We start from the raw sequence: 57,671 nt of genomic DNA, 5'->3' as shown, positions 1-57,671 counted from the left end.
CGTATCGCGTTCCGTGTATCGGCCATGATGGATTCGCGTACGATCCTTGACCGTCCGGGAGCCAACCAGTTAATAGGTCGTGGAGACATGCTCTTCCTTCAGGGTGCAGATCCGGTACGTGTGCAGTGCGCCTTTATCGATACCCCGGAGGTGGAAGAGATCACCAAGTTTATCTCCAAACAACAAGGATATCCGACTGCTTTCTTCTTGCCCGAATATGTGAGTGAAGACGGAGGCAGTGACCTGGGAGATGTGGACATGGGAAGGCTTGATCCTTTGTTTGAAGATGCCGCGCGGCTGATTGTCATTCACCAGCAAGGATCTACTTCTTTGATACAACGCAAGTTCTCGATCGGTTATAATCGTGCGGGGCGTATTATGGATCAGTTGGAGAAAGCCGGAATTGTCGGCCCCACACAGGGTAGCAAGGCGCGGGATGTCCTTTGCGTCGATGAAAATGACCTTGAGATGAGATTGAACAATTTGCAATAAACGAGCGTTAATATAACAAATGAATAAGTACATTTTTAGCATTTTGTTAGCTTTACTAAGTTTGCCTGTGTTTGCCCAAAAACAGACGCAGGCAAAACTTGTGCTTGATAAAACTGCTGCTGCTTTTGAAAAGGCCGGAGGTGTAAAAGCGGAGTTTACCGTACAAGCTTTTAATAAAGGCCGTTCGGTAGGAGTGACCAACGGGACTATCGAATTGAAAGGAGAAAAGTTTTTCCTGAAAACGAGCGAGACTATTTCGTGGTTTGATGGCAAAACGCAATGGAGTTATCTTACCGGCAGTGATGAGGTGAACATCAGTACCCCTACAGAGGCGGAATTGCAGGGCTTGAATCCGTATGCATTTCTCTACCTTTATAAGAAGGGGTTCGATTATGAACTAGGTAAAGTAGATCGTTTCCGAGATAATGGGGTATATGAGGTTATATTGAGATCGGCAAATAAGAAACAGGAATTATCGCATATTGTGCTTTATGTGATGAAAGATACTTATGAACCTGTCTATATCAAGCTCGATCTGCGCGACGGGAGCCGGAATGAGATAACGATCAATTCTTATCACACGGGACTTAAATTGCCCGATTCTGTTTTTGTATTCGATAAAAAAGAGTATCCGACTGCCGAGGTCATCGATCTGAGATAATTATGTTAAGCGTACAGGATTAAAATGCAAATAATAAATCGCAAATAGTGAATCATTAAATAGTAAATATTATGATGGAAACAGAAAAAGTAAAATGCCTGATCATTGGTTCGGGACCTGCCGGTTATACGGCAGCAATATACGCAGGACGTGCAAACTTGTCGCCCGTGCTTTATGAAGGAATTCAACCGGGTGGCCAGTTGACGACTACCACGGATGTAGAAAATTTCCCCGGATATCCCGAGGGGATCAGCGGTACTCAACTCATGGAAGATTTGCGTACACAGGCTACACGTTTCGGAGCAGACATCCGTTTCGGTATTGCAACAGCATCAGATTTAAAAGAAGCTCCCTATAAAGTGACGATTGATGGTGAAAAGGTGATTGAAACCGAATCCCTGATCATCGCAACCGGAGCAACTGCTAAATATCTCGGATTGCCGGATGAAAAGAAATATGCCGGTATGGGAGTAAGCGCTTGTGCTACTTGTGACGGATTTTTCTATCGTAAGAAAGTGGTGGCTGTTGTCGGTGGCGGTGATACGGCTTGTGAAGAAGCTATCTATCTGGCCGGCTTGGCTTCCAAAGTTTACTTGGTTGTTCGTAAGTCTTATCTTCGTGCCTCTAAAATCATGCAGGAACGTGTGATGAAGCATGATAAGATTGAAGTTTTGTTTGAACACAATGCAGTAGGACTTTTTGGAGAGAATGGCGTAGAAGGCGTAAATCTTGTAAAACGTTGGGGAGAACCGGATGAAGAACGTTATTCGCTTCCGATTGACGGATTTTTCCTGGCTATCGGACATAAACCGAACTCTGAAGTTTTCAAACCTTATATTGCTACGGACGAAGTAGGATATATCATTACTGAAGGGGATAGTCCCCGTACTCAAGTTCCCGGAGTTTTTGCAGCCGGTGATGTGGCCGATCCTCATTACCGTCAGGCTATTACGGCAGCCGGTAGTGGTTGTAAGGCTGCTATCGAAGCGGAACGCTATTTATCGGAAAAGGGCCTGATATAAGGGAAGGAAGTATTAAGAAGAAAGAACTAAGAAGGGATGCAGGATGGAAAGTTGTGCAGCCGCTTCTTGGTTTATGAACTTATTAATTGATTGATATAATATAAGGCAGCTGATTTGCAATGAATCGGCTGCCTTTTGTTGTTCTTTGGATAAGAATGTTTTTTGGATATCACCCGAGGGCGAGATTTATCAATAGACTTCTATTTCATCGATATAAAGGTCTGCTTGTATGATTTCTTCCGGAGTATCTCTACGGCAATCGATTCCGTTACGTATGACTCCTCCGTTGCGAAGAGTAAGTCTTACATAGGTGGCTTGGATAGGGGAGAACGTGATTGAATCAGTAAAAGCTTTCCGTCCGGTTTCCGGTAATTGGCGGGAAAATGGAGTTGTTGCTACTTCATTGAATTGCTTTCCATCGTCCGAAACTTCTACTGTAGCACTGCTTACTGGTAAAACTCGATATGCCGGATTGAAAAGGGAGCCGAAGACCACTTTGCTGATCTCTGTCGGCTTGTCGAGTTGCACGCTGAATATGACTTCTTTGCATTGATCGTTCATGCTAAAGCTGCACCACGGAGCATATGAAGCATTGTTTCCCCGTTTTCCATTTGTAAGGCCGAATGTTGTCTTATCCGCTCCTAATTTATCGTTCTCTCCGAAGGTATCTCCTTTCGCCCAGCCCATCTCGGGTATTACGGAGTAGGTTTTACCGCTGATTAAATTTCCATAAAGTGGTTTATGGCGGACTTTTCCCAACATCTTTCCATCTTTAAAGGCTGCTGTTTTCAGATCGATATTGTTTTGCAACGGGAAAGGTTGCGTATAAAGTGTCGATTTCTCTGTCGGTTCGCTGCCGTCCGTTGTATAGTAAATCTGAGCGTCCGGATAATATGTTTCTAAAATGACGTTGAGAATGTTGTCTTCTACATGTGTGTTAATGTTCACATCAAAGAAATTACGGCACGCTTTCACGTCCAATATCTCCAGACGGTCGAATTCACCGGTCATGCGTTGGCAGAAATTTTTCCAATCTTTGTTTTTGTTCAGTGTCCAGCCCGACTCGGCGATGGCAACCGCTTTAGGGAAAATCTGATAGTCACGTCGGTCGTTGCTCTGCATGTATTCCGTCCATGAATTGCCTTGTATACCGATGATATGCTCTTTTACCAGTTCGTCCGCATCATCTTCTACCGGATTGTAATTGTAGGTCATTTTTAATGTGACATATCCTCCGATGGTAATCGGTGCAATTTCCGGATCTTCCTGGTAATAATCTACGTACATATACGGGCTTGGTGTCATGATGGCATTGTGTCCCAATTTGGCAGCGTTCATTCCGCCTTCCACACCTCTCCATGACATGACGGTTGCGTTGGGAGCTAAGCCACCTTCCAGTATTTCATCCCAGCCGATGATATTGCGTCCTTTACTATTCAGATATTTCTCCATCCGGGTCACGAAATAGCTTTGCAGCTTTTCTTCTTTCGTATGTAATTTACCGTCAGCAGGATTTGGAGATGTGTCATCCTTCAATCCCAATTCTTTAATGAGCTTCTGGCAATGTCCACATGCTTTCCATGCATCTTTCGGACATTCGTCACCTCCTATATGAATATAGCTGCTCGGGAATAACTCAACAACTTCATCCAGTACCCCTTCGAGGAATTTGAAAGTTTCTTCTTTGGGGCAATACACCTGCTCGAATATCCCCCACGTACCGGATACATCGTAGGTCGTATCGGGCGTACATGAAAGTTCCGGGTAGGAGGCAATCGCGGCCAAAGCATGTCCCGGCATCTCTATTTCAGGAATGACAGTGATGTATTTGCTTGCAGCATAGGCTACGACATCTTTGATTTGTTCCTGTGTATAGTAGCCTCCGACTTCCTTCCCATCGAAAACTTGTGGATAATTAGTATAATAATAATCTATTAAAGTCTCTTTTCTTTTAGAACCGATTTCCATTAGCTTAGGGAACTTCTTGATTTCGATTCTCCATCCTTGATCATCGCTCAAATGCCAATGAAATGTGTTCATCTTGTGCATGGCGAGCATATCGATGAATTTGTAGACATATTCTATCGGAGAGAAGTTGCGGCACACGTCCAACATCATCCCCCGGTAAGCAAAGCGGGGGGAATCTTCTATTTCTACTGCGGGAACCGACCAGTTAACTTGCTTGTCACGCGTGTTTCCATAAATCGCTGCCGGCAAGAGTTGATAAAGGGTTTGGACACCGTAGAAAAATCCGTTAGGTTCTGAAGCCGTAACCGTGATAGAGACAGGGGTTACGGAGAGTTTGTACCCTTCTTGGGACATCCCTTCTTGGGTGATAAACGTGATTGAAGGGCCGGTTTGCTCCTTATCCGTACGTTCCAACGCAAGTCCGGATGTTGCGGACAGGCGGTTGATGAGGCTATCAGCAATCGATTGTACTTCCGGAGTACAGCCTGCGGTGATGACCTTTACCTTTTTGTTCAGTTCAAAACGTCCTTGTTGAGGGATCATTTGGTTGGGTAGCGGAACGATGTTGTACTCGTTCACGGTTTCTTTTGACTCTTTACATCCGGGGGTGATGAACAACAGGGACAAAAGAAGGAATGAAATTCCTTTTCTCATGGTAGAAAATGTGTGTTAAGTTATTGAATTGAGATGATATAATTATCCGATTTTGCTGATTTTCTTCAGCTTTTCTTCATCAATGATTTTGATCTTTCTTCCGTCTATGGTGATAAGGCGTTCGGTCGCAAAATTTGATAGTGTACGGATCGCATTCGAAGTGGTCATGTTTGATAAATTTGCCAGATCTTCACGAGAGAGATAAATACTCAATGTAGAGCCGTCTTCTTCAAGTCCGTAACTTTCTCTGAGGAATAAGAGTGATTCGGCCAGTCGGCCCCGGATGTGTTTTTGGGTTAGATTGACAGTCCGTTCATCGGCAACTCCGAGATCGATCGATAATTGACGAATGAAGAACATCGCTAAATCGTTGTTCTGGGTGACTAGCTTCATGATAGCGCTCATTGGTATTAAGCCGACGAGTGAGGGCTCGAAGGCAGCAGCGGCAGTTACAAAATCTTCTTTAGCGAAGAATGCCCGGTATGCGAAATATTCCGTCGGTTTCATCATCCGGATGATTTGACTGCGGCCTCCGACTCCTTCTTTATATATCTTTACCTTTCCACTGAGAAGACACATCAAGTGTGTTGGGGCTTCTCCTTCACAGTAGATTACTTCATTTTTTTTATAATTCTGTAGAGTAAAATTATTCGCCAAAAACTCTCTTTGCTCGTTGTTCAAGGGAGCCCATATATCGGGAAGTTTTTCCGCAATATCTATGTCTGACAAGCTTATCTTTACCATAAGTGCTGCAAAACTGTGTTATAAAGCACAAATGTAGAAAGAATAATTGAGAAAATAAACAAAATGGAAAAAAGAATCATTTTGTAAACAGTAATTCTCTATATTTAGGCAATGGCCAGATTTCATCATCAATTTCCATTTCCAGATGGTCGATATGGTCACGAATTGTTTCCAGGTAAGGCCGTACGGTCTCTTCATAAGCAAAGGCTTTCTCCTGGTAATTTTCTTTGTGATTAGCAATTTTACGGGCTTCCGTCATATCTTTTACCAATACTTTAATGGCTGTAACTCTGTGTGAAATCTCTTTGATAAGTTCTTTACGGTCAGCGCTCATTATTTCATATTCTTCGGGCGTGAATATTTCTTTTATCCCCCTCAGGTTTTCGAGCAGGCGGTTTTGATAACTTACAGCGATGGGTACAATATGATTGATCGCCAGATCTCCCAATACACGGCTTTCAATTTGTACTTTCATCGTGTATTTCTCCAGCTCCACTTCCAAGCGGCAAGCCAGTTCTGTTTCATTAAAAATATGTTCGCCAATCAACACTGCCTTTGATTGCTTGTCTCTGTAGTGCATCAAAGCCTCGGGTACATGGCAGATATTGGTTAGTCCGCGCCGTGCAGCTTCCTGTTTCCATTCTTCGGAATAGCCGTCTCCTTCGAAACGGATCGGTTCGGAGGCAATAATGGTCTCTTTTAGTAGACGGAAGATGGCTTCGTCTTTGCCTATCCCTTCTTCCATCAGTTTTTCGACAGAAGCACGGAATTCATTGAGCTGATTGGCCATGGCGGCATTGATGGCGATCATTGCTGCGGCACAGTTGGAAGATGATCCGGCTGCACGGAATTCGAAACGGTTACCTGTGAAAGCAAAGGGGGACGTACGGTTTCTATCTGTCGTATCGAGCAATATTTCAGGGATGCGTCCGATGCCGAGTTTTAAGGTCGTTTTTTCTTCCGGTGTCATTTTATTGCTTCCTACCTGGCGTACGATTTCGTCCAATGTTGCGGAAAGTTGCGTACCGAGGAAAATGGATAGAATGGCAGGTGGGGCTTCATTGGCTCCCAGGCGGTGGCTGTTTCCTGCACTCATAATGGAAGCACGCAACAGATCTTGATTCTTATAAACCATCATTAAAACGTTGACCAGGAATGTTAGGAAAAGCATATTGCCCTTTGGATTTTTCCCCGGTGCAAAAAGGTTTATGCCTGTATCGGTACAGAGTGACCAGTTGTTGTGTTTTCCCGAACCGTTCACTCCGTTATAAGGCTTCTCATGCAGTAGCACGGCAAAATGATGTTTGCGTGCAATGCGTTTCATTAGGTCCATTACCAATTGATTGTGATCGTTGGCAAGGTTTGCATTTTCGAAAATGGGTGCTAGCTCAAATTGATTGGGCGCAACCTCATTATGGCGAGTCTTAACCGGAATACCCAGTTTATGGCACTCTATTTCGAGTTCTTTCATAAAGGCCGTAACACGTGGTGGAATGGAACCGAAATAATGGTCTTCCAACTGTTGGTCTTTGGCAGAAGAGTGCCCCATCAACGTGCGTCCTGTCAAGCATAAGTCCGGACGTGCATTATATAAAGAAGAGTCAACTAGAAAATATTCTTGTTCCCAGCCCAAATTAGTATAGACACGGGTAATGTTCTTGTCGAATAACTGGCACACTTCCGTTGCTGCCTTGTCAACGGCTGCAAGTGCTTTCAACAATGGAGTCTTATAATCCAAAGCTTCACCGGTGTATGAGATAAAGATTGTCGGAATACAGAGTGTGGTGTCTACAACAAAAGCAGGGGAGGATACATCCCATGCCGTGTATCCGCGAGCTTCGAATGTGTTGCGTATCCCACCGTTAGGAAATGAAGAGGCATCCGGTTCTTGCTGGATCAGTAATTTTCCGGAAAAACGTTCGATCACACCACCGTCTTCACCGAATTCTATAAAGCCGTCGTGCTTTTCGGCCGTACCGTCCGTTAACGGTTGGAACCAATGGGTGTAATGAGTCACATTGAGTGATTTAGCCCAGCTTTTCATGCCGTTGGCAATCAAATCTGCCATTTCCCGATTGATGGGTGTACCTTTTTCAATGGCATCTGTTACAGCTTTATAAGCTTCTTTGGGAAGATATTCCTGCATCTTTTTGCGGTCGAATACATGACTGCCGTAATAGTCGGATAACTTGTTGGAAGGAGGAATGACTTCTAAAGGACGTCTGTTTGAAAGTTCTTGTAAAGCTAAAAATCTCATTTTTGACATAATCGTGCCTTTTTTAATGGTTGATGGCGCAAAATTATATGTTTTTTCTGAAAGTACCCCTATATTTTATGGGGTAATTTGAATTAAATATGCATTTTTGTTGTGGTGTACCCCTCTTTGACGTGGGGTGATGCTATGATAAGCTTTTTGTGGGTATGGATGACGGGAATAAATTAGTTCGGTATTGATTGTTTATCATATATTTATTTCTATATTTGTTCCATCAACAAAAAGGATTCTGTTTGAAACGATATAGATTTATAGGAGTATTGGTCTTGTTTATGTTCCTTTTAATTCCAAAAGGAAAGGCCGAGTCTGTTCTGAATCCATATACGAATGAAGCGATCAAGGTAGATTCTATTCTTTACAATGTGATAGCTTTTGCGCCTTTTTATGAAAAGATCGTCAATGATTACAGGGCAGATCTTTATATAAAGGGGAAATTGAATATCCGAAAGAAAAACTTCATGTTTCGCTATCTTCCCAAAATGTTCCGGATGCAGAAAGGTGTACGTGAATATTTAATGGAGTCATTCAGTGACCTTCATTTTACGGCTCCGAATATTTATGATCAGAAAGTGAAGGCTGGTTACGGAACGGTGTATAGTGGAGGGTTTCAGGCAACGATGCTTGAATACTTTAATGTTAATATTTATTCGTCTACTTTGCTTGACGATCGCTTGCTATCTCCATTGGCCAAGAATGGGAAGAAGTATTACCGCTACCGGATAGATACTATTACAGGCGACCAGGATAATCTGCATTATAAAATACGTTTTATACCCAAGACAAAAAGTGATCAGTTGGTTGGGGGATATATGATTGTCAGTTCGGATGTATGGAGTGTGCGTGAGATTCGTTTTTCCGGGCGTTCCGAGTTGCTTACTTTCGAGAACCTTATAAAGATGGGGGAGGTGGGAGATGAAAATGAATTTCTCCCCATACGTTATGAGTTTAATGTTCGATTTAATTTTATGGGAAATGTAGTGGATGGCAGTTATCTCGCATCTCTCAATTACACCTCTATCGAATTGAAAGAGCGGAATAAGTTTCATAAGGAAAAGAAGAAACTCGATCTGACCGAATCATTTACGCTGAAATGTGATACAAATTCTTTGCATCGCGACAGTGCTTACTTTGCTTCGTTACGACCGATAGAGTTAAGTGAAAGTGAGAAAAAACTATATGAGGACTATGCTTATAGAAAGGACACTTCGTCTGTACGGCCTACGTCCAAAAAACGTGAATTTTGGGGAGAGCTGGGGGACTTTCTGGTTTCTGACCTGAAAGTAGATCTTTCAAAAATGGGAAGTGTGAAAAGCTCTCCGATTATTAATCCGTTGTTGTTGAGTTATAGCGGTAGTAACGGCTTTTCCTGGAGGCAGGATTTTAAATATAACCGTCTGTTTTCCGGTGATAAACTTCTTCGAGTGGTTCCCCGTATAGGATATAACTTTACCCGCAAAGAGTTTTATTGGTCGGTCAACACGGATTTTGATTATTGGCCGCAAAAACGTGGCGCTATTCACATGAATTTTGGTAATGGGAACCGTATTTACAGCAGTGACGTGTTGGATGAACTGAAGGCCATGCCGGATAGCATATTCGATTTCGACCAGATACATCTTGAATATTTTAAGGATTTATTCTTTAATTTTCGTCACAGTATAGAGATTGTCAACGGTTTGGAGTTGAGTGTCGGTCTGTCTGCACATCGGCGTACAGCTGTAGAAAAGTCTAAATTTGTTATGGTAGATCCGAACCTTCCTCCTCCTCCCGATCTGATGAACAGACTTAAAGACACCTATATAAGTTTTGCGCCCCGTGTCCGTGTGGAGTGGACTCCACGCTTGTATTATTATATGAACGGTAAGCGTAAAATGAATCTTTATTCTTCTTATCCGACCTTTTCGGTTGATTATGAAAGGGGCATAAAAGGAATTTTCAAAAGTAGCGGAGAGTATGAACGGGTTGAATTCGATCTCCAGCATCGGGTGCCTCTTGGTTTGATGCGTAATATTTATTATCGTTTTGGCTTGGGAATGTTTACAAACCAGGACCAGCTTTATTTTGTGGACTTTGCTAATCTGGCGAGGAGTAATTTGCCGGTAGGGTGGAATGACGATATCGGTGGAGTCTTCCAGCTGCTGGACGGACGCTGGTACAACTCGTCACGGAAATATGTCCGTGCCCATTTTACGTATGAAGCACCGTTTTTGTTTTTACGTCATTTGATGAAGTATACTCGTTATGTCCAGAATGAGCGTTTATATCTGAACGCCTTATGTGTGCCTCATCTCAAGCCCTATTTGGAGCTTGGCTATGGTATCGGTACACATATTTTTGATTTTGGTGTGTTTGTTAGCAGCGAAAACTGGAAGTATAAAGAGATCGGTTGTAAGTTTACTTTCGAATTATTTAATCGTTGAGCATTTCAAGAAAGGTTTCTACATTATTTTATAATAAGTTGATGGAACTCTTGAGAAAGAGGACTTGAATGGGATCGTTGTTCGGATAAAGAAAGATTTTTAGTGTAACATTTCTTTGCTGATTAACGTCTCATAAGTAAAGTCTATAATTAAACTCAAAAATGATAGGATTATGAAAATGAAAAGATGTGTAGGAGTGCTGTTTTTATGTTCACTTCTTTTAGCTACTGCAGGCAATGCTCAGACGAAACGTGTAAAAGCGAGTGGGAAATATGAAACGAAAGAGGTAAAAGTACAGAATTTTGATAAGATAAAACTTTTGGGAAGCCCAACGGTTGTTTATACACAGTCGGATAAGCCTCAGTTGAAAATTTATGGTTCGGACAATGTGCTGGATTTGGTGAAATGCGAGGTTTCCAAAGGTACTTTGACAATCTCCTTTAAAGAGAATACGAGCATCGAGTTCGGAAAAGAAGGACGGTTGAAGATAATCGCATCCAGTCCATCGTTGACAAATGCTCTTTTACAAGGATCGGGGGATATCCTGTTGAATGGAAAATTGAAATGCAGCAACCTGACATTGATTTTGCAGGGATCCGGGGACATTAATGCGGAGGATGTGGTTTGCGTAAATGATTTTGCGGCAACCTTGCAAGGTTCTGGAGACATAGCTGTGAAGAACAGTATTCACGCTGATAAGGTTGCTTTGAATCTGATGGGATCCGGTGATTTAAATATTTGTAATTTAGTGGCGAACTCGGCTGCGGCTACACTTCAAGGTTCCGGTGACCTGAAGGTTAAAGGAAAGAACGTGGCGGGTAATGTGACTGTCGGTCTCATGGGAGCAGGCGATCTTGATTTTGTCGGAATAAAAGGGGGAATTGTAAAAGCTGAATTAAACGGCTCCGGTGATCTCACGATTGCCGGTTCCGCCAAGCAAGCTATCTTGTCCTTGCGAAATTCCGGTGATCTGGATGCTAAGAATCTGAAGGCCGATGATGTGGATGCCACCGTGAATGGTTCAGGAAATATTACTTGCTGGGTGTCCGGTGTCTTGAAATGTAATATTACCGGAAGCGGTGATATCGAATATGTGGGAAATCCATCTGCCATTCATACAACCGGAAAAAGGAATCCCCATAGATTATAATGGTGTATAAAGTAGTATGTAATTGATTGAATATTAGCCGTCGTGAGACGGCTTTTTTCGTCTCTTTATTTGCGGTTCAGAAAAAATGTTATATCTTTGCGCCCGATTTATAGATAATATAATGTCTTACTTAATTAAAGTATCTCAAAACAATTAATTATTAATGGAAAACTTAAAGAACGTTGCTCCTGTTGAAGACTTCAACTGGGATGCGTATGAACATGGTGAGTCATTCACCGGCGCCAGCCACGAAGATCTTGAAAAAGCTTACGACAGTACGCTTAACAAAGTTAACGACCGTGAGGTAGTTGACGGAATCGTAATCGCAATGAACAAACGTGAAGTTGTTGTGAACATCGGTTACAAATCAGATGGTATCATTCCTTTGAATGAGTTCCGTTACAATCCTGATCTGAAAATTGGTGATACTGTAGAAGTATACATCGAGAATCAGGAAGACAAAAAAGGACAGTTGGTTCTGTCACACAGAAAAGCACGCGCTACCCGTTCTTGGGATCGTGTGAATGCTGCTCTGGAAAACGAAGAAATTATCAAGGGTTACATCAAATGCCGCACTAAGGGTGGTATGATCGTTGACGTATTCGGCATCGAAGCATTCTTGCCGGGTTCTCAGATCGACGTTAAGCCGATCCGCGATTATGATGTATTCGTTGGAAAAACAATGGAATTCAAGGTTGTTAAGATCAACCAGGAATTCAAAAATGTGGTTGTTTCTCACAAGGCTCTTATCGAAGCTGAACTTGAACAACAGAAGAAAGAGATTATCGGTAAGCTCGAAAAAGGACAAGTTCTTGAAGGAACCGTTAAAAACATCACTTCTTATGGTGTATTCATCGATCTGGGCGGCGTAGACGGATTGATCCACATCACAGACCTTTCTTGGGGCCGCGTAAGCGATCCGAAAGAGGTTGTTGAACTCGATCAGAAACTCAACGTTGTTATCCTTGATTTCGATGACGAGAAGAAACGTATCGCTTTAGGTTTGAAACAATTGACTCCGCACCCATGGGATGCTTTGGATGCTAATCTGCAAGTGGGTGATCATGTGAAGGGTAAAGTAGTCGTTATGGCTGACTACGGTGCATTCATTGAAATCGCTCCAGGTGTTGAAGGTTTGATCCACGTTTCTGAAATGTCTTGGTCACAGCATTTGCGTTCTGCTCAGGACTTCATGAAAGTAGGTGATGAAGTAGAAGCTGTAGTATTGACTTTGGATCGTGAAGAACGTAAGATGTCTTTAGGTATCAAACAGCTGAAACAAGATCCTTGGGAAACTATCGAAGAAAAATATCCTGTAGGTTCTAAACATACTGCAAAAGTTCGTAACTTCACTAACTTCGGTGTATTCGTAGAAATCGAAGAAGGCGTTGACGGCTTGATCCACATCTCTGACTTGTCTTGGACGAAGAAAGTGAAACACCCGTCAGAATTCACTCAGATTGGTGCTGATATCGAAGTTCAGGTATTGGAAATCGATAAAGAAAACCGTCGCTTGAGCTTAGGCCACAAACAACTTGAAGAAAATCCTTGGGACGTGTTCGAAACAGTATTTACTGTAGGTTCCGTACACGAAGGAACAATCATCGAAATGTTGGATAAGGGTGCTGTAGTTGCTCTGCCTTACGGTGTTGAAGGTTTCGCTACTCCGAAACATCTTGTTAAGGAAGACGGTTCACAAGCTCAGTTGGATGAGAAACTGGAATTCAAAGTGATCGAGTTCAACAAAGACGCGAAGAGAATCATCCTGTCTCACAGCCGTATTTTCGAAGATGTTGCTAAGGCAGAAGAGAGAGCGGAAAAGAAGGCTGCTTCTAACGCAAAGAAGACCGCTAAGAAAGAAGAAAGCCCTGTAATTCAGAATCAGGCTGCTTCTACAACTTTGGGTGATATCGATGCTTTGGCTGCTTTGAAAGAACAACTGGAAGGCAAGAAATAATTTCGATAAGAAATAACGAATATAAAAAGAGGTTATCTCGTAAAAGGAGATAATCTCTTTTTTTATAGGCTTTTGCCAATACGTTGCTTTTTGTACGTTCATTATCATGTCAAACATTAATTAATGATAAATGCGAGTGAGATCTCTTGTTTTATTTTGCTTGTTTTAATGGTTAATGGTAATATTGCCAATATTTCGCGGTCGCTTCAAAAGTATATGAAAAACATTTATATTAATCACTGTAAATAGTTATGCCTTATGGAACTTGGAAGATTGGAGACTGTGTTTAAGATATTAGTACTGTTCGGACTAATGTTTTCTTGTGTATCCCTTCGGGCGCAAATCTCATTGCTTAATGCTGATGAGAAGTCCAAGTTGACGATTCTTCATGCAAATATAGGGTATGGGGTGAGTACAACCCAACAAGGGGAGTCTGTTTGGGATGAAGTTGACAATAGCGATAATAGCGGTATAACTTATACCCTCCGATGGACACAATGTTTGTTGAAATCTTCTATTGCTTATGGTATGTATGCATTCGGCTATAACGATAATCAGAGGAACCGGATACCGGGAGTTACTGCTTTCAGGGAAAAAAAGCAGATTGTATATGTAGCTCCTCAAGTGTCATATCTAAAGAAAAGAACCGCTTTCCCGAATGTTTTCGGATTGATAGACTTTGGAGTCGGCTATCTACATTATCAAAGTAATAGTAAACTTCTTGAAAACCGTACTTATAAAGCGGATTACAATGGCATAGGGATAAATGCTAATTTGGGATGCGAATATGCTTTTGCAAAGCGCTGGGGTGCGAAATTGGAAGTCGGTTGCCTCTTTTCACCAATTCGCCCCAAGTCGGACTCAGTAATTGATGATTTGGCATTGCAGCCGAGAAAACGAATGAACCTATTTATGCTATTCATGCAAATAGGAATTTCTACTTATTTATGAGTCTCTTCTTTTTCTTCATCATAGGCTGATAGAAGGGAAAAACTTCCGTATCTTTGTGTCCATTATGGAGAAATTCGAATTACATATATTGGGGTGTGGTTCTGCACTTCCGACTACTCGCCATTTTGCCACTTCACAAGTGGTCAATTTGCGTGAAAAGCTTTTTATGATCGATTGCGGTGAAGGGGCTCAGATGCAACTGCGTAAGTCCCGCTTGAAGTTCTCTCGGCTGAATCATGTCTTTATATCCCATTTGCATGGGGACCATTGTTTTGGCTTGTTGGGATTGATTTCTACGTTTGGACTGTTGGGCAGGACAGCGGAGTTGCATATTCATTCCCCTAAGGGGATGGAGGAACTGTTTGCACCGATGCTCGATTTCTTTTGTAAAAACATGAGTTATAAAGTCACTTTTCACGAGTTTGAGACGCAGCAGCCTGTTGTCGTCTACGAAGACCGTTCGATGACGGTTACTACCATTCCTTTGCGACACCGGATCCCCTGTTGTGGTTTTTTGTTTGAGGAGAAGCAGTGCCCGAATCACATCATAAGGGAAATGATCGACTTTTATCAAGTTCCGGTCTATGAATTGAACCGGATCAAGAACGGTGAAGATTTTGTAACTCCGGAGGGAGATGTCATCCCCAACTCCCGTCTTACCCGTCCTTCGGATCCTCCCCGGAAATATGCTTATTGTTCCGACACGATTTATCTGAAGAAGATAGCCGAACAGATTCGCGGAGTAGATCTGTTGTTTCATGAAGCTACCTTTGCTCAATCCGAGAAGGCGCGCGCCAAAGCTACCTTTCACACGACAGCGGCACAGGCAGCCCAGTTGGCTTTGGATGCACAAGTGAAGCGATTGGTTATCGGGCATTTTTCCGCCCGTTACGAAGAAGAACAAGTTCTGCTGAAAGAAGCTGCTTCCGTTTTTCCGCAAACCGTTCTCGCTAAAGAGAATCTGTGTATTACACTGTAGCAACTTTCAGGCATAAAGTTTGTTTTATAGGTAGGAATAACATATATTTGTACAGAATAATAAGGAATCGGATACGTATCAGATGAAAAGATTGTTTTTTTACTTTTTCTTTGCTTTGACTCTTTTGGCTTCTAACACGCTATTGGCGCAAGAAAAGGGGAAAACGGAAACTGTTCATGATGGACGGTCTTCCCTTACTATCACTGTGTCCGGTACTTCTGTCCGTATTCAAAATGCACCTTTCGGTTCGGTTATGGAAGTGTATGATATCCTGGGCGTAAAGGTGACTTCTGTACGTGTCGATTCATCTGATAAAACCGTGACACTGAATCTGCCGAAAGGCTACTATATTTTTAAAATTGGAGATTTAGTGAGGAAAGTGGTAATAAAATAGATAACGGAGCCTATGTCTTATTCTTCTCTTCTTGATAACTGTATGATGAATCCGACTTTCAAAAACATAACACACTGAATACTAATTTTTATATGAACCCTTATAATGAACAAGAGGTATTGAAGCTCCTTCAGGATGAGAGTACGCAGCGAAAAGGATTTGAGATGATTGTGGCGCAATACAGCGAACAATTGTACTGGCAGATCCGTCGGATGGTACTTTCACATGACGATGCGAACGATCTTCTCCAAAATGCGTTTGTCAAGGCATGGATGAATATCGACTACTTCCGGGCGGAGGCAAAGCTTTCTACCTGGCTCTATCGCATTGCGCTGAATGAGTGCATCACATTTCTGAACAAGCAACGGGCCGCGAATACCGTTTCCATTGATGATCCCGAAGCTGTGCTTGTCCAGAAGTTGGAGAGTGATCCGTATTTTTCGGGTGACGATGCACAATTGTTGTTGCAGAAAGCTCTGTTGGCATTGCCTGAGAAGCAGCGGATGGTGTTTAATCTGAAATACTTTCAAGAAATGAAATACGAAGAGATGTCGGAGATATTCGGAACCTCCGTCGGAGCTTTGAAAGCTTCTTATCACCATGCTGTAAAAAAGATAGAGAAGTTTTTGGAAGAGATAGATTAAACCTTTTAAACAAGTCAATGTCTAAGGAAAAGAGAGGAGAAGAAGATTATGAAAGAGGAAGATAAAATATTGCGGAAAGTAGGCAAAGGGAACTCTTTTAAAGTGCCCGAGGGATACTTTGAGAATCTCACTTCGGAAGTTATGAATAAACTTCCCGAGAAAGAGCATACCGACTTTATCGTAAGAGAACCCAGCAAATGGCAAAAAATGAAACCATTTGTTTACATGGCTGCTATGTTTATTGGTGCGGCCCTGATTATCCGTGTTGCTTCATCGAACCATAAACCTGCGTCACCCGAGATTGCTGCGACCGAGATCATGGAGGCGGATATCGATTCTGACGAATATATTAATGCCGCACTCGATGGCTCGATGATGGATGATTATTCTTTGTATGTATATCTCACTGATGCCAGTGTGGAATGAAATAAATTAAACAGATTGTATAGAAATGAAAAAACTGATTATTCTGCTGATTATTATTTGTGGCTTTACTCCACTGATGCGGGCGATGGATGGATGTAACCAGCAACGTATGTCGCAAGAGGCGTTTCGTGCCAAACAAAAGGCATTCATTACCGAGCAGGCTAATTTGACGAAAGAAGAGGCTGCAAAGTTTTTCCCACTATATTTTGAACTGCAAGATAAGAAAAAAGAGTTGAATGATAAGGCTTGGAATTTGATTCGTCAAGGAAAAGATGAAAATACGACTGAAACTCAATATGATGAAATTCTGACCCAGGTGTATGATACCCGTATTGCTTCAGATAAATTGGAAAAGTCTTATTTCGACAAATTCAAGAAAATACTTTCCTGCAAAAAGCTTTATAAGATACAAAGAGCCGAAATGCGTTTCCATCGCGAACTCCTGAAAGGTATTAACCGGAAAGATGGAGGCGGGCATAGAGACAAGAAATAAGCGGAGAATAAGTGATAATATTTTACATCAATAATTGTCGGGACTGAAGGCATCGTTCCTCACCGAGGAACGGGCCGTTGATCACCGATGAAGGAGGCCTTCCTCACCGATGAAGAGGTCGTTCATCACCGAGGTCGAAGCTCCTTGCTTTAATGCTTTATTATCAATCGGTTAACTCTATACCTTTTCGATGTTACGGTATGAAAGTGAGTGCTGTGATAATAAATATAAGTTTACACTTGATAGCGTCCTCCACCCTTTTTCCTTTCAATCTCCAGTTTGCGAGGATTTCAGGGTGAAGGAATATGAATGTAGCGGTCTATAATCCGAGACGTTTGGCTTCATTCCAGATTTTGTCCATTTCTTCGAGTGGCATCTCTTTCAGGTCTTTCCCTTCTTTAATGGTATGTTCCTCCAGATAATTAAAGCGACGGATGAATTTTTGGTTGGTAAGTTCCAGTGCGTTATCAGGATTGATCTTATACAGGCGTGCCGCATTGATGAGGCTGAACATCACATCTCCGAATTCTGCCTCTGCTTTTTCCTTATCCATATTGGCAACTTCTGCTTGAAATTCGGCTATTTCTTCTTTGACTTTTTCCCAAACCTGTTCTTTTTCTTCCCAGTCGAAACCCACGTTACGTGCCTTGTCTTGTATTCGGTAGGCCTTGATGAGAGAAGGGAGAGCCGACGGGACACCGCTCAATACACTTTTATTGCCATCTTTTTCTTTCAACTTCAACTGTTCCCAGTTTTCTGAAACTTGTCCTGCAGTTTCTGCTTTTACTTCTCCGAAGACATGAGGATGACGGAAAATGAGTTTCTCGCAAAGCTTGTCACAAACATCCTTTATATCAAAATCACCGGTTTCCGATCCTATTTTGGCATAAAAGCCTACGTGTAAGAGTACATCTCCCAGCTCCTTGCAGATATCTTTCTTATCTTCGCGCATCAGCGCGTCACAGAGTTCGTATGTCTCTTCGATGGTGTTGGGGCGCAAACTTTCATTGGTTTGTTTGCGATCCCACGGGCATTTCACCCGCAATTCGTCAAGTATGTCCAGGAAGCGTCCGAAAGCTTCCATTTGTTCTTGTCTTGAATGCATAATTATCTATTTTTGAATGATTGTTTTATAAATTGCCGAGGGACAGAAGGGGAGGCTTCAAGGTTGGCTCCTGTGAAGGTTGTCCCATTGTTCATAAGAAATCAATAGTCCGATTACTTCCGAATAATTTTTTCTGCCACTTTCTATCTTATTACCTTTTAGGTAAAGATCATAAATCCAATTCTGTATTTCGCCCACCAAGGGGTTGTATTTGGACATCCAGTATTCCTGATTGGCACGGGCTGTTTCAATGATTTCCGGTCGAATCCGGTTGTACAGTTCTTCGTATTCCTGTTCGCTCATCAACCTCCGGGCATTTCCGAGTACATGGTTCAGTAAGGAGAAGTAGCCGCTGAAACGAACGGACGGGTCTTTAGCACGTGTACAAATCAGATAAGCATAAAAGTTTGCTTCTGCTTCACTGGTAATGCCCAGTAGATGAGCCATCTCGTGCGTATATGTTGCAGGGTAGTTCAAAGGTAACAGGTCACCGTTCAATGTAAATTCGCAGAAGAAAGGCCCCATGCTGCCCGATACCCCTACCATAGAGATAAATGGAGTGAACAACATTGTTTTTACCCTCAGGTTGTCATAGGGTGGGCGGTGAACACCTAACGTGTCGCTGATCTGTTTGTAGCCCTCTACTGCAACCTCACGGACAAGTTCTTTATTTATTTCTTTTATATCGGTGTACGATTCATTCAACCGGTCTATGTAATTTTCGGTAAATGACTTAAAATGCTCCGGGGTATAGGCTGTGTAAGGAATCCCAGTACGTTCATAGAAGTTCTGTTGGGAATAGTTGAGTCCCCATGCCAGGTAGAACCAGACGTATACCCACAATAGAAATTCACCGTCGCGTAGCAGGATTTTCTTCCACGGTTGTTTCTTGATCCGTCCGTAAACCGGGTAGAATATTACACCGAGAATACTTAAGAAAATAAACAAATCACCTATGGCAAAGGGAAACAGGCGCGAGAATGAGGATAAACATAGAGATATGAGCGGATATATCGACCGCGCATAGAACTCTCCCAAGGAAGGGATCATCTGGGTCAATAAGACCAACAACAGCAAGATACCTAAAATGATGGAACGTATTGTAATCTTTTTACCATATATTGTTATGCCTCGTCTCATATATTGTTATGGGTCATTACATATATTGTTATAGGTTATTTCGTTTATTTCGCCTTAAAGGTTAGTATACTTTTAGGAAATAATCCGGCAAAGGTATCGATTTCTTTTATTGCAAGTATCATTTAAAGCGTTTTATTTATTACTTTTGCACCCATTATTTCGCAATAAATTAAATATATAGATAAGTATAACATGGAATTAGCAAGTAAGTACAATCCCGCCGACGTTGAGGGAAAGTGGTATCAGTATTGGTTAGATCACAAATTATTCAGTTCTAAACCCGATGGACGTGAGCCTTACACCATCGTCATTCCACCGCCTAACGTCACTGGTGTGTTACACATGGGACACATGCTTAATAATACCATTCAGGATATTCTTGTTCGTCGTGCCCGTATGGAAGGCAAAAATGCCTGCTGGGTGCCGGGAACCGATCATGCATCCATCGCTACGGAGGCGAAAGTTGTAAATAAACTCGCTGCGGCAGGGATTAAGAAAACAGACCTGTCACGTGACGAATTCCTCAAACATGCCTGGGCATGGACGGAAGAACACGGTGGAATCATCTTAAAACAGCTGCGCAAGCTCGGTGCTTCCTGTGACTGGGATCGTACGGCTTTTACAATGGATGAGAAACGTAGTGAAAGCGTGTTGAAGGTTTTTGTCGATCTTTATAACAAAGGATTGATCTATCGGGGCGTACGCATGGTCAACTGGGATCCCAAAGCTCTGACTGCTCTTTCCGATGAAGAGGTGATCTATAAAGAGGAACACGGTAAACTCTACTATCTGAGATATAAGATTGAAGGAGAGGATGGCTATGCAGTCGTTGCTACCACCCGTCCGGAAACGATTATGGGTGATACGGCTATGTGTATCAATCCGAATGATCCGAAGAATCAGCACCTGAAAGGTAAAAAAGTCATTGTTCCGCTTGTAGGACGTGTCATCCCGGTTATTGAAGATGATTATGTGGACATTGAATTCGGGACGGGTTGCTTGAAAGTGACTCCGGCTCACGATGTGAACGACTATATGTTGGGCGAGAAATATAACTTGCCGAGCATCGACATCTTCAATGATAACGGAACTTTGAGCGAAGCTGCCGGAATGTATGTCGGTCAGGATCGTTTCGATGTTCGTAAACAGATCGAGAAAGATCTTGAAGCAGCCGGCCTGCTCGAGAAAACGGAAGCTTATACCAATAAAGTGGGTTATTCTGAACGGACGAACGTAGTCATTGAACCGAAATTGTCGATGCAGTGGTTCCTAAAAATGGAACATCTGGCTAAGATTGCCCTTGAACCGGTAATGGCAGATGATATAAAATTCTATCCGGCAAAATACAAAAATACGTATCGCCACTGGATGGAGAACATTAAAGACTGGTGCATCAGTCGTCAGTTGTGGTGGGGACACCGCATTCCGGCTTACTTCCTTCCGGAAGGTGGTTATGTAGTGGCCGTGACGGACGAAGAGGCTTTGAAGCTAGCTAAAGAGAAAACAGGAAATGATGCTTTGACTATGGCCGATCTTCGTCAGGATGAAGACTGTCTGGATACTTGGTTCTCTTCCTGGTTATGGCCGATTTCGCTGTTTGATGGCATCAATAACCCGGGTAACGAGGAAATCAAATATTATTACCCCACAAGCGATCTTGTGACCGGTCCGGATATCATCTTCTTCTGGGTGGCACGCATGATCATGGCAGGTTATGAATATGAGGGTGAGATGCCGTTCAAAAATGTATACTTCACGGGTATTGTCCGTGATAAGCTGGGACGCAAGATGTCCAAATCTCTGGGTAATTCACCCGATCCTTTGGAGCTGATAGAAAAATACGGTGCAGACGGAGTACGCATGGGGATGATGCTGTCAGCGCCTGCCGGGAACGATATCTTGTTTGACGATGCTTTGTGCGAACAAGGACGTAATTTCTGTAACAAGATATGGAATGCTTTCCGTTTGATCAAAGGTTGGACGGTGGCAGAGGAGGTGGAAATTCCTGATGATGCCCGTATGGCTGTGAAGTGGATGGACATGAAACTAAATGCAGCTTCCCTTGAAGTAGCCGATTTGTTAAGCAAGTATCGTCTGAGTGAGGCTTTGATGGTGATTTATAAACTGTTCTGGGATGAATTCTCTTCTTGGTTGCTTGAGATCGTGAAACCGGGATACGGTCAACCGATCAATGCTTATGTTTATAATATGACCTTGAATGCTTTTGAGCGTTTACTTACGCTGCTTCATCCGTTCATGCCTTTCATAACAGAGGAACTGTGGCAGCAATTACGTGAACGTAAATCCGGTGAAAGCTTGATGGTTTCTCTTCTGCAAAAGCCGGGTGAAGTTGACGAAACATTCGTTCAGCAATTTGAAATGGCGAAAGAGGTGATTACCAATATCCGCTCCATTCGTATGCAAAAGAACATCGCTTTGAAAGAGGCATTGGAATTGCAGGTAGTGGGACAGAACCCGGTAGAAAACATGGAGCCGGTGATCAGAAAGATGGGTAATCTTTCCGCCATAACCGTCGTGGAGACCAAAGCAGACGGTGCGGCATCGTTTATGATCGGGACTACGGAGTTTGCCGTTCCATTGGGAAATATGATCGATGTAGAAGCGGAAATAGCTCGTATGGAAGTAGAATTGAAACATAAACAAGGCTTTTTGCAGGGAGTTCTCAAGAAATTGAGCAATGAGAAGTTTGTAAGCAATGCCCCGGCTGCCGTTATCGAACTGGAACGTAAGAAACAGGCCGATGCGGAAAGTATTATCAAATCATTGCAGGAAAGTATAGAAGCTTTGAAGAAAGCCTAAAAATAAATCGTTGTTATAAAAAAGAGCAGGAGGTATCTCATATATTGTGAGTTATCTCCTGTTTTTATTAAAAATAATAATATCTTTGTCATCGTTCTAAAAAACATGGAATGAAACACACAACTTTATTGTTTATCTTACTTTTCTTCTTATTGCTTGGAGGAAGAACGTACTTGTATGCTTCCGGTAACGGAGGTTCTGGAAATGAAGTTTTGTTTATCAATTCCATAAATTTCAATTTACCTTGGGCAAAGAACTTATATTGGCAGGTTCATGATGAGTTGATAAAGAATGGCATTCGGGTGAAAGCAGAATCCTTGTCCGTCCCCGCAATCAGGACAGTGAGTGAAGTGGAGGGAATATTGAACCATTTGAAGGAGAAATATCCTTTGCCTCCCAAGCTGGTAGTGTTTATTGGTGATCCGGCTTGGATGGTATGCCGGGAGCTGTTTGATGATGTTTGGAAAGATGCTCCTGTCATAGTCACAAACACCCGGGATATTCTGCCGGCCTCACTGGATATACTTCTAGCACACGAGCCTTTGACAGCGGATAATTCCGTGCCCGCCTCCGTATGGCGGAAAGGGTATAATCTGACCTATCTTAGCCAAGTGTATTATGTGAAAGAGACTATTGACCTGATGCGTCAGTTGATGCCGGAAATGAAAAAGATTGCCTTTATTTCCGATGACCGTTATATCAGTGACATGGTACGTTCGGATGTGGAGAATACGATTGAGAATTTCTATCCTGATATTGAGCTGCAACAACTGTCCACGGTACATATCACAACGGAGATGCTTTTGGACACCTTACGCGGGTACGACCGGGCGACAGGACTGATCTATTACTCTTGGTTTGAGTCGCATAACCGGAATGATAACAATTACCTTTTTGACCATTTGCAGGAGATTATATCTAATTTCACCCACACTCCTTTATTTCTGCTTGCCGACGAGGATTTGTCGAAAGATACATTTGCAGGCGGGTATTACGTCTCTTCCGGTTCATTCGCACAGGCATTATTGTCATTGATTTATCGGGTTCAGGGTGGCGAAGCCCCAAGGGATATTCCAGGAGTGGACGGAGGGATACCTTCCGCTAATTTGTGTTATCCGGTATTGCAGAATTTTAATATACCTGTTTCTCTCTATCCCTCTGACGCAATTTATATAAACAAGCCTCAACCACTGCTTAAACAATATCAGATAGAGATTGTATGGTCGGTGTCCATCTTTTTGTTGGTGCTGGGAGCTGTTGCCTTTTATATTTATATTCTAAAGAAGACCCATCACCGACTGAAGGAAGCCAAGGAAGAGGCGGAACAGGCCAATCGGTTGAAATCGGCTTTTCTCGCTAATATGAGCCATGAGATCCGTACTCCATTAAATTCTATCGTAGGTTTTTCTAATTTACTTCCTCACGTAGATAGCAAGGAAGAGATGGAGGAGTACATCGGCATTATTGAGAATAATACGGAGCTACTATTGCAGCTTATTAACGATATTCTCGATATGGCGAAGATTGAGGCCGGAACTTATGACTTTCATGAGACGTGGGTAGATGTAAACCAAGTTATGGAAGATATTGAGAGGAGTGCGAAGTTGAGAATAAAAAATGACGCTGTAACATTGCTTTTTGATGAACGTCTGCCGCAATGTACCGTCTATACGGATAAAAACAGGTTGACGCAGGTGATTACGAATTTTGTAACCAATGCTATAAAATTTACGAAGGAAGGTAGCATTCGGATAGGATATCGTCTAAAGGATAAAAATACGCTGTTCTTTTACGTTGCCGACACAGGTTGCGGCATGTCTCGTGAACAATGTAACCATGTTTTCGACCGATTTATTAAATTTAATCCTTTTATACAAGGTACCGGTCTTGGACTCTCTATCTGTAAAATGCTGGTAGAAAAACATGGAGGACGGATAGGTGTTGATTCTGTGGAAGGAAAAGGTTCTACGTTTTGGTTTACGATGGAATATGATAAGGACTCTTCTCCAAAATAAATCCCTTATACGGATGGGCGCATAAGGGAAATTTTGATCTGCTTTTATGGCTTATGAATTACTTTTCCAACAACTCTTTTAAAAATTCATCCAGCTCTTTATCCAATCCTTTCAATAATTCATCGTCCACCAGTAAAGTATCGTCGTCTATTAAAAGGAGTTCGGTGATTGTCTCCTTCTCATCGTCTACCAGCACGAAAGAGTAAGGTTTCAGAATGGTTAGCTTATCAAAATCACCACCGTCTTTCATGCGGCAGAGAATCGAGCGTAGGATACGTTCTATGTTTTCGTAGAAATCATCATCTTCGTACGTTGCCCATTCCTCGATGGTTGTATTGACAAGTTCTTCATCTTCGTCATCGAAAATGTAGAGTTCACCTGAATTCTGGTTGGGTTGTATATGGATATCTGTAACATGGGTCTGCTCGCAGCCGCAAGTATACTTGGCAACTGCTTTCCGGATGGCCGATTCGATTACAGATTGTATTTGTTGACTTAGTTTCATGGGACTTCCTCTTTATATTCAGTTCAAAGGTATAAAAAAAATATTTACCTGCATATGATTTTATTAAAAATCATCATTAAATCGGCTCATTTGCATATTTAATGTGGCTAAACCTGCCTTTCGTTCTTGTAATTCTTCTAGGTAGAAGGTGGTCATCATGAATTTGGGAATGTCGTTAATGTCAATTCTTTCTTTAGATCTTTCATCCATATTCTCCATTTTACCTGCTAAGTCTTGTGCGTTTTTTGCCCAGGTTATGGCTTGCTCGATGTCGTCCTTGGTTTCATAATAGAGGGCTATATTAAGAGCGGCATGCATTTTATTCTTATCTTTTTTGGAATTTTTGAAGGTGCGTTCCCAAAGTTTCAAAGCTTTGTCCCAGGAATTTCTATGAACATAGGATGCAGCATCGCGCATGTCTACTGATCCGTTGGTGTACAGGGTTCGCATGGCGGATTTCCAATAGGGCAAGAGATGTTTTACTGGAATTGTACCGGCAAACTCAGATGCTTCTGCAATCATATCTTGTTCCTTTATTAGATGGGCATGCAAAAATGATACTTCTTTTACGGAATGGATATTATATGCATCCTCAGTTTGGTATTCTTCCCAAAAAATGCTGTCTTTGGGATTTAAAGTTAACATTGGCCCTTTTCTGTTTGGCAAATATATTTTTAGGGTGGGATGAACTTGCAGATCGATACTTCCATAGTAACATCTGAATTCACGGAGGTACTGAATTACTTTGGTGGCCTTTAGTTGAAGATTTTCAAGGGAAATCAATAAGTCCGCATTCAATTGAGTGGTTAATTCTTTTACTTCTTCTTGGCTGAGAGTAGATTCGCGTGCAGATTTATCATTTGCACGTAGGGCGGAATCACAAATAATTACTTCTTCGAAATAGTTACCTTGCGCAATAGATTCTGCTAATGATTCGGTAGCTATTTTGGCATCTCCATTATAATATACCACATCTCGGGCTATTTCTCCATCTTTTTTAGACGAGTCAGATTTGATCAATTTGTTTTCAGGAGTCTCACTCATATTATTTACAATGGCTACCCGGCGTAATTCAGAAGGAAAACTAACTTCTGCAGGCACCAAATAATCGATAGGCATTTGTCTCGTCGTTTGGCATGCGCTTAATGTCAGACAAACGATGACTAAAGAGAAGAAAGAATATTTTGCCATAGTTTATTTCTTTATTTAGCAAAAATACGATTTTGTACCAATAAAAAAAGGCTCCGAACAATATTTAACTGTTCAGAGCCATCTTTTGGGGAAGGAAGAGGAGAGAAGGCTTAGTTCTTTCATCTTCCTTCTTGATTCTTTTTACGCTTTTCCGTGGCAGTTCTTGTATTTTTTGCCACTACCGCACGGACAAGGATCGTTACGTCCTACTGTTTTTTCAGCGCGGATAGGTTCACGTTTTTGTTGTTCGCGAGTATCCTGTTGAGCTGCAGCTTGTTGATTGGGATCATTCAGATCTTGTTTTTGTTCGCGGTATTTGCTCATATCCTGACGGCTTTCGGGGGCAGCTTGACGTACTTCCACACGACGCTGTTCCGGTTGTTCGGGCGCTTCCTGTACAGGTATTTGTCCGCGCATTAGGATAGATACTGTCTGGTTGTTGATCTTGTTTACCATTGTATCGAACAAATTTACGGATTCCAACTTATAGATCAACAACGGGTCTTTCTGCTCGTAACTTGCATTCTGCACAGAATGTTTCAATTCATCCAGTTCACGAAGGTTTTCTTTCCATGATTCATCGATAACGTGGAGTAAGATTGACTTCTCGAATGATTTTACGACCTCTTTGGATTCAGTTTCATAAGCGGTTTTCAAGTTGCAGGAGATATTATACATCCGTTTACCATCTGTGATAGGTATCAGAATGTTTTCGTACATGTGTCCTTGGTTTTCATATACTTGCTTGATAACCGGATTGGCGATTTGTGCCAAGCGTTCCGTTTTACGTTTGAAGTTGGCCATCGCTGCATCGAAAGTTCTATCAGCGAGACTTTCTTTCTTTTCATTCCGGAACTCTTCTTCTGTGAACGGTGCATCCATTGCCAATGTATGGAGAAGGTCGAGTTTGCAATCTTCATATTCCGCATTGTTTTCAACAGCGGCAACGCAACGGTCCCAGATCATGTTGACGATATCCATGCCTATACGTTCGCCCATCAAGGCGTGACGGCGTTTTGTATAAACAACAGTACGTTGTTTGTTCATAACGTCATCGTATTCCAACAGACGTTTACGGATACCGAAGTTATTCTCTTCCACTTTCTTTTGTGCGCGTTCAATAGAGTTTGAAATCATCTTATGTTCGATCATTTCTCCTTCTTGGAATCCTAATTTATCCATTACGCTTGCGATACGGTCGGAAGAGAAGAGGCGCATCAAGTCATCTTCGAGTGAAACAAAGAATACGGATGAACCCGGGTCGCCTTGTCGTCCCGCACGACCACGTAACTGGCGGTCTACACGGCGTGATTCGTGACGTTCGGTACCGATGATTGCTAAACCACCGGCTTTCTTCACTTCCGGACTTAGCTTGATATCCGTACCACGACCTGCCATATTGGTAGCAATAGTCACTGTTCCGCTCAGACCAGCTTTCGCTACGATGTCTGCTTCTCTTTGGTGTAATTTAGCATTCAATACATTATGCTCAATCTTACGCATGCTCAGCATCTTGCTCAGCATTTCGGAGATTTCGACAGAAGTGGTACCGACCAAAACGGGTCTACCTGCATTGACCAAGCTCTCGATCTCTTCGATGACTGCTTTGTACTTTTCGCGTTTTGTTTTGTAAACACGGTCGTTCATGTCTTTACGGGCAATCGGACGGTTGGTCGGGATTACCACAACATCCAGTTTGTAGATGTCCCAGAGTTCGCCTGCTTCTGTTTCGGCTGTACCGGTCATACCCGAAAGTTTATGGTACATACGGAAGTAGTTTTGCAGCGTAATGGTTGCAAAAGTTTGGGTGGCAGCTTCTACTTTCACACGTTCTTTTGCTTCGATGGCCTGATGGAGTCCGTCGGAATAACGGCGTCCTTCCATGATACGTCCTGTCTGTTCGTCTACAATCTTAACCTGTCCGTCTATCACAACATATTCATCGTCCTTTTCGAACATGGTATATGCTTTCAACAGTTGGTTGATGGTATGTACGCGTTCAGATTTGATCGCGTAGTTGTTCAATAAGGCATCTTTCTTTTCCAGTTTCTGTTCATCGGACAGATCATGTTCATTTTCCAGTTCTGAAAGTTGGGCTGCGATATCGGGAAGAACAAATAATGTAGGATCGTCAGAATTGCCTGTGATAAGGTCGACACCTTTGTCTGTAAGGTCAACGCTGTTCAATTTCTCATCGATAACAAAGTACAACGGGTCTGTAGCCTCATGCATGCGTTTGTTATTCTGCTCCATGTAGATTTCTTCTGTTTTCAGCATGCCGGCTTTGATTCCCTGTTCACTGAGGAATTTAATCAGAGCTTTGTTTTTAGGCAATGCTTTATGGCTGCGGAACAGAGCTAAGAATCCTTCTTCCACATCTTTCTTGTTGTCGGAGGCAATCAATCTTTTAGCATCTGTCAGGTACTTGGTAGCCAAAACTTTTTGGGCTTCTACCAAACGTTCTACCATCGGGCAAAGAGCTTCGAAAAGCTGGTCTTCCCCCTTAGGTACGGGACCGGAAATGATCAACGGTGTACGGGCATCATCGATCAATACGGAGTCCACCTCATCGACAATGGCATAGTTATGTTGACGCTGTACAAGGTCTTTAGGGCTGATGGCCATGTTGTCGCGCAGATAGTCGAAGCCGAATTCATTATTCGTACCGAATGTAATATCTGCCAGATAAGCCTGACGACGGGCATCGGAGTTTGGCTGGTGCCTGTCGATACAATCGACACTCAGTCCGTGGAACATATAAAGCGGTCCCATCCATTCCGAGTCACGTTTTGCCAGATAGTCGTTCACGGTTACAACATGAACCCCATTGCCGGTTAAAGCGTTGAGGAATACAGGCAAGGTTGCTACCAATGTCTTACCTTCACCTGTTGCCATTTCGGCAATTTTACCTTTGTGGAGAACCACACCACCGAACAGCTGCACATCATAATGGATCATATTCCATACAGTGTCGTTTCCTCCTGCTACCCAATGGTTCTGATAAATGGCTTTGTCTCCTTCAATGCGGACAAAGTCTTTAGTGGCAGCTAAAGTACGGTCGAAATCAGTGGCAGTTACCACTACTTCTTCGTTTTCAGCAAACCGTCTGGCGGTATCTTTTACAATAGAGAAAGCGACTGGCAACACTTCGTCCAGTGCTTTTTCATATATTTCGAGAATTTCTTTTTCCAGTTTGTCGATCTGAGCGAAAACATCTTCACGATCTTCCAACTCCAAAGACTCTATGCTCGCTTTCAATTCTTCTACTTTAGCACGTTCTTTTGTAGCAGAGTCGTAGATGTATTGTTTTAGTTCCTGTGTCTTGGCACGAAGTCCGTCATTGTCCAATTTCTCAACCTCCGGGTATGCAGCTTTAATCTTGTCTACCCAGGGCTGAATTTCTTTCATGTCTCGTGTGGATTTGTTTCCAAAGATCGAGCTTAAAAATTCATTAAATCCCATGTGTTTATTATTTTTTATTTATTATTTGCTAATTGAATAAGGTGAGTATTCACCTGATGGTAAGAGGTGTTTTTGTGCAGGCATTGGGAGCCCGTATTCTCATTGTATGAGCCAGTGTAGGCGCAATATGATCAACGGTAACAGGTGTTTCTATTACCTCCGGTCTCACTGTGTTTCCAAAAAATACGAGTGGAGCCGGTATATGTGCATTACGAATGATCTTATTTTCCGAAGGATTGGTTTCGTTCATTACCGTCCATCCGGGAAGGACATCGATCAGTAGATCTCCTGAGCGTTTGCGGTGGAATCCGTTACGGATCATGTGGATTTCAGGGGTCCATGCACCTAATAACAAACGATGCATTGAGTATGCTTCGTTCACACCGCTGAATTGTACTAGAAAGTCGGCTGCCTTATTCTGTATTTCGGTCAGATCCAGTTGTTTCTGTTCGATCAGTTTGTGATTGAGATAGATCTGTTGGTCATAATAGGCCTCTACATATTGCCCTTCACCGTATGAAGCCATCAGATACATGTTTAATAATGCTGCACAGCGGTTCAAATGAAATTCTCCTCCCGGAATGCGATAAATCCCGTGGTCGGCGGACTCTGTATCTACATACCCGGTAGAAGTGATGCAGAAAAGTACATTCTGAAGCCCGATTTTCTTATCGACCATCTCCAATAGGTTGGCGATGCTACGGTCCAGACGTACATACGTGTCTTGCAATTCCATGGCGCACTCTTGTGAAGTCTTATGGGCATAATTGCCTGCATAATACATCAATGAGAGCATGTCCGGTATATCATCTTTACCGATATTACTTTTATCCAGCAGTACCTCTGTCAATGAGTTTACTTCATCATTAACGAACGGGCTAGCTATTAACCGGCGGAATTTGTTTCTCCGGTCATCATCAAATTTATATTTGAAAGCATCCTCCCTCCATTCCGGAAGATAGACATATTTGTCTACCGGATGTACTGGTGTCCATACGATATTTCCTATACGGAAATCGATGGCTTGTCGATCATTATATTCGCTGACCCACCAAGGGAATTCAGAATAGTAAGTGGTGCTACACCATTTTCCGGTATTGCTGTTTAGCCAAAATGCTCCGTTTCCTGCATGACCTGCTGCAAATATGGCAGCATCGCGGAAAGGAGCGATGGCATATACCAAACCTTTATTGCGGGTGGCTATTTTAAGTTCATCGGCTATTGTAGAAGTGAGTAATAAGGCTGGGGAACTGTTTTCATCCGTATAATTACCCATAAATGCAGGGTCGTCTACGCAACTTGTCGGTCTTAAAGTAGAAGCATCCAACCATTGATTGCCTACAATGCCATTCATGGAAGGCGTTGTGCCGCTATAAATGGCGGCAACGGCGGATGCTCGGTCTACTCGGTTGAAATTATATTCGGCATTACGAAAAACTTTTCCCTCTTTCCAAAGCCTTTTAAATCCTTTTTCACCATATAGGGTAGAAAATGCTTCCAAATAATCTGTACGCAACTGGTCGATCGTCAGTCCTATTACCAGTTTGGGGGTAGACGCGGGAAGCGGCTGGGCTTGCAGTCCGGTAATAGTTAATACTGTTATTATGGAAGTCAGTAATCCTTTCATTTTGTTTTTTTATAAGTCAGAATGAGATTGCTTGCAGAACGTATCAGCAAACAGAGTGCCAAAGGTACGACAGCTAAATCAATTCTTTGCGGTATTAGCGGAAAAAGCACTATAAAAAGTGTTAAAACGACGCAGTTCGCAACATTGTACCAGCATTTTCTTCCTTTTCTGGCAGCATTTACAATGATTGGGAGGAAGATCAGATGCCCGGGTTGAAATACAAAAAGCAAGTAATTGTGACTTACAGCCGGGTGTTGGGAGAAAAGTGCAAGGAACGTAATTACACAACCGGCAATTCCTGCAGTTCCGAATAATGCCAAGTCTAATCCCCAAAGCCCCTTCTTTTTCCTTATGCCATATATGGTAGCTATTGTTACTATAATGAATAATAGCAGGGCACATCTCATAGGAGTCAGGAGGTTCATGATGTCGAATTTGGTAGGGGATGAGTCGGTGTCTTCACAATCGATGATTATTCGCGAGTCCGATACCAGTTTTCTCTCTTTTCCATTGTTTATGATTTTAGCCCTTTGAAAGTCATTCTTCAGATAAAACGGGACAAACATCATTTGTCTGTTTGTGATCGGGCGATCTGCTTCGCTCCCTATACAAAAGTCGATGCCGAATTGTGACCAAGGATGTCCTTTCGTATATTGATGTACAATGTCACGAAAGGATTTGGTGTGGTTTCTGTCTGAAAAATCATAGCTTATTTTTCCTTCGATGCTTTCTTCTATTTTATCCCGAGGACGGGTAGCGCAGTTGTCATAAAAGAAATTATACCGGTATGTCCGGTTCTCGGGCCGGCAATTTTCTTCCAGCAGATATAGCAACTTTCCCTTTTCTTCCGGCAGTAGGTTTAGTGTTTGTTGCCACACACTACGTTCTTCGTAGTCGTATTCAGCAGCAAAACGGTCGTAGGAGGTTACTCCAAGAATATAATCTGTTTCACCCAAAGCAAACCTAAGTATAAAATTGGGAGTATTGAAGCTGAAAAGACCATAGTTGAAGACGTAATCGATCCCTTTTGCCGGTTCCTCATAACGTATAGCTGTGTGCCCAAAGAGGGAATAAATTTCTTCTCCGGGGGCGCAAGTCAATAAGCTGATTCGTACCGAGTCGTTGGTTGTATCTTTTGTCTGATTTGCCTGAGCAGAAAAGCAAAAGAGAAATAGTACGAATAGTATTTTTATTTTCCTCATATTGAAGACTTTTTAGATCGTAATTGTAACTTTTGCATTTTTGATAGGATCAAATAAGTGTATGTTGAGTCTTCGAATCATAGTTGTTACTTTGGCGACAAAGATAGTTATATTCAGATGGATAACAAAATATTTGGTGATTTCTGTGGATATTTTTTCTTCTCCTATGCATGCTTCTTTTCAAAAGTATATGCTTCTGTTTTGTGGAATTGGAGCATATGACTCTAGCTAGTGGGATGGAAAATAAGAGAAATCTGTTTTGTCTTTATTTATAATAAACTACTAATATGCATATCAATATGTTCTTATTTCACCTTTATTGCTAACTGACATTATTTTAAAAATGTAGAATTAACTTCTGTAAAGGCAGTTATTAAGGTCAAAAAGCCATAAAATGCAGATGAAATAGCCTTAGTTGTCGGCTTGGATAGCTATATTTATCGGCTTAAGTATCCTTTCTTAACAGATTGGATAATAATAACCAACGCGTAAAGTTACTATTTTTAGCAAATGGAATAACTATTTCTATTAAAATGAAGTTCAATTTATCTGAAAAAGCATTTTTTTTACCTCTATATTGCTCTATTTGCCTCCTTTGGATGAAGCGTTTCCTTTTGATAAAAAGTTGTAATAAATTTCTATGGGAATGCATTTCGAAAGAATAGCAGGATAAATAAAGCTTTATGTAATCTATCTGCGCATTTCCCGGATAATCTGAAAAATGCATATTGCTTTATACTGCGTTTTTTACAATCAAGTTGGTCAATGGTCGGAAAAACGCGACTCATTACATGTGATTAAATCACATTGTCAAAATGATAATGTGATTTAGATCCTGTTTAAATTTAGCTCAGCCTTGTTTTGAAAGTTCTTTTTGAGGAAAATTAAAACAGGCTCTTTGTATTTCGAGAATCATTAGTAAGTCGTTGTACATTGGTTAAACCGACACTGATTCTTTTTAACCGAACAGATGAATGAGAAAGTGGTTTAAAATGCTTAATATTATGAAGTTATATAGCACCTCCGATGTTATTTAGTTAATGTCCGGCATTAATTTATTAGGAATTATTTTGTACATCCAAAAATACTCTATACATTTGCACTGTTGAAACGAATATTCATTGAGATCGTATTTATTTTGATTAGTTCGTTTATAACAGTTTAGTGATTATCATATTTATTGAAATGGAAAGTATCCGATACTTTCAAATCCTATCTTCCTGGTTTAAGGAGATTATAAACGGATTTTATGTATATCACGCTACAGATGAAGAATCTTAAATACTTGATCGACAGGTGTAACTTTCTGTCGGTGTCCCCCAATAATATCATATTGTGAATTCTGCTGAAAAGTTTTGGTATGCCCTTCGCATAACCTATAGTCGGGAGTTGGCTTTGAAAAACTATCTTGATACTGAAAAGGTAGAAAATTTCTTGCCTATGCGCTATGAGTATGTATTTAGAGGGGAACGTAAAATCCGTAAGCTGGTTCCGGTAATTCATAATCTCATTTTTGTGCGTTTATCGCGTAAGGAAATGGATGAGTTGAAAGCTACTGTAGGCGAACGTCTTCCCATTCGATATATTATGGATCGAGAGACACGCCAACCCATAATTATCCCTGATGTCCAAATGCGTAATTTTATAGCTGTTGCCGGATCCTATGACCAGCAAGTTATTTATTTGGATCCTACGATAACTTCCTTTAAAAAAGGAGATCGAGTTCGTGTCACCGGTGGTATATTTAACGGAGTTGAAGGTTATTTCCTCCGAATTAAAGGTGATCGCCGTGTGGTTGTAGCTATCGAAGGACTGATGGCTGTTGCTACGGCATATATTCATCCATCGCTCGTTGAACCAATTTTGCCTGATCCTACTGATCAAAAAAATAAATAATTCTATTTGCTATTCGTTAGTATTTCTTGAACCTTATTCCGGATAAGAGATTGGATTGTTGACAGTCCGTAGTACACCATTCCTTGTTTTCTATAGACACTTTTATAAATAGCAGATAGTAAATAAAAATTGTAAATATCATCATGTCTTTACAACCAGAAATTGACGCTTTATGCGAAGCGGCCAATAGGCTTCTTCGTTTAGGTTTGGATGGTACCCCCATCTATACTGATTCTTTCCGTGAACTTAATGCTGATGTCTATCGCCAGTCAGAAACTCTTTTTCGCAAGACGGCCTCTTCTGATATTGAAGAAGCTGCCCTTTGCAAAGCCCTATTAATGGGATACAGTGCGACGATTTATAATCATGGCGATAAAGATAAGAAAATCCAATTGGTATTAGATTGCAGTTGGAATGTCCTGGATCGATTACCGGCTTCATTGCTTAAGTGTCAGTTATTGGTAGCCTGCTATGCCGAAGTTCCGGAAGAGGAATTAGCAAAAGAAGCACATGCGATCATTGATAGTTGGAATGGTAAAGAATTGACTTTGGAAGAGAGTGAAGTAATTGAGAGATTACAGTTGCTGGAAGAAGATTAAAATGAATAGGGATAGGTAGTGTAATGAGTGCTTGTTCAAATCATATTTATCATTTTTCTATACAGATTTTGTTCAGTGATCATTGTTGTAAGTGAGTGAATCGTTAAAGAAAAAAACGCTTAAAGGTGTTGGATGGAGCTTCGTTGACAATATTGCAAGTTCAGGAGTTACTTTTCTAGTTGGCCTAGTTCTTGCTCGTTTACTTACGCCAACCGAATATGGCATAATGGCTATGATCGCTATCTTTATCGCAATATCAGATTCAATTATTGATAGTGGATTCTCGAATGCGTTGATTCGGAAAGTAGACATTAAACGAGAAGACTATAATACAGTCTTTTTCTTTAATTTAATAGTTGGGATTTCTTTATATGTACTATTATTTTTTTGTTCTCCCGCGATTAGTGAGTTTTTTAAAGAACCTCTGTTGGTCCCGGTAACACGGGTCATTGGGCTGGTACTTGTTATCAATGCTTTATCCATTATTCAGCGTACCATTTTTGTCAAGGAAATCAACTTTAAAATACAAACAAAAATATCTTTTATTGCATCTATTTCGAGTGGGGTAATAGGTATTGGCATGGCTCTTTTAAATTATGGAGTATGGAGTCTTGTTGCCCAACAACTGTCACGTCAGTTTTTTAATGCTCTGTTTCTTTGGATTTATAGTCATTGGCGTCCAGCTTGGGAGTTTTCAATAGAAAGCTTTAAGGAATTGTTTGGATTTGGATCTAAACTGTTGGTTTCAGGTTTAATAGATACTGCTTACAGAAATGTTTATTATGTCGTTATCGGGCGGTTTTATTCTTCTTCCCAATTGGGGCAATATACTCGTGCCGGGCAATTTAATACAATATTCTCTAGTAATTTGACTGCAGTTGTACAGCGGGTGAGCTATCCGGTTCTTAGTTCTATACAGGAAGATCCTGAACGTTTGCTTGAAGGATACCGTAAAATTATAAAGATGACCATGCTGGTTGCATTTTCTTGTATGTTAGGTTTAGCAGCCATAGCAAAACCTTTAATATTGGTTTTAATAGGTGAGAAGTGGTTACAATCCGTATATTATTTGCAGATAATTTGTTTTTCGGGCATGCTGTATCCTTTGCAAGCAATCAATTTGAATATCCTTCAAGTGAAGGGGCGTTCGGATTTGTTCCTTAAACTGGAAATAATAAAGAAAGTTATAGCTGTCGGACCTATTGTAATTGGTATTTTCTGGGGTATAGAGTATATGTTGTGGGGCAGTGTATTTACTTCTTTTATCGCTTATTTTCTAAACAGTTATTATTCTGCCGATTTAGTAAATTATCCGACTAAAAAGCAGATTATGGATATATTCCCCTCATTTCTCGTCTCGTTTTTTATAGCCGGAGTAATGTGGTGTATAACTCTATTTTCTCTTTCAATTTATGTAATGCTACCCCTTCAATGCCTGACAGGATTAATTTTGGCTATATTGGTATATGAGAAGCTTCGTCTTCCTGAATATCTCGAAGTGCGGCAACTGGTGTGTTCGTTACTTCATCGGAAAAATAAATTGGATAATAAACAAATATGGACGAAAAACTAATAACAGTTACTTCTCCCCTTCTTCCCTCCCTGGACGACTTTTTACCCTATTTGCAAGACATCTGGGATCGTAAGTGGCTGACGAATAACGGTCACTACCATCAGGAACTGGAAAAAGCTTTGTGCGAGTATTTGAAGGTGCCTTACATTAGTTTGTTTACGAACGGAACCCTTCCTCTGATGTGTGCTTTGCAGGCACTAAGGATCACAGGTGAAGTAATAACCACCCCTTATAGTTTTGTTGCAACCACCCATTCTTTGTGGTGGAATGGCATCAAACCGGTATTTGTAGACATAGATCCTGAAACCTGTAACATTGATCCCGATAATATAGAGGCAGCTATTACTCCAAAAACTACTGCGATCATGCCTGTTCATGTCTACGGCAAACCTTGCGATACGGAACGTATTCAGGAGATAGCCGACAAGTATGGCTTGAAGGTGATCTATGACGCTGCGCACGCATTTGGCGTCGAGGTTAATGGCAAGTCCATATTGGAAGCCGGTGACATGTCCACTTTAAGTTTTCATGCCACTAAAGTTTATAATACGATAGAAGGAGGAGCCTTGGTTTGCCATAATGAAAAGACGAAACAACGTATTGACTATTTGAAGAACTTTGGCTTTGCCGGTGAGACGACCATTGTTGCTCCCGGTATCAATGGCAAAATGGACGAAATTCGTGCTGCTTACGGATTATTGAATTTGAAACAAGTAGATGCTGCTATTGAGGGACGTCGGCAAGTCGCAATAAAATATCGTGAAGCATTACGTAACGTGGAAGGCATTCGTTTTATGGAAGATATGTCGGGGGTTCGCCATAACTATTCCTATTTTCCAATATTTATTGATACTGAAAAATATGGGATTACACGTGATGAACTTTACTTAAAGATGAGAGAGCATCAAGTATTAGGTAGGCGATACTTTTATCCTCTGATAAGTGAGTTCTCTACTTATAGAGGATTGGAATCCGCTAATCCCAACAATCTTCCTTTGGCGCATAAAGTGGCAGACAGTGTGATTTGCCTTCCCATGCATCATGATTTGGACACCGGGGCGATCAATCGTGTAATCAACCTAATTGTAAGATAGTGGAAAAGCAACAAAAGAAACTTTTGCTCCTTGGAGGATTGAGGTATCTGCTGCCCGTCATAGAATCCGCCCACCGGTTGGGCTATTACGTGATCACTTGCGACTACATTCCGGACAATATAGCTCATAAGTATTCCGATGAATATCACAATGTGAGCATCATCGATAAAGAGGCAGTGTTGGCGCTGGCCCGCGAATTGCAGATTGACGGGATCATGTCATTTGCGGTTGATCCCGGAGTCGTCACGGCTGCTTATGTGCAGGAACAGATGGGGCTGCCCGGTAATCCCTATGAATCGGTTTGCATTTTGCAGAACAAGGACCGCTTCCGTAATTTCCTCACCCAGCATGGTTTCACGGTGCCCAAGGCCAAGGGCTTTTCCTCCGTGGAGGAAGCTCTGGCTGAAAGATATTGGTATTCCTGGCCTGTAATAGTGAAACCTACCGATGCCGCAGGGAGCAAGGGGGTGACGAGGGTGGACAGGCCTGAAGATTTGGGGCCTGCCTTGGAGTCCGCCTTTGAACATTCCATTTCAAAACGCGTGATCGTCGAAGAATTTATCGAGAAGTCGGGCTGTTCCTCCGATACGGATAGTTTTTCCGTTGACGGAGAGTTAAAATTCGTTTCCTTCTCGGCCCAGCGGTTTGACGAAGGCGCCGCCAATCCGTATACCCCTTCGGCCTATAGCTGGCCCTCCACCATGACCAAGGGGCAGGAAGCCGAGTTGGCCTCCGAAATACAACGTCTGTTGTCGCTTTTGGGGATGCGAACCTCCATTTATAATATTGAAACTCGTATAGGCCGTGACGGCAGGGCCTACATCATGGAAGTGTCCCCTCGTGGCGGTGGTAACCGTTTGGCCGAGATGCTTCGTTTTGCCACGGGTGTCGATTTGATAACCAATGCAGTTCGTGCCGCAGTGGGTGACGAGGTGAGAGGTGTGGAACAGAAACCTTATAATGGATATTGGGCGGAAGTGATCCTTCATGCGGACAGGGAAGGACATTTCATACGTCTGGACATTGATGAAGAATTTTCTATATCTCATGTCGTTCAAACAGACCTTTGGGTAAAAGAGGGTGACAAGGTTTCTTCGTTTAAGGGGGCGAATGACGCCATCGGCACGCTGGTGTTGAGGTTTGACTCGGAAAAAGAGCTTATTGCCGGCATGAAAAATTTGGATGCCTTGATAACAGTTGTTGTGCAATGAAAAAAAGAATAGCCATCATAGGAGCATCCACCGGGCAATTGCCGCTTTGCAAAAAAGCTAAGGAAATGGGGTTGGAAACCTATTGTTTTGCTTGGCCTGAAGGGGCGGTATGTAAGGAATATGTTGATCATTTTATCCCAATTTCAATATTTGAGATGGATAAGATCTTCCAATATTGCCGGGATTGCAATGTGGACGGGGTTGCATCCAATGCATCTGAAGAGACCGCGCTTGTGGTATCATACGTTGCCGAGAGGCTGGGGAAGGTCTGTACGCCCTATCGAGTACTCATGAATATTCAGAATAAAGTGTTCGTCCGGCAAAAGACCAACGCTATTCCTGTTCTTGCCCAAGTAAGGTTTGAGGTCGGTCCCTTAGAAAATCTTATGTCCTCCTTTCCCCGTCCCTATGTTCTCAAACCTGTAAAAGGCGCGGCCAAGAAAGGGGTGAACTTTGTGGATCGTTCAGTGGAAAATTTATCGGTTCCTTATGACTTGAAGGATGCCACTTTCATGGCCGAAGAGTATATCGTGGGAAAAGAATATTCCGTGGAGTCCATCTCTTACAATAACCGGCATGAAGTCATCCAGATAACAGAAAAGGTAGGAACCGGGGCTCCGCATTTTGTAGAACTGGAACACCACCAACCCGCTTGTTTGCCGGTGTTTGTTGAGGAACGGATTAGGAATGTGATTCCGCTTGTCCTGTCCTCAATCGGTTTTATAAATGGAGCTTCACATACTGAAATAAAAGTGGATGATAAAAATAGTATCTATCTGATAGAAGTCAATCCGAGAGGAGGTGGGGATTATATCTCGAATGCCTTGATAAATCTGTCAACTGACTATGACTATTTGGAAAAATTGCTCCTCGTGGCTTTGGACATGTATGAACCGGTGGCGGTTCATAATATCGCGTATTCAGGCATTTATTTTCTATCAGCATATACGTCTCGCTTGTTGCCCTGTTTTGACATGCCCGAGGAGGACTGGATCGTTTTGAGGGAAAGGAGGGGCAAGGAGCTTACAGCTTCATGTTCCAACTATGATCGTAACGGTTTCATACTTTATTGCTCGAATAAAAAAATTATTTTATGATGAAAACAATTTTGGTTTTTGGTGCTACGGGCACATTGGGTGCATATGTCTCCGTTCATTTCCATAAATTGGGATATAGGGTTTTGGCGGTCGGACACAGGAAGAGTGACAACGGCTTTTTTGCAGACTATAACATACCTTATTATTCGGTGGACATTTCAAAAGCTGAGGATTTTAAGAAATTGCCAGCCGAGGGCATAAACCTGGTCGCTCATTTTGCCGGGGCCTTGCCGGCTTCTATGCGGGGCTATGATGGTTCGTTATACATTGACACTGTCATTAAGGGTACATACAACATATTGGAATTCATGAGGATGAACCACATTCCTAAAATAATTTTCCCGCAGTCTCTTTTTGATGTAAGTTACTTGTTTGGATCGAAGATACCGATACCTGCTGATTCGGAAATGAAAGCTCCCATGGATGGTGACCATGCCATGTATGTGATAGCTAAGATTGCCGCGGTCCAAATGATTGAGCATTATTATAAAGTACATGGCATAAAACGTTTTATCCTTCGTTTATCCCGTGTCTATGTCTATCATCCAAACCCTTACACGTTTACCAATGGTGAGAAAGTGATGGTGTCGGATCGTTTTTTCATGCAAAGGGCGGAAAGTGGTGAGCCCATTGTCATATGGGGTGATCCCGAGCGTCTTCTTGAGACCTGCTGTGTCGAAGATTTTTTGCAAATAGTGGAGAAATGTGCAGAGTCCCGACTTGACGGTGGATTGTATAACATAGGTAGCGGGGGCTCTACGCTTGATGAACGTATCCATGCCATTGTTGATGTGTTCTCCGATCCGGACAATAAGCCGGTTGTGACGTATGATCCGGACAAGCGTTCAGCCATGCAATTCGTCCTTGATATCAGTAAGACGAAATCCGAGCTTGGCTATGAACCACGGTACTCGTGGAAAGATTATTGTAAATGGTTTATGAATGAACGCAGGCTCCAGCGTTTTGCCAAACTGTGGGGCACGGAAGAGGATTATAAATAGAGATGAGTGATGAAAGATAGATATTTTGGTATATCTCCCCGCATTGCACGTTGGAAGATTGATACTCCACTTGAGAACTGGCTAAGTCATAAAGCTGATAATTCGGAGTTCTGGAAGAAAATATATGTAGGGTATTATAGTATCTTTGATAGGGAATACTATGAGGGTGGTGTGCGACTGGCGAAAGAGGCTATTGAATTGCATAAAGAAGAATTGAAACGGTATACCGTGGATGACGTTGTGCGTGATATGGTCTATTGCTTACATCGGTTTGGCATAAGTTTTCAAGATTATTGCATATATGGATTCATAGACAAAAAATATCGTTGTAGGGCATCTTTTGTATCCGATAAGTTGAGATATCATTACTGTGATATTCTGAATAAAGAAAATATTTTGTCATTAATGACTGATAAATACGCATGTTATAAGAAATATCATAAATTCTTTAAACGTGATGTGTTGGGATGTTATAATGAAACAGATAAAGGCCATTTCTTATCTTTTGCTGATAAGCATAAGCACTTTATTTTTAAGCCTTTGGAAGAACATTCCGGACATGGAATTAAAATTGTCTCTTCAAAGGAAACAGATATTAATATGTTTTTTACTGAAATGATTGCTAAAGGGGCTTTTGTAGTAGAAGAACTTATTAATCAGGGTAGAGAGACGGCCATTATGCATCCGCAGTCAGTGAACTCGTTGCGTGTAGTTACATTCGTTTTGGAGGGTAAAGTTAATATTATAGGCGTGACCTGGAGAATTGGCGTAGGAAATGCCGTAATGGACAATGCCGGTTCCGGAGGCATATATGCAAGCATTGACCCTGAATACGGATTCGTTCAAACGGATGCGATTAATTATAGGGGAGAGCATTTTAATATTCACCCGGATACGAATATTCAAATTGTAGGTTATAAGTTACCAAAATGGGATGAAGCTTTATCTTTAATACATGATATGGCAGTCAACGTTGAGGGTGCTACATTGATATCTTGGGATATCGCATACAGTGACAAGGGTTGGCTTATGATTGAAGCGAATGATAATGGGGATTGGAGTATTATACAATCCAACAAGAAGATCGGGAAGAAAGCGGAATTGTATTCGTATATGGATGAGTATTTTAAAAATATTTATCGATGATTCTATTTAGTATTATAAAATAATTAAGAGAAAAGCCGAGAAGATAGCCCAAGATGCATAAAATAGTTCATTAGCTATGTTATGGGCTTATTTGGTTCAAATACTGCACAATGTTCAATATTCATTTGGTTAGAGATGAAAAGTTTATAAATTCTTCATTTGAAATATTTGAAAGATTTTATCCCAATAAAAATTTATTTGTTGTTGATACAAATGAAACTGATAAAAAATATGTTAACCAAAGAGATAATGTAATATTCCTTCCTTTTTCACAGCTTGATTGGTTGAAAATTATTGGTAAATATCTTATCGATAAAACTTGCAATGTTAATGTTATAGTGCATTATCTAACGGAAAACTCTGCTATTAGGGCATTAGAGTTAAAGAAGAAGGGATTTGTAAATAATTTATATTGGATATTCTATGGAGCAGATTTATATAATTATTTAGAAATAAAGGGTAAATACCATTTGTATGATTATAATGTAAAAGGGCGAGATTGTTTTATTCATAAATATGTGAAATTACTTTTAGGGCGATATAATTACGTAGATGCTTTTTGTTCACAATTAAATTATTTTTGTTTTTGGAATTATTATGATTATGAAATTCTATGTGATAATATAAAAACGAATGCTAAGTTCAAACTATTCTATTATGTGAATACTTTGAAAAAACCTAATGATAAATTGTTTGATAGTGGAAGTGATTTTAGCAATATATTAGTAAATAATTCGGCTTCATATACGGGCAATCATTTAACGGTGTTAAATAAACTAAGCAAGCTTGGTGTAAATAATTCTAGAATAATACTTCCTTTAAGTTATGGTCCTTCACCTCATATAACTTTGATTGAAAAAGAAATAGAAAAATTATTTCTGAAAGAAGATTATTTTCTTTTAAAAGAATATTTGCCAATAAACACTTATTATGATATTGTAAATACTTGCCAATATGCGGTGATGGGGCATCGAAGACAGGAAGCAGGTGGAAACATTGGTTATTTATTGCGCAGTGGGAGCAAGGTGTTTTTACGTGAGGATAATAATCTATTGCGATATTATAAAGATCTTGGTTGCTTTGTTTATTCGTTTGAGAAGGATTTGATTTCGTCTGATGCTTTATTTCCTTTAAATATTGATCAAAAAAAAGTTAATAGAGATATTATTGAAGGCATGGTTTCTTCTCAAAAGATTGAAGATATGATGACAAATTTATTGAAAGATTGAAAAAGGATACTTGTTTTATGGACTTGAATATACTTTTTGACTCAAAGGCTTTTATGATTGCTAATAGAGAGTTATATGGTTTTGAAGATGAATTTAAATTTAATTAAACTTTAAATATGAGAGCATGTTTTATGGGTTTGGGCTATATTGGCCTGCCTACAGCCATTATCGCTGCTAAACACGGCATAGAAATTATTGGTGTTGATATAAATCCCAAAGTTGTGGAAATGACCAATCAAGGGAAACTGCATATAATTGAACCTGGTATGCCGGAACTTCTTCAAGAAGTGGTATCCAATGGTCAATTAAAGGCTTCTACAAAACCGGAAAATAGTGATGCTTATTTTATGGTAGTACCAACTCCTTTTAAGGGGAATCATGAACCTGACACATCTTATGTAGAAGCAGCTACTCGTGCCGTTATTCCTTTGCTGAAAGAGGGAGATTTGTATGTGATAGAGTCAACTTCTCCTGTGGGTACAACTGATAAAATGGCAGAATTGATATTTGATTTACGCCCAGATCTGAAAGATAAACTTTACATCGCTTATTGTCCGGAACGTGTTCTTCCTGGAAATGTTATTTACGAATTGGTACATAATGACCGTGTGGTTGGTGGTATGAATGAAGCTTCTACGGATAAAGCTATAGAGTTTTATAGTAAATTCGTGCAAGGCACACTTCATCGTACTAATTGTAAAACCGCTGAAATGTGCAAATTAACGGAGAATTCGTCTCGGGATGTACAAATAGCTTTTGCAAATGAACTCTCTTTGATTTGTGATAAAGCGGGGATTAATGTCTGGGAACTAATCAAATTGGCCAATAAACACCCTCGGGTGAATATCCTTCAGCCGGGTTGTGGAGTGGGTGGTCACTGTATTGCGGTAGACCCTTATTTTATTACAGCTGATTTTCCAATGGAGTCAAAAATCATAGCTACTGCCCGTGAGATTAATAATTATAAGGCTTTTTGGTGTGTGGAGAAGGTTGAAAATGCAATGTTGAAGTTTGAATTGGCACATCACCGTAAACCTACCATAGCAATGATGGGGTTAGCATTCAAACCGGATATTGATGATTTGCGTGAGGCTCCTGCAAAATACATCACCACTAAGGTAATGCAAAGTTGCAACAATGCGGATATTTTAATAGTCGAGCCTAATGTAAAAGAGCATAATGTGTTTAAGCTTACTGATTATCAAGAGGCTTACGCAAAAGCAGATATTGTAGTGCTTTTGGTTGCACATACTCCATTCAAGTCTCTTCCTTATGATAATAAGAAAGTAATTCTTGATTTCTGTGGTATATATAAGAAATAATTAAGCAGTAGTTATGAAAAGAGTGATGTTGGTCTTCGGTACTCGTCCCGAAGCCATTAAGATGGCTCCTTTAGTGAAAGAGTTTCAGAAATATCAGAAAGAATTCCAAACTATCGTATGTGTTACTGGTCAGCATCGTGAAATGCTTGACCAAGTGCTTCGTATTTTTGATATAATACCAGATTATGACTTGGACATCATGAAACAAGGACAAGATTTGTATGATGTGACGACCCGTGTTTTGAATGGAATGCGCGATGTATTGAAAGAAGTACAACCTGATATTGTTCTGGTTCATGGTGACACTACAACTTCTACAGCATCGGCTTTAGCGGCTTTTTATCAGCAGATTCCTGTTGGACATGTGGAAGCTGGGCTTCGTACCCATAATATTTACAGTCCTTGGCCGGAAGAAATGAATAGATTAATTACGGGACGCATTGCTTCTTATCATTTCTCTCCAACTCAGCTGAGTCGGCAGAATTTGTTGGATGAAGGGATAAAAGATTCTGCCATTACTGTAACAGGTAATACTGTAATTGATGCTCTTTACATGGTAGTGGATAAAATAAAGGGCAGTAGAGAACTTAATAAAGAATTAAAAGGTATTTTGATATCTTCAGGATATGATATAGACCGATTATTGGATGGGAAAAAGCTGGTTTTGATAACCGGTCACCGTCGTGAAAATTTTGGAGATGGATTCATCTCCATGTGTCAGGCTATAAAGACTCTTACATTGCAATACCCAGAGGTCGATTTTGTCTATCCAATGCATTTAAATCCTAATGTTCGTAAGCCGATTCATGAAGTTTTTGGAGATAATTTGTCAAAGTTGGCTAATATGTTCTTTATTGAACCATTGGAATATCTATCCTTTGTGTATCTTATGGAAAAATCGACAATTGTATTGACAGATAGTGGAGGTATTCAGGAAGAGGCTCCAGGACTTGGAAAACCTGTACTTGTAATGCGGGATACAACTGAGCGTCCGGAAGCACTGGAAGCAGGGACAGTGAAATTGGTAGGTACAAATTATGATATGATTATAAATGAAGTTTCTGCCTTGTTGGATAATGTGGCATATTATGAAGAAATGAGTAAGGCTGTGAATCCTTATGGAGATGGATCGGCTTGTGATAGGATAATAAAAAAGATAGTACAAATATAATCTCTATTAGTACTCTTCAAAATGTCGAATTCGGCAAATTAATATTTTTAGAAAGTATATTGTATTTGTTCCTTTATGGAATAGTGTTTGCATTTAGTATATGTTTAAAGATATGTCTTTTGAGAAAGGTTCACAATATAATACGATTCATAATCCTTATATAAGAAGAGAATTAAATAATAAATAGGAAATGAAAAATATATTATATGTAACTACTAGCTATTTGTTGAAAAATAACTCAGCCTCAATCAGGAATAATTCATTAGTTAAAGGATTACTAGAATTAGGATATAATGTTGATGTATATACAGTAAAATGGCCGGATGAACTCCTTTCTTCATATTTTGTAAAGGAAAATATAGGAAATATTTATTATTCCGAATTACCGAATCTTAAAATGATAGCTGGAGTTAAAAGCACTTTAAAACGTAGTGACAATACTTTTGTACTTGCTCTGAAAAGAGTATTAAAACAAATTTTATTTTTTCCAGATGAATGTTATCAGTGGCCTCGATTATTGAATTATAAAGCCGTTGAAAATTATGATTGTATTATTACATCTTCGGATCTTAAATCATCTCATTTTATTGGGTTGTCATTGAAACGTAGATTTCCGAATATTAGATGGATACAGATATGGGGAGATCCGTGGAGTTCAGATGTTAATACTTTTACTTTCATGAAGTTTATTACTGCATATTATGAAAAGAAAATTTTGACTAAAGGAGATAAAATAGTTTATGTTTCCTCTGTTACAAAAGACGTAATGGCAAATAAATATAGTAGTTTGAAAAGTAAAATATTTTATATTCCACGCGGATATTATATAGAAGATAAATCGCAATGTAAGTTGAATGACGACAACATTTTACATATTGCATATACGGGATTAATATCATCAGGCAGGAATATATTTTACTTGTTGGATGCTTTAGATAAGGTGTCTATGAGATTAAGACATAGAATCGTAATTGATTTGTATGGGAACTTTTCAGAAAAAGACTTGAGAAAATTGAAAGATTATTCTTCTGCAAATGTTTATGGTAGTGTTGATTTTGAGGAAATGCAAAACGTGTATGATTCTTCTTCAATGCTGCTTTATTTGTCTAATAAAAAAGGAGCAACTCAAATACCTGGCAAATTATATGATTATATGGGGACGACTAAACCTATTTTATGTTTAGTAGAGGATGATAATGACGCAATATCTATTTTTTTGAAAAAATTTGATAGGTGTTTGGTCTTGAGAAATAATTTTGAGACAATAGTGAAATCAATAAATTTAATAATAAATTTTTCAGAACGTCGATTTCCCGTTAATAAGGAATTTGCTCCCATTAATATTGCTCGCTCTTTTATCGATTTGCTCGATAGTGATGTAGTATGAAATGCTTTTAGTTTGTACATTTATTTATATATGGAAAACTATTGTATTTTGATAATATGATTTTATACATATCAGCCTTTGTATTTAGCTTTTTATCCCAGTTTTCAACGCAGTTGCGTGTAAACAAGCAGTGGAAGTTCCTTTTTTTGTTTTTATTGGGTGTTTTCCTTTGTAGTGGATATATGACTGGAACTGATTGGAGAAGCTATGAACCAATGTATGAAAAGATAGATTTTTCCAATTTGTTTTTTGATTACTATGCGGAACCAGGTTATTATATTTATATGTTACTTTTTAAAATGTTTGGCATAGGATTTTGGCCGTTTTTCATATTTACGAAAGTTATTTGTTATGTCATATTTATTAAAAAGCTTATTTATTACTCTGGAAAATATTTTTATTTATCTCTTACTTTTTTTATTCCTTGGTTTGGAATTTATCTGTTTATAGATAATCCAATGAGAAATTTGTTGGCTATCACAGTTTTTATTTGTAGTATAAAATATATTCTTGAAAGGGAAAAAGGTAAATATTTTTTTATGATTTTTCTTGCTGCATCTTTTCATGTTTCTTCTTTGATTTTTCTTTTGTTTTATTTTATTGGAAATAGCAGAGTGAGAACGAATGTGTATATAATATATTTTGTATTGTTTAATCTTGTCTTTGCAAACAGAGAACCTCTAATTAAAGTTATAGATTTGTTATTTGGAAATATCCCTTATATTGCCTATAAAATCAATGCTTATGTAGTAGAACATAATGAAGCTGCCGAAGGACGATTATTGTCTTTGGGCATGCTTTTTCATATTTTATTTTTTGTATTACTTTTATGGAAAAGGAAGCTGATAGAGTCAATGCCCTTTGGGACATTTATATTTAATTGTTCAATTTGTTATTTAATTCTTTATCGACTTTCAACTACTATTGAGATATTTTCTAGATTTCAGCTTTTCTTATCATTATTCTATTGCATTTCAATCTCATTTTTGATTAATGCTTTCTCTAAGAGATCTAGAACAATATATGCTTTTTATCTTTTGTTATTAGCCTTTATTGCAAATACTAAAATATTTGCTGATGAACGTTATATACCCTATACTAATTATTTTTCATATTTTATAAATGGCGATTTGCCTTCATATAAAGAACGAGCTGCATTTAATTATAGGTATTCTCCTTATGCAAAAGAATAATTTGCTATTTTATGATTGATATATCTGTTATAATTCCTTCTTATAAACCTAGTAGCTATTTTGGAGATTGTATCTCTTCAATATACACACAAACATTTGCAAAAGAGAAAATTGAAGTTATTGTTGTTGTAAATGGATGTGATTATTCTTATATTAGTTATGCATTAGATATTTTAAATCAAGCCAAAGGTTTGCAATTTAAACTTTTTTATAGCATGGAACCGGGAGTTTCTAATGCACGTAATATTGCTTTAGATTATGCAAGGGGGAAATATATTTGTTTTGTAGATGATGATGATATAGTATCTCAAACATATTTAGAAAATATGATTTCATTAATAGAGAATAAATCTATTGTGGTAAGTAACGTACGTGCATTTGTCGATCGTTTGGAGAATACCAAAGATGATTATATCGCATATACTTATGCGAGGTTAAAGAAGTATGGATTTTCTTGCAACAAATTTTTGGTCAGACGTTTCTTTTCATCTAGTTGTTGTAAATTAATTCCTAGATCCGTAATTGGTGATTCTCGTTTTAATGTTAAATTTAAAAATGGAGAAGATGCTCTTTTTATGTTTTTAATTTCAGATAAGATAGAAAAAGTGATTATTGCGGATGAGCATTCCATTTACTATAGAAGAGTAAGATCAGATTCTTTATCCCGTCAAAAGCGGAATTTTAAAGAAGATATAAAAATATCTTTCAATTTATCATTGGCTTTTTTGAGCTTATTTATTCGTCGGTTTCATAAAACCAATATCCTTTTTGGCATTAATAGAGTTTTAGCTCCTTATCGTAGACTTTTTATAATTAGATACAAATGAATATAGCTATTGTTGGTACAGGATACGTGGGTCTTGTTTCTGGAACATGCTTTGCAGAGCTGGGTGCAAATGTGATATGTGTAGATGTTGACATAGATAAGATAGAAAAATTGAAGGCTGGAATAATTCCAATATATGAGCCAAATTTGGCAAGTATGGTTGTTCGTAATGTAAAAGCAGGCCGATTGGAGTTTGAAACGGATTTGGCATCTATATTAAATCAGGTAGAAGTTATATTTATTGCAGTAGGAACTCCTCCCTGTGAGGATGGTAGCGCAGACTTAAAATATGTGCTTGAAGTTGCAAAGACAATAGGATGGAACATGAATAAGTATCTTCTTGTCGTGACTAAAAGCACAGTACCCGTGGGGACGGCCGAAAAGATGAAAACCGTTATTCAAGCCGAATTGAATAAGAGGGGGGTAAGTATAGAATTCGATGTTGCTTCTAATCCTGAATTCTTAAAAGAAGGCAATGCTATTGATGATTTCATGAAGCCTGACAGGGTTGTAGTAGGAGTGGAGTCGGAAAAGTCTAGAGAATTAATGACTCGTCTTTATAAACCTATGTTATTGAATAATTTCCGTGTGATATTTATGGACATTCCTTCTGCAGAAATGACTAAATATGCAGCAAATTCAATGTTGGCTACTCGAATAAGCTTTATGAATGATATAGCAAATCTTTGTGAGCTAGTGGGAGCAGATGTAAATATGGTGCGCAAAGGCATAGGGACAGACAGCCGTATCGGAAGTAAATTTCTTTATTCAGGGTGTGGATATGGAGGATCTTGTTTTCCTAAAGATGTAAAGGCATTGATAAAAACTGCAAGTGTAAATGGATACACTATGCGTGTTCTTAATGCTGTAGAAGAGGTAAATGTTATACAAAAGAACGTATTGTTTGAGAAATTCAAAAAAAGATACGATGGGGATGTCGCAGGGCGTAAGGTAGCTATTTGGGGATTGGCATTTAAACCGGAAACAGATGATATGCGGGAGGCGCCAGCATTGGTGTTGATTGATAGCTTACTGAAAGCGGGTTGTGAGGTTTGTGCTTATGATCCGGTAGCGATGGATGAGTGTAAGAAAAGGGTTGGTGATAGAATAAGTTATGCAGATAATATGTATGATGCTGTAATTGATGCAGATGTTATATTTCATGTGACTGAATGGAAAGAATTTCGAATACCTAGCTGGGAGGCAATAAAACGTTTAATGAAACCGAATCCTGTCATAATTGATGGCCGGAATGTTCTTTCAGAAGCTATTCAAAATGGATTTGAATATTTAAAAATTGGATGATGAAAGTATTATATATTCATCAATATTTTGTAACTCCTGATGAACATGGTGCTAATCGTTCTTATTGGTTTGCCCGGAAGTTATTAGAAAAAGGGCATCAGGTTACATTGATTACATCAACAAATGCTTTTAAACATCCAAATGCTGGTCGTATTAACGTAGAAGGTATTGATGTCATTTATGTGAAAAATGAGTATAGTCAATATTTCTCGAAGTTACGTAAATTAAAATCATTTTGGATGTTTATGGTAAATTCTATTCGGGTGGCATCTAAAGAGAAAGATGTTGATATAGTATTTGCAACATCTACTCCTTTGACAGTAGGGATAGTAGCTTTATATCTTAGGTTTTTGAAGGGTTGGAATTATGTTTTTGAAGTTAGAGATTTGTGGCCGGAATTTCCTATCCAAGTTGGAGCTATCAGAAATAAGCTTATTATATATTTACTACGTGCATTTGAAAAGTTTGTATATAAAAAATCAGAATATATTATAACTTTATCTCCCGGTATGAGGGATGGAGTTCTGAAATGTGGGATTTCCGATAAAAAAATATGTGTAATACCTAATATGTCTAAACCGGATCTTTTTTATCCACGAGAATTATCTATTGATATAATAGAACAATTCGGTATACAATGTGATAATTTTAATGTAATTCATTTTGGCTCAATGGGAATTGCTAATGGATTAGAATACATTATTGAAACGGCTAAAGCACTTCAGGAAAGAGATGAAATGTCAGTGAATTTTTTAATACTGGGAGATGGTTCTACTTTGCCAGTTCTTCAGAGTAAAGTTAGAGAATTGGAACTGAAAAATGTTTTCTTCTTAGGACAATATGACTCATTTATTACTTCCGAAATTGTTAATTGTTGTGATGTTAGTTTGACTTGTTTTAAGAATATTCCCATTCTATATACAAACTCTCCTAATAAACTGTTTGATTCTCTTTCTGCAGGAAAACCCATAATTGTTAATTCTGCAGGATGGACAAAAGATCTTGTCGAAAAATATAACTGTGGCTTTTATGTTGATCCGGATGATCCATCAGATTTTGCAAATAAGTTGTTATGGTATAAGAATCAGAAAAAACAATTGGATGAATGGGGAAGGAATGCACGAGAATTATCGTTAAAGATGTTTGACAAATCTGTATTGTCTGATAAATTTGTAGAAACTTTGCAGAAGGTATTTAAAACAATTCATTCTCATGTATCGTGATTATTTTAAACGATTCCTAGATTTTATTATAAGCTTGGCGATATTGATAATTATTTGGCCAATATTAGTACTTACTGGATTGGGGCTTCATTTTGCAAACAAGGGTGCTGGTGCTTTTTTTTTGCAAGAAAGACCGGGGCGACATGCTAAAATCTTTAAAGTTATTAAATTTAAAACTATGACTGACGAACGTGATTCATTTGGTAATTTACTTTCTGATGAACAACGTTTGACTAAAATAGGTCGGTTTATTCGTTCGACTTCTATTGATGAATTACCTCAGTTGATAAATGTCATAAAAGGTGATATGGCATTAATTGGACCTCGCCCTTTATTGCCTCAATATCTGCCTCTTTATAGCAGAGAGCAGGCTCGTCGCCATGAGGTTCGTCCGGGTATTACAGGTTGGGCACAGGTAAATGGGCGTAATGCAATTTCTTGGACAAAGAAATTTGAACTAGATGTATGGTATGTGGAGCATTGCTCTTTGCTTTTGGATGCGAAAACAGCTTTTCTAACAATAAAAAAGGTCTTTGCACGTGAAGACATTAATTCGAATGCATCCACGACAATGGAACCTTTTACTGGAAATAATTAATTGATAAAAAATGTATTTATATGGTGCCAGTGGACATGCTAAAGTGATTATTGATATTTTGCATGCTATTAATGAACCGATTGAAGCGCTGTTTGACGACAATGAAACAATTAATAATCTTTTTGATTATCCCGTTTTACATACGTCAGAAATAAAAGGACCATTGCTTATTAGCATTGGAAATAATAATATCCGTAAAAAGATAGCGGAGTCTGTATCAGTAACTATCGGTCAGGCCTTTCATCCTTCAGCAATTATTTCCGCTAAAACAAACATTGATAAAGGAACTGTAGTAATGCAAGGAGCAATTATACAATCCGATGTAAATATTGGAAAACATTGTATTATTAACACAGGGGCTTCTATAGATCATGAGAGTTTAATCGGGGACTATGTGCATATCTCTCCTCACTGCACACTTTGTGGAAATGTGGAAATAGGAGAGGGTGTGTTGATAGGTGCGGGGACAACTATTATTCCCGGGGTTAAAATAGGTTGTTGGAGTGTGATTGGAGCTGGTTCCGTTGTGGCAAAAGATATTCCGGATCATGTATTAGCGGTAGGGAATCGTTGTAAAGTAGTGAAGAATTTGTAATATGTAATTTATGAATAATAGAATCTGGCTTTCGCTTGCTCATATGTCTGGTCGTGAGCAGGACTTTATAAAAGAAGCATTTGATACGAATTGGGTAGTACCATTGGGACCCAATGTAGATGCCTTTGAGAAATCTTTAAGTGAATATTTAAATGAAGAACGTCACGTAGTGGCATTGAGTGCAGGTACGGCAGCACTTCATTTAGGTTTGATACTATTCGGAGTAAAACCTGGTGATGAAATAATTTGCCAAAGTTTTACTTTTGCAGCTTCTGCAAATCCCATTGTTTATTTGGGAGCAAAACCTGTATTTGTTGATAGTGAGAAAGATACATGGAATATGGATCCTGTACTTTTAAATGAGGCCATAAAAGATAGATTACGTAAAACCGGAAAACTTCCCAAGGTGATCATTCCTGTGCATCTTTACGGTATGCCTGCTAAAATTGATCAAATTATGGAAATTGCTAATTACTATAATATTCCTGTATTAGAAGATGCGGCTGAGGCTTTAGGGGCGGTTTTTGATGGGCAAAAATGTGGCACATTCGGAGAATTAGCTGCATTGTCATTTAATGGCAATAAAATGATTACAACTTCAGGTGGTGGTGCTTTAGTTTGTCGAACAGAAGAGGAAGCAAAACGTACGAAATTTTATGCGACTCAAGCACGTGATGCAGCTCCTCATTATCAGCATACTCATATTGGTTACAATTATCGTATGAGTAATATTTGTGCGGGTATTGGCCGTGGGCAAATGTTTGTACTTGATGAACACATTACTAGGAGAAGGGAAATACATGGATTATATACGAAATTATTGAAAAATGTTCCAGGAATTTCTGTACTGCAAAATTTTAATGATCATTTTAATTCTAACTTTTGGTTGACTTGCATTTTAGTAGATTCTGAGATTGCTGGTAAAACTCGTGAAGATATTCGTTTGAAATTGGATGCGGAGAATATTGAAACTCGTCCTCTATGGAAACCCATGCACCTGCAGCCAGTGTTTGCTGATGCACCGTTTTATGGGAACGGCACGAGTGAGTACCTTTTTAATATTGGTTTGTGTTTACCATCAAGTCCTACTTTGACAGATGAAGATATAATAAGGGTGGTAGAATGTATTAAATTGTCCTGATCATGGAATTCTATCATTATTGGAGAATAATGATAGAATAGATTTGTTTTTCTAATGAAGATATCTCTTATCACAGTCACTTTTAATAGCCAAAAAACACTTCGTTCCACGATTCGTTCGGTACTTTCACAAACTTACCCAAATATTGAATATATTATTGTGGACGGTGTGTCAAGCGATGAAACTTTGTCTATGATAAAGGAATACGAACCTCGATTTAATGGACGTTTATGCTGGATTAGTGAGAAGGATAGAGGACTTTATGATGCGATGAATAAGGGAGTCTTAATGGCAACAGGGGAAGTTATCGGATTTATTAATTCGGATGATTTATTTGCTGAGAATACTGCTGTAGAAAAAATAATGAGATGTTTTCTTCAAAATCCTGATGCAGATTGTGTATACGCAGATCTATACTACGTTGCTAAAAATAATGTGAATCGAATTATACGACATTGGATAACGGGGAAGCAACGACCTTTTAGTAAAGGATGGCATCCTGCTCATCCCACTTTTTATGTGAAAAGAGAAGTTTATATGAAGTATGGTTTGTTTGATCTCAGTTACAAATTAGCCGCAGACTTTGAGTTGATGTTACGTTTTGTTGAGAAGGATGCTATTTTTATGGTTTATTTGGAAGATTCACTTGTTAAAATGAGGCTGGGAGGAGTTACAAGTAATAGCTTAAAAAATATCTGCAAAGCTAATTTTGAGTGTATGCATGCTTTTAAGAAGAATGGTATTAGAATGGGGGGATTTTATCCATTTTATAGGTTGATTCCTAAATTGAGACAATATTTTCAATAATTGAATTCACTGTTTTATTCAAATAATGAAACTCCTATTTACGGGCGCATTTGGGTTTGTGGGAACGAATGTGCTTCCTTTGTTGAAGAACAGATACATTGTAAGCACTTTAGGATTATCTTCTCAGAATGATTATTGTGTTGATTTAGCTAAAGAAATTCCATGCCTTAAAGAGGCGTATGATATTGTTCTTCATGCAGCGGGGAAAGCCCATTGCATTCCTAAGACAGAAGAAGAGAAACAGGCTTTTTTTGATATAAACTTTCAAGGTAGTAAAAATATATGTATGGCTTTAGAGAAAAGTGGTATTCCGAAAGCCTTTATTTTCATTAGTACGGTAGCAGTATATGGCTGTGAGTTCGGTAATGATATTACGGAAGAGCATCCATTGAATGGAATGACTCCATATGCGGAAAGCAAAAAAAAAGCAGAATTGTATTTGAAAGATTGGTGTCGTGAGCATAATGTAGTTTTGAGTATTATTCGTCCATCTTTGATAGTTGGACCTAATCCACCGGGGACTTTAGGCTATATGATAAAAGGTATTCGTACGAGAAGATATCTGAGTATTTCGAATGGAAAATGTAAAAAAAGCCTGTTAATGGTACAAGATATTGCAAATTTAGTGCCTCTTTTGATAGCTAAAGGAGGAATTTATAATGTTTGTGATACTTATAAGCCTACTTTCAAAGAATTAGAAATCATAATTAGCCGATTACTTGGGAAGCCTTTACCGTTTTCAATCCCCTATTGGGTTGCTAAATGTATGGCATTTATAGGAGATTGTTTTGGCAGTAATGTTTTACTAAATACCTTGACATTGCATAAAATTACTAAATCACTTACTTTTAATAATGAAAAAGCGAGACGGGAATTAGGATGGGAGCCAATGAATGTATTAGATCATTTCAAGATATAATGATTTTGAATTAATTTCTGTTTGTCGAATTGATAAAGTATAATGTATTATCCTATTATTTTAATACTGTTATTTTTTACTGAATTATTATATATTTATTTTGCGTATAAATATAATATCGTAGATAAACCAGATAAACGCAGTTCGCATAAACATGTTGCGCTTAGAGGTGGAGGAATTATTTTTTATTTTGGGACTTTGTTCTTTTTTATTGCTCATCCAATACAATATCCTTGGTTTCTGCTGGGGCTAACACTTATAACTTTTATCAGTTTTTGGGATGATATACGTCCAATCTCTCAAGCGATACGATTAATCTTTCATTTTGCTGCGATGTTTCTGCTGTGTATGCAATGGGATATTTTTACATTGCCGCTATGGGGCATTTTAGCGATATTGATTATTGGTGTGGGCATTATTAATGCTTATAATTTTATGGATGGAATTAATGGTATAACATGTGGTTTCTCGCTTGTTACCCTTGTTTCTTTGGCTTATATCAATGAGTTTGTAGTTAAGTTTGTCGAGCAGACTTTTATATTGACTGTACTATGTTCAGTAATTGTATTTTGCTTATTTAATTTCCGTCAGAAAGCGAAATGTTTTGTAGGGGATGTGGGCTCTGTAGGTATTGCTTTTATTATTGTTTTTATGATAGGGTTGTTGATCGTAAAAACAAATGATTTTACCTGGCTTGTTTTCCTGTCCGTTTATGGAATTGATAGTGTATTGACTATTATTCATAGAATAATTATTCATGAAGATATTCGCTTTCCTCATCGCTGTCATTTATACCAGATTATGGCTAACGAATTGGGAATACCTCATGTAAAAGTAGCATTTGTTTATATGGGGATGCAAAGTGTTATCAACATTGGCTATTTGGAATTTCGAGAATTTGGATATTGGTATCTTTTGATAAGTATATTTACGTTGAGCATTATATATGTAATCTTTATGAAGAAATACTTTAAGCTGCATTTAAATGTATAATAATATAGATATATTTATACTTTATATAAGTAAATAAAAAATAATTTTATTATTATTTGCTTATGTAAAGAAAATAAATTTTCTAAATTCAAAAAGAAAACTCTTTTTTTTGTATTTTATTCTAAGAAAAATTGGAATATCGGTAATAAATAGGGAAAATGATAATAACTTCTATCATATTAATACGATTTTAGAGAGCAATTACAGTATCAACTCCACTACATCAAATTGCACTATATATCAAATTAATATGCTTTAATCAATATCATGATAGATTTGATGTACTATTATGTCTTTAATATAATGTATATGTAATCACGTTATACAAAAAATAATTTCCAATTCCAGAAATGAATATCGAAAATATTTGTTTCTGATTTTATTTTGTAATAATGAATTTTATTATAACTTTGCGATCTGTTGTGTAATATGTAATTATTTAATCAATATAGGTTCGTTTATGAAAATAAGAGAAAATTATAAGGTCAGAAGCATCGCTGGAGAAAATCTTGTAGTAAGTCAAGGGCAGGCGGGTTGTGATATGACTCAAGTGATCTCATTAAATCAAACAGCTTTTTTACTTTGGAAAGAATTAGTAGGAAAAGAGTTTGAAATAGGAGATGCAGCAAAAGTATTAACAGACAATTATGGAATTTTACGGGAGCAGGCTTTGAAAGATGCTCAAAAATGGGTTGATAAATTAATTCAGGCTAAGGTCATTGATGCTTAAACTTGTTTTTAAGTTATTGTCTCATAAAGATCGCTGCATGGCTGGATGGGTTGCACTTTCAGTATTGGCCCGTTCGATATTGGATTTTTTTGGCATAGCAGCTTTGATTCCTGTTTTAATAATGGTTTTAGGCAAAGATTCTAATCCAACAAAAGCACTCCAACTCTGTGTGGCAGTATTTGTATTTGTCCTTTTAAAAAATGCTTTGGTCATGAGGCTTGCCCGTTTCCAAAACCATTTTTTACTGGATATATACAAACTATTTAGTCGACAAATGTTCTGTAATTATTATAACAGAGGATTTTTATTCTTAAAAGG

47 protein-coding genes and 1 pseudogene (2 of these 48 only partly in view) are annotated in these 57,671 nt (G+C 39.3%); 38 read left to right on the top strand and 10 right to left on the bottom strand.

The window, feature by feature from the left end; translation table 11 throughout:
• From H8744_RS01285 to trxB, 3 genes are all read left to right on the top strand, one after another.
• Positions 1 to 492, top strand: partial view of an FtsK/SpoIIIE family DNA translocase gene (locus H8744_RS01285; protein ID WP_262433106.1) — the 3' end only. It extends 1,992 nt beyond the left edge of the window; 492 of the gene's 2,484 nt are visible here — the last part of the coding sequence; the start codon falls outside the window, past its left edge; the stop codon is at positions 490 to 492.
• 19 nt (positions 493 to 511) lie between these two features.
• Positions 512 to 1,153 carry an outer membrane lipoprotein periplasmic chaperone LolA1 gene (gene lolA1 / locus H8744_RS01280; protein ID WP_262433105.1) on the top strand — a complete coding sequence of 214 codons (642 nt, stop codon included), beginning with the start codon at positions 512 to 514 and terminating at the stop codon, positions 1,151 to 1,153.
• A gap of 71 nt (positions 1,154 to 1,224) precedes the next feature.
• Positions 1,225 to 2,175: a thioredoxin-disulfide reductase gene (gene trxB, locus H8744_RS01275; protein WP_262433104.1), complete on the top strand. Its 951-nt coding sequence runs from the start codon at positions 1,225 to 1,227 to the stop codon at positions 2,173 to 2,175.
• Positions 2,176 to 2,364: 189 nt separating this feature from the next.
• Here trxB and H8744_RS01270 read toward each other — a convergent pair whose 3' ends face one another.
• The 3 genes from H8744_RS01270 to H8744_RS01260 all read right to left on the bottom strand — a co-directional run bounded on the left by H8744_RS01270 (position 2,365) and on the right by H8744_RS01260 (position 7,807).
• Complete coding sequence (locus H8744_RS01270) at positions 2,365 to 4,797, bottom strand: glycoside hydrolase family 20 protein (RefSeq protein WP_262433103.1); 2,433 nt, start codon at positions 4,795 to 4,797, stop codon at positions 2,365 to 2,367.
• A gap of 42 nt (positions 4,798 to 4,839) precedes the next feature.
• Positions 4,840 to 5,541: a Crp/Fnr family transcriptional regulator gene (locus H8744_RS01265; RefSeq protein WP_262433102.1), complete on the bottom strand. Its 702-nt coding sequence runs from the start codon at positions 5,539 to 5,541 to the stop codon at positions 4,840 to 4,842.
• 76 nt (positions 5,542 to 5,617) lie between these two features.
• Positions 5,618 to 7,807, bottom strand: coding sequence for a glutamine synthetase III family protein (locus H8744_RS01260; RefSeq protein WP_262433101.1), 2,190 nt, complete (start codon positions 7,805 to 7,807; stop codon positions 5,618 to 5,620).
• Positions 7,808 to 8,088: 281 nt separating this feature from the next.
• Between H8744_RS01260 and H8744_RS01255 the strand changes: the two genes are divergently transcribed.
• The 9 genes and pseudogenes from H8744_RS01255 to H8744_RS01215 all read left to right on the top strand — a co-directional run bounded on the left by H8744_RS01255 (position 8,089) and on the right by H8744_RS01215 (position 17,230).
• Complete coding sequence (locus tag H8744_RS01255; RefSeq protein WP_305067413.1) at positions 8,089 to 10,236, top strand: DUF5686 family protein; 2,148 nt, start codon at positions 8,089 to 8,091, stop codon at positions 10,234 to 10,236.
• 172 nt (positions 10,237 to 10,408) lie between these two features.
• Positions 10,409 to 11,386 (top strand): head GIN domain-containing protein, encoded by a 978-nt coding sequence (locus H8744_RS01250; protein WP_262433099.1) that lies wholly within the window; start codon positions 10,409 to 10,411, stop codon positions 11,384 to 11,386.
• Between the two features lie 163 nt (positions 11,387 to 11,549).
• Positions 11,550 to 13,343 carry a 30S ribosomal protein S1 gene (gene rpsA / locus H8744_RS01245; protein ID WP_262433098.1) on the top strand — a complete coding sequence of 598 codons (1,794 nt, stop codon included), beginning with the start codon at positions 11,550 to 11,552 and terminating at the stop codon, positions 13,341 to 13,343.
• A gap of 258 nt (positions 13,344 to 13,601) precedes the next feature.
• On the top strand, positions 13,602 to 14,294 hold the full coding sequence (locus H8744_RS01240; RefSeq protein ID WP_262433097.1) for a hypothetical protein: 693 nt from the start codon (positions 13,602 to 13,604) through the stop codon (positions 14,292 to 14,294).
• A gap of 64 nt (positions 14,295 to 14,358) precedes the next feature.
• Positions 14,359 to 15,273, top strand: coding sequence for a ribonuclease Z (locus H8744_RS01235; protein ID WP_262433096.1), 915 nt, complete (start codon positions 14,359 to 14,361; stop codon positions 15,271 to 15,273).
• Between the two features lie 82 nt (positions 15,274 to 15,355).
• Positions 15,356 to 15,667 carry a T9SS type A sorting domain-containing protein gene (locus H8744_RS01230; protein WP_262433095.1) on the top strand — a complete coding sequence of 104 codons (312 nt, stop codon included), beginning with the start codon at positions 15,356 to 15,358 and terminating at the stop codon, positions 15,665 to 15,667.
• 92 nt (positions 15,668 to 15,759) lie between these two features.
• A complete protein-coding gene (locus H8744_RS01225) occupies positions 15,760 to 16,311 on the top strand; it encodes an RNA polymerase sigma factor (RefSeq protein WP_262433094.1) in 552 nt (183 codons plus the stop codon).
• 17 nt (positions 16,312 to 16,328) lie between these two features.
• Positions 16,329 to 16,737, top strand: a pseudogene (locus H8744_RS01220) (hypothetical protein).
• A 25-nt stretch (positions 16,738 to 16,762) separates the two neighbouring features.
• The gene (locus H8744_RS01215; RefSeq protein ID WP_262433092.1) at positions 16,763 to 17,230 is read left to right on the top strand and encodes a hypothetical protein; all 468 of its coding nucleotides are present in this window, start codon (positions 16,763 to 16,765) and stop codon (positions 17,228 to 17,230) included.
• Positions 17,231 to 17,549: 319 nt separating this feature from the next.
• Here H8744_RS01215 and mazG read toward each other — a convergent pair whose 3' ends face one another.
• Positions 17,550 to 18,335: a nucleoside triphosphate pyrophosphohydrolase gene (mazG, locus tag H8744_RS01210; RefSeq protein ID WP_262433091.1), complete on the bottom strand. Its 786-nt coding sequence runs from the start codon at positions 18,333 to 18,335 to the stop codon at positions 17,550 to 17,552.
• 57 nt (positions 18,336 to 18,392) lie between these two features.
• Positions 18,393 to 19,475, bottom strand: a complete 1,083-nt coding sequence (locus H8744_RS01205; RefSeq protein WP_262433090.1) for a DUF3810 domain-containing protein — start codon at positions 19,473 to 19,475, stop codon at positions 18,393 to 18,395.
• Positions 19,476 to 19,667: 192 nt separating this feature from the next.
• Between H8744_RS01205 and H8744_RS01200 the strand changes: the two genes are divergently transcribed.
• Complete coding sequence (locus H8744_RS01200) at positions 19,668 to 22,295, top strand: valine--tRNA ligase (RefSeq protein ID WP_262433089.1); 2,628 nt, start codon at positions 19,668 to 19,670, stop codon at positions 22,293 to 22,295.
• Between the two features lie 110 nt (positions 22,296 to 22,405).
• Entirely contained in the window at positions 22,406 to 24,310 is a 1,905-nt protein-coding gene (locus H8744_RS01195; protein ID WP_262433088.1) for a sensor histidine kinase, read from the top strand.
• Positions 24,311 to 24,368: 58 nt separating this feature from the next.
• Here the strand turns inward: H8744_RS01195 and H8744_RS01190 are convergent, their stop codons facing one another.
• The 5 genes from H8744_RS01190 to lnb form a co-directional block, all read right to left on the bottom strand.
• Positions 24,369 to 24,815, bottom strand: coding sequence for a hypothetical protein (locus H8744_RS01190; RefSeq protein ID WP_262433087.1), 447 nt, complete (start codon positions 24,813 to 24,815; stop codon positions 24,369 to 24,371).
• Positions 24,816 to 24,878: 63 nt separating this feature from the next.
• Positions 24,879 to 26,006: a DUF6340 family protein gene (locus H8744_RS01185; RefSeq protein ID WP_262433086.1), complete on the bottom strand. Its 1,128-nt coding sequence runs from the start codon at positions 26,004 to 26,006 to the stop codon at positions 24,879 to 24,881.
• Between the two features lie 141 nt (positions 26,007 to 26,147).
• The gene (secA, locus tag H8744_RS01180; protein ID WP_262433085.1) at positions 26,148 to 29,468 is read right to left on the bottom strand and encodes a preprotein translocase subunit SecA; all 3,321 of its coding nucleotides are present in this window, start codon (positions 29,466 to 29,468) and stop codon (positions 26,148 to 26,150) included.
• Positions 29,469 to 29,517: 49 nt separating this feature from the next.
• A complete protein-coding gene (locus H8744_RS01175) occupies positions 29,518 to 31,095 on the bottom strand; it encodes an alkaline phosphatase family protein (protein WP_262433084.1) in 1,578 nt (525 codons plus the stop codon).
• Complete coding sequence (lnb, locus tag H8744_RS01170) at positions 31,092 to 32,297, bottom strand: lipoprotein N-acyltransferase Lnb (protein WP_262433083.1); 1,206 nt, start codon at positions 32,295 to 32,297, stop codon at positions 31,092 to 31,094. The genes H8744_RS01175 and lnb overlap by 4 nt, the downstream gene beginning before the upstream one ends.
• A 1,332-nt stretch (positions 32,298 to 33,629) precedes the next feature.
• Here lnb and H8744_RS01165 point away from each other — a divergent pair.
• From H8744_RS01165 to H8744_RS01050, 24 genes are all read left to right on the top strand, one after another.
• The gene (locus tag H8744_RS01165; RefSeq protein ID WP_262436250.1) at positions 33,630 to 34,193 is read left to right on the top strand and encodes a UpxY family transcription antiterminator; all 564 of its coding nucleotides are present in this window, start codon (positions 33,630 to 33,632) and stop codon (positions 34,191 to 34,193) included.
• A 140-nt stretch (positions 34,194 to 34,333) separates the two neighbouring features.
• Positions 34,334 to 34,792 carry a UpxZ family transcription anti-terminator antagonist gene (locus H8744_RS01160; RefSeq protein WP_369411043.1) on the top strand — a complete coding sequence of 153 codons (459 nt, stop codon included), beginning with the start codon at positions 34,334 to 34,336 and terminating at the stop codon, positions 34,790 to 34,792.
• A gap of 91 nt (positions 34,793 to 34,883) precedes the next feature.
• Complete coding sequence (locus H8744_RS01155) at positions 34,884 to 36,365, top strand: lipopolysaccharide biosynthesis protein (RefSeq protein ID WP_262433081.1); 1,482 nt, start codon at positions 34,884 to 34,886, stop codon at positions 36,363 to 36,365.
• Positions 36,350 to 37,459, top strand: a complete 1,110-nt coding sequence (locus H8744_RS01150; protein WP_262433080.1) for a DegT/DnrJ/EryC1/StrS family aminotransferase — start codon at positions 36,350 to 36,352, stop codon at positions 37,457 to 37,459. The genes H8744_RS01155 and H8744_RS01150 overlap by 16 nt, the downstream gene beginning before the upstream one ends.
• Positions 37,459 to 38,670, top strand: coding sequence for an ATP-grasp domain-containing protein (locus H8744_RS01145; RefSeq protein ID WP_369410986.1), 1,212 nt, complete (start codon positions 37,459 to 37,461; stop codon positions 38,668 to 38,670). The genes H8744_RS01150 and H8744_RS01145 overlap by 1 nt, the downstream gene beginning before the upstream one ends.
• Positions 38,667 to 39,767, top strand: a complete 1,101-nt coding sequence (locus H8744_RS01140) for an ATP-grasp domain-containing protein (protein WP_262432977.1) — start codon at positions 38,667 to 38,669, stop codon at positions 39,765 to 39,767. The genes H8744_RS01145 and H8744_RS01140 overlap by 4 nt, the downstream gene beginning before the upstream one ends.
• Positions 39,764 to 40,768: an NAD-dependent epimerase/dehydratase family protein gene (locus H8744_RS01135; RefSeq protein ID WP_262432976.1), complete on the top strand. Its 1,005-nt coding sequence runs from the start codon at positions 39,764 to 39,766 to the stop codon at positions 40,766 to 40,768. Before H8744_RS01140 ends, H8744_RS01135 begins: the two co-directional genes overlap by 4 nt.
• A gap of 9 nt (positions 40,769 to 40,777) precedes the next feature.
• On the top strand, positions 40,778 to 41,914 hold the full coding sequence (locus H8744_RS01130) for a sugar-transfer associated ATP-grasp domain-containing protein (protein ID WP_262433079.1): 1,137 nt from the start codon (positions 40,778 to 40,780) through the stop codon (positions 41,912 to 41,914).
• 110 nt (positions 41,915 to 42,024) lie between these two features.
• Positions 42,025 to 43,143, top strand: coding sequence for a TDP-N-acetylfucosamine:lipid II N-acetylfucosaminyltransferase family protein (locus tag H8744_RS01125; protein ID WP_262433078.1), 1,119 nt, complete (start codon positions 42,025 to 42,027; stop codon positions 43,141 to 43,143).
• Positions 43,144 to 43,259: 116 nt separating this feature from the next.
• On the top strand, positions 43,260 to 44,465 hold the full coding sequence (gene wecC, locus H8744_RS01120; protein WP_262433077.1) for a UDP-N-acetyl-D-mannosamine dehydrogenase: 1,206 nt from the start codon (positions 43,260 to 43,262) through the stop codon (positions 44,463 to 44,465).
• A 13-nt stretch (positions 44,466 to 44,478) separates the two neighbouring features.
• Positions 44,479 to 45,636 (top strand): non-hydrolyzing UDP-N-acetylglucosamine 2-epimerase, encoded by a 1,158-nt coding sequence (gene wecB / locus H8744_RS01115; protein ID WP_262433076.1) that lies wholly within the window; start codon positions 44,479 to 44,481, stop codon positions 45,634 to 45,636.
• Between the two features lie 190 nt (positions 45,637 to 45,826).
• Positions 45,827 to 47,023: a glycosyltransferase family protein gene (locus H8744_RS01110; RefSeq protein ID WP_262433075.1), complete on the top strand. Its 1,197-nt coding sequence runs from the start codon at positions 45,827 to 45,829 to the stop codon at positions 47,021 to 47,023.
• A gap of 56 nt (positions 47,024 to 47,079) precedes the next feature.
• The gene (locus tag H8744_RS01105; protein ID WP_262433074.1) at positions 47,080 to 48,216 is read left to right on the top strand and encodes an EpsG family protein; all 1,137 of its coding nucleotides are present in this window, start codon (positions 47,080 to 47,082) and stop codon (positions 48,214 to 48,216) included.
• 11 nt (positions 48,217 to 48,227) lie between these two features.
• Positions 48,228 to 49,043: a glycosyltransferase family 2 protein gene (locus H8744_RS01100; RefSeq protein WP_262433073.1), complete on the top strand. Its 816-nt coding sequence runs from the start codon at positions 48,228 to 48,230 to the stop codon at positions 49,041 to 49,043.
• Positions 49,040 to 50,347 carry a UDP-glucose dehydrogenase family protein gene (locus tag H8744_RS01095; protein ID WP_262433072.1) on the top strand — a complete coding sequence of 436 codons (1,308 nt, stop codon included), beginning with the start codon at positions 49,040 to 49,042 and terminating at the stop codon, positions 50,345 to 50,347. Before H8744_RS01100 ends, H8744_RS01095 begins: the two co-directional genes overlap by 4 nt.
• Positions 50,344 to 51,570, top strand: coding sequence for a glycosyltransferase family 4 protein (locus tag H8744_RS01090; protein WP_262433071.1), 1,227 nt, complete (start codon positions 50,344 to 50,346; stop codon positions 51,568 to 51,570). The genes H8744_RS01095 and H8744_RS01090 overlap by 4 nt, the downstream gene beginning before the upstream one ends.
• Positions 51,560 to 52,168 carry a sugar transferase gene (locus H8744_RS01085; RefSeq protein ID WP_262433070.1) on the top strand — a complete coding sequence of 203 codons (609 nt, stop codon included), beginning with the start codon at positions 51,560 to 51,562 and terminating at the stop codon, positions 52,166 to 52,168. Before H8744_RS01090 ends, H8744_RS01085 begins: the two co-directional genes overlap by 11 nt.
• 10 nt (positions 52,169 to 52,178) lie before the next feature.
• Positions 52,179 to 52,763, top strand: a complete 585-nt coding sequence (locus H8744_RS01080; RefSeq protein ID WP_262433069.1) for an acetyltransferase — start codon at positions 52,179 to 52,181, stop codon at positions 52,761 to 52,763.
• Positions 52,764 to 52,773: 10 nt separating this feature from the next.
• Positions 52,774 to 53,904, top strand: a complete 1,131-nt coding sequence (locus H8744_RS01075) for a DegT/DnrJ/EryC1/StrS family aminotransferase (RefSeq protein WP_262433068.1) — start codon at positions 52,774 to 52,776, stop codon at positions 53,902 to 53,904.
• A 54-nt stretch (positions 53,905 to 53,958) separates the two neighbouring features.
• Entirely contained in the window at positions 53,959 to 54,711 is a 753-nt protein-coding gene (locus H8744_RS01070; protein WP_262433067.1) for a glycosyltransferase family 2 protein, read from the top strand.
• 25 nt (positions 54,712 to 54,736) lie between these two features.
• Entirely contained in the window at positions 54,737 to 55,630 is an 894-nt protein-coding gene (locus H8744_RS01065) for an NAD-dependent epimerase/dehydratase family protein (RefSeq protein ID WP_262433066.1), read from the top strand.
• Between the two features lie 42 nt (positions 55,631 to 55,672).
• The gene (locus H8744_RS01060; protein ID WP_262433065.1) at positions 55,673 to 56,623 is read left to right on the top strand and encodes an MraY family glycosyltransferase; all 951 of its coding nucleotides are present in this window, start codon (positions 55,673 to 55,675) and stop codon (positions 56,621 to 56,623) included.
• Between the two features lie 460 nt (positions 56,624 to 57,083).
• On the top strand, positions 57,084 to 57,353 hold the full coding sequence (locus tag H8744_RS01055) for a PqqD family protein (protein ID WP_262433064.1): 270 nt from the start codon (positions 57,084 to 57,086) through the stop codon (positions 57,351 to 57,353).
• Between the two features lie 37 nt (positions 57,354 to 57,390).
• Positions 57,391 to 57,671, top strand: the 5' portion of a protein-coding gene (locus H8744_RS01050; RefSeq protein WP_262433063.1) for an ABC transporter ATP-binding protein. The gene runs 1,291 nt beyond the window's last position; the window shows 281 of its 1,572 coding nt (coding positions 1-281); its start codon is at positions 57,391 to 57,393; the stop codon falls past the right edge of the window.

This window comes from Jilunia laotingensis (assembly GCF_014385165.1).
Taxonomy (GTDB): domain Bacteria; phylum Bacteroidota; class Bacteroidia; order Bacteroidales; family Bacteroidaceae; genus Bacteroides; species Bacteroides laotingensis.
Note: the sequence above shows the minus strand (reverse complement) of the source record. Positions and strands in the feature narration are given on the sequence as shown.

Excerpts from the sequence above, each read along its gene's own strand:
- lolA1 (WP_262433105.1), top strand. The coding sequence starts at position 512 with ATGAATAAGTACATTTTTAGCATTTTGTTAGCTTTACTAAGTTTGCCT.
- trxB (WP_262433104.1), top strand. The coding sequence starts at position 1,225 with ATGATGGAAACAGAAAAAGTAAAATGCCTGATCATTGGTTCGGGACCT.
- H8744_RS01270 (WP_262433103.1), bottom strand. The coding sequence starts at position 4,797 with ATGAGAAAAGGAATTTCATTCCTTCTTTTGTCCCTGTTGTTCATCACC.
- H8744_RS01265 (WP_262433102.1), bottom strand. The coding sequence starts at position 5,541 with ATGGTAAAGATAAGCTTGTCAGACATAGATATTGCGGAAAAACTTCCC.
- H8744_RS01260 (WP_262433101.1), bottom strand. The coding sequence starts at position 7,807 with ATGTCAAAAATGAGATTTTTAGCTTTACAAGAACTTTCAAACAGACGT.
- H8744_RS01255 (WP_305067413.1), top strand. The coding sequence starts at position 8,089 with ATGTTCCTTTTAATTCCAAAAGGAAAGGCCGAGTCTGTTCTGAATCCA.
- H8744_RS01250 (WP_262433099.1), top strand. The coding sequence starts at position 10,409 with ATGAAAATGAAAAGATGTGTAGGAGTGCTGTTTTTATGTTCACTTCTT.
- rpsA (WP_262433098.1), top strand. The coding sequence starts at position 11,550 with ATGGAAAACTTAAAGAACGTTGCTCCTGTTGAAGACTTCAACTGGGAT.
- H8744_RS01240 (WP_262433097.1), top strand. The coding sequence starts at position 13,602 with ATGGAACTTGGAAGATTGGAGACTGTGTTTAAGATATTAGTACTGTTC.
- H8744_RS01235 (WP_262433096.1), top strand. The coding sequence starts at position 14,359 with ATGGAGAAATTCGAATTACATATATTGGGGTGTGGTTCTGCACTTCCG.
- H8744_RS01230 (WP_262433095.1), top strand. The coding sequence starts at position 15,356 with ATGAAAAGATTGTTTTTTTACTTTTTCTTTGCTTTGACTCTTTTGGCT.
- H8744_RS01225 (WP_262433094.1), top strand. The coding sequence starts at position 15,760 with ATGAACCCTTATAATGAACAAGAGGTATTGAAGCTCCTTCAGGATGAG.
- H8744_RS01215 (WP_262433092.1), top strand. The coding sequence starts at position 16,763 with ATGAAAAAACTGATTATTCTGCTGATTATTATTTGTGGCTTTACTCCA.
- mazG (WP_262433091.1), bottom strand. The coding sequence starts at position 18,335 with ATGCATTCAAGACAAGAACAAATGGAAGCTTTCGGACGCTTCCTGGAC.
- H8744_RS01205 (WP_262433090.1), bottom strand. The coding sequence starts at position 19,475 with ATGAGACGAGGCATAACAATATATGGTAAAAAGATTACAATACGTTCC.
- H8744_RS01200 (WP_262433089.1), top strand. The coding sequence starts at position 19,668 with ATGGAATTAGCAAGTAAGTACAATCCCGCCGACGTTGAGGGAAAGTGG.
- H8744_RS01195 (WP_262433088.1), top strand. The coding sequence starts at position 22,406 with ATGAAACACACAACTTTATTGTTTATCTTACTTTTCTTCTTATTGCTT.
- H8744_RS01190 (WP_262433087.1), bottom strand. The coding sequence starts at position 24,815 with ATGAAACTAAGTCAACAAATACAATCTGTAATCGAATCGGCCATCCGG.
- H8744_RS01185 (WP_262433086.1), bottom strand. The coding sequence starts at position 26,006 with ATGGCAAAATATTCTTTCTTCTCTTTAGTCATCGTTTGTCTGACATTA.
- secA (WP_262433085.1), bottom strand. The coding sequence starts at position 29,468 with ATGGGATTTAATGAATTTTTAAGCTCGATCTTTGGAAACAAATCCACA.
- H8744_RS01175 (WP_262433084.1), bottom strand. The coding sequence starts at position 31,095 with ATGAAAGGATTACTGACTTCCATAATAACAGTATTAACTATTACCGGA.
- lnb (WP_262433083.1), bottom strand. The coding sequence starts at position 32,297 with ATGAGGAAAATAAAAATACTATTCGTACTATTTCTCTTTTGCTTTTCT.
- H8744_RS01150 (WP_262433080.1), top strand. The coding sequence starts at position 36,350 with ATGGACGAAAAACTAATAACAGTTACTTCTCCCCTTCTTCCCTCCCTG.
- H8744_RS01140 (WP_262432977.1), top strand. The coding sequence starts at position 38,667 with ATGAAAAAAAGAATAGCCATCATAGGAGCATCCACCGGGCAATTGCCG.
- H8744_RS01135 (WP_262432976.1), top strand. The coding sequence starts at position 39,764 with ATGATGAAAACAATTTTGGTTTTTGGTGCTACGGGCACATTGGGTGCA.
- H8744_RS01130 (WP_262433079.1), top strand. The coding sequence starts at position 40,778 with ATGAAAGATAGATATTTTGGTATATCTCCCCGCATTGCACGTTGGAAG.
- H8744_RS01125 (WP_262433078.1), top strand. The coding sequence starts at position 42,025 with ATGTTCAATATTCATTTGGTTAGAGATGAAAAGTTTATAAATTCTTCA.
- wecC (WP_262433077.1), top strand. The coding sequence starts at position 43,260 with ATGAGAGCATGTTTTATGGGTTTGGGCTATATTGGCCTGCCTACAGCC.
- wecB (WP_262433076.1), top strand. The coding sequence starts at position 44,479 with ATGAAAAGAGTGATGTTGGTCTTCGGTACTCGTCCCGAAGCCATTAAG.
- H8744_RS01110 (WP_262433075.1), top strand. The coding sequence starts at position 45,827 with ATGAAAAATATATTATATGTAACTACTAGCTATTTGTTGAAAAATAAC.
- H8744_RS01105 (WP_262433074.1), top strand. The coding sequence starts at position 47,080 with ATGATTTTATACATATCAGCCTTTGTATTTAGCTTTTTATCCCAGTTT.
- H8744_RS01100 (WP_262433073.1), top strand. The coding sequence starts at position 48,228 with ATGATTGATATATCTGTTATAATTCCTTCTTATAAACCTAGTAGCTAT.
- H8744_RS01095 (WP_262433072.1), top strand. The coding sequence starts at position 49,040 with ATGAATATAGCTATTGTTGGTACAGGATACGTGGGTCTTGTTTCTGGA.
- H8744_RS01090 (WP_262433071.1), top strand. The coding sequence starts at position 50,344 with ATGATGAAAGTATTATATATTCATCAATATTTTGTAACTCCTGATGAA.
- H8744_RS01085 (WP_262433070.1), top strand. The coding sequence starts at position 51,560 with ATGTATCGTGATTATTTTAAACGATTCCTAGATTTTATTATAAGCTTG.
- H8744_RS01080 (WP_262433069.1), top strand. The coding sequence starts at position 52,179 with ATGTATTTATATGGTGCCAGTGGACATGCTAAAGTGATTATTGATATT.
- H8744_RS01075 (WP_262433068.1), top strand. The coding sequence starts at position 52,774 with ATGAATAATAGAATCTGGCTTTCGCTTGCTCATATGTCTGGTCGTGAG.
- H8744_RS01070 (WP_262433067.1), top strand. The coding sequence starts at position 53,959 with ATGAAGATATCTCTTATCACAGTCACTTTTAATAGCCAAAAAACACTT.
- H8744_RS01065 (WP_262433066.1), top strand. The coding sequence starts at position 54,737 with ATGAAACTCCTATTTACGGGCGCATTTGGGTTTGTGGGAACGAATGTG.
- H8744_RS01060 (WP_262433065.1), top strand. The coding sequence starts at position 55,673 with ATGTATTATCCTATTATTTTAATACTGTTATTTTTTACTGAATTATTA.
- H8744_RS01055 (WP_262433064.1), top strand. The coding sequence starts at position 57,084 with ATGAAAATAAGAGAAAATTATAAGGTCAGAAGCATCGCTGGAGAAAAT.